Source organism: Spirosoma panaciterrae DSM 21099, assembly GCF_000374025.1.
GTDB lineage: Bacteria > Bacteroidota > Bacteroidia > Cytophagales > Spirosomataceae > Spirosoma > Spirosoma panaciterrae.
This window is the reverse complement of sequence record NZ_KB893201.1, coordinates 1-55864: the sequence shown is the minus strand read 5'-3', so window position 1 is coordinate 55864 and position 55864 is coordinate 1. Positions and strand designations below refer to the sequence as shown.

The window sequence follows — 55864 nt, the reverse complement described above, 5'->3', positions numbered from 1 at the left end:
GACCGATAAGCTCTACGGCTTAGCCCGGTTGGCTAAATGGCATGAGAAAGTCCGCCAAGCGGGTTTTAAGGCCTTCAACACGGTGGCTCGTTCGATCCAGAATCACTATGAAACGATTCTCAACTACTTTGACAACCGCAGTACGAATGCCTCAGCGGAGTCATTCAATGCCAAGATCAAGGCGTTTCGGGCTCAGTTCAGAGGGGTTGGTAACGTGGCATTCTTCTTATATAGGCTGTCTCAATTATATGCTTAATCCAAGTTACTCCACAAGTATTATCCTTGATCCAAAAGTTGTAGAGGGTATACGATTTATCTAGGTTTGTGAATCAATCAAACCGAGTCGATTTGGAGAGTTTCTTACCCATCGTCAGTTCCTGCTACCAAAGTTCATTTTGGAAAATTTCGAGTTGACTTCCAGCGACCGCCAGGATGGTGTCTTTCAAATGCGTATCGAAGAGAAAAATGCCGATCAGAATGAGCCAGGACGGAAGAATCTACTGTCCAAAGGCTTCTTCCCTACCATCACTGTCCAGGATTTTCCTATCCGTGGCCACCAAGTCTTCCTACACATCAAGCGCCGGAGATGGCTTAATACCAAGGTCTATCAGGATTAAACACAGGTAGCTGACGGAACGCTGTACGAATGGTCCATGTATGTCAATGGCCCGCTGGTATTCCGAGGAGAAAGGCAGTGATACTGTATTCGGCATGTATCTGGACAATCCAGATCAAAAAGCGCTTTTTGGTAAATTCGTGGGTGGCCTTGTGGCTATTCATGAACGATCGTACTCAATGCAACTCGCTGCTCAGGCAAGTTGAGTAAACGAAGATGGGTTGAGATTATCCTATTTCCAGGAAAACAGAGAGACTTTTAGCTATTTTGCCTTTCCCTAAACGAAGCTACGAAAATTCGTACCCTTCCCTTTCCCAACATAGATTAAGAGATATGTCTATTAGAATTGCCATCGTAACGGGTGCCGCACGGGGTATCGGCCTGGCCACCACAAAATTATTCCTGGAAAACGACTGGCGCGTCGCGATGGTTGACCGCGACGAACCCGAACTACAAGTGGCCTCAGAAAATTTACCCGGTACAATATCCATTCATTGTGATGTTTCTGTGCCGGAGATGGTTCAGGAAATGGTGTCGACGGTACTGGCCACGTTTGGCCGCATCGATGCGCTGATCAATAATGCTGGGGTAGCCGTTTTCGAACCCCTCGAAAAAACCGATTTCGACATCTGGCGAACCATTATGTCTACCAATCTGGATGGGGTTTTCCTTTGCACACAAGCCACCATACCCGCTCTGAAAGAAAGCCAGGGGGCCATTGTCAATATCGCTTCCATTTCGGCACTTCGGGCCAGTACCTTACGGGTAGCCTATGGCACCTCGAAAGCCGCAGTCGTTCATCTGACCAAACAACTGGCTATTGAACTGGGTGATTATGGGGTTCGGGTAAACTGTGTTTCGCCAGGTCCTGTAAAGACCAGACTGGCCGAAGCGGTCCATTCACCCGAAATTATCAAAGCCTATTACGATGGTATTCCCCTGAATCGGTCTGCCACCGAACAGGACATTGCAGAGGCAGTTGTATTTCTATGCTCAACCAAGGCTTCCTACATTACCGGCCAGATGCTTGCCGTCGATGGAGGCTTCGATGCGAGTGGCATCGGCCTGCCCGCCCTTCGCGCATCCAGAGCGCGTTTTACGTAGGTATCTGTTCGCTTTCTTTCAGCCTGCTGGCCTGCTCATCCAGTTGTAGCCATATGGATACAGCCGTCTCATCGTCCGCCAGGCTGGAAATATGCAGTTGTCCCTGATTCAATTCTAAAATCCTTTTGACAATCGCCAGGCCCAATCCAAAACCCTGCTGCTCGTACTGCTGACGGTCAAATTGGGTGTAAGGAGCAATCTGATCATAATAACAGGCCTTGAAAGGCTGCCCTTTATTGATAAGCGTTAATCGATAGTGAGTCCCATCGCATGCGCCGGTCAAACATACTTTTTGGGCAGATGCTGAGAATTTGAACGCATTGTCGATGAGTTCTTCCAGGCATATACGCAGGTTATCTTCCGAAATACAAAGTGGAACCGATTGAATAGTGAGCTGGTAGCGAAGGGCCCGGTCAAGTCTATACGCCACGGCCTGAACGATGCGCTCAACCTGTTCGGCTGTAATCCAGGAGTTCCCTTTCGAAAAGTAGGCATACGCGTCAGCATGAGATGGATCGAGCTGCTGCAAGGTATCCATCAGTTGAATGTTATCCAGCGATCGTTTCAACCGTAGTCCGCTTACCTTGATCATCCCCATCATCTCAACCGTCTCTTCATCCGTTAACTGCTGGTAATCGTCGAGCAGCAGGGAGGAGATACCAATTATGCCTGACAAAGCCGTATTGTATTCATGTGCCGTTACTGAGGCCAGTTTGTGGCGGAACGTATCGATCTGTGTTCGCAGCTCAGCTTTCCGGCTATCTTCCCTTTTTAAACGACTCTCAATCGTACGCAGCAGATTCTGAAATGTGAAGGGTTTGGTCAGGTAATCGTCGGCCCCCAGGTCCATGCCCCGTCGCATATCGGAGGTATCCGATCTGGCCGTAAGAAATATGAAGGGCACATTGGCTATTAGTCGATTGGCACGAACCACCTCAAGCACCTGGTAGCCCGTAACTTCCGGCATCATCACATCACAAAGAATCAGGTCTGGTGCGTGTAGCATAGCCTGCGTTATCCCTTCCCGGCCATTGGTGGCTGTTTCTACTTGGAATCCCTGTAACGTCAGCAATTCTTCAACATTTTCGCGCATCTGAACGTCGTCTTCAATGAGTAGGATTTGTGTAGCCATGAGTTCAATCAATCTAACGAGGGAAGTTTATTAAAAAATTAAAAACCAGCCGGTTACTGGTTGATCAGAATAGGGTCGGTTACGTTGATGGGTAGTGCGATCGTACAAGTCGTGCCCTGCTTTTCCTGGCTCTGAATATCGAAACTGCCGCCATGTAGCTCGACAAACTGCCGGGCAATCACCAGCCCTAACCCTGTACCTGGGATTCCACTGGTATTGCTGGCCCGGAAGAAGGCCTGAAACAGGGCCGAGAGTTCTTTCTCTGGAATTCCGATCCCCTTATCAACGACTTCAAACACAAGACGTTGCCCCTCAAAAATAATTCGCAGAACAGGGTTGCTTTTCGAAAACTTGAAGGCATTGGACAGGACATTGACGATAACATGGCTCATCAATTTATCGTCCAGATACACCGTATGGGGTACGCCTTCGATCCTGAAATCAACAGACCGATTATCGTTTCGATTGCTGAAATGCGTGGCAATTATATCTTCACACAGCAGCACGGCATCGACCAATCGGGGATAGAAGCTTACCTTTTTGGATTCTATTCGACCGATGGTCAATATATCGGTAAGCAATGCACTGAATTGTTCGATCTCTTTTTCGATGACGGTAAGGTGCCTTTCAATGGAGGCTCTGGCCGTAGTAATGGGCAGATCGAGGTATATTTTGATTAAGTCCACACTCGACTGTATGGTTGCCAAAGGTGTTCGGAACTCATGCGAAGCGGTTGCCACAAACTGCGACTTAAGCTGATTCAACTCCTGTTCGTGCTGTAGCGATTGCTGCAAAACCAGCTCTTTCTCCTTTTGGCTCGTGATATCATTGGCAATGCCAATCTGCCTTGTAACCTTACCCGTTTCGTCGCGGATAATGAACGTACGGACCAACATCCAGAACAGACTCCCATCTGGCCTGACTCCCCGGCACTGGATACTGATCTCTTCACCGATCTCATACAGACTGATCGCTTTGGCAACCGACGACCTGTCCTCTTCATAGATTGCCTCCAGAAACGACAATGGATTTTCGTATAAGCTCTGACAACTCCGGTTCCAGATGCGTTCGTAGGCCGGATTGACATACAGTAAGCGAAATGGATCGGTTGCATGAATCCAGAATACCTCATCCACATTGTCTGCAATGTCCCGAAAGCGCTGCTCACTTTCCAGCACAGCCGCTTCGGCCAGTTTTCGTTCGGTTACGTCCCAGGCAACCCCAATGGCGCGTATAGGTTTTCCCTTTTCATCCTGGGTTACCAGGCCATTCGCTTCGATGTAGCGAATACTTCCATCGGGGCGAATAATTCGGGAGATGATGGAGCGCTTGCTATTTTGCCCTCTTGAAAACGACAGTTCCTGAACGTTCGCCACGTCGGCGGGATGAATTATTTTCAGGAACTTCTCAAAGTTCCAATCAGGCTGGCGATATTCCTCGCCAAAAATCTGCCACATCTGATCATCCCAGAACAGGGTACCCTTAACCAGATCTTTTTCCCAGAGCCCCTGGCCAGCCGCCTGCGTAGCCAATTGCAGCCGTTGATTCAGATTGCGCAGTTGCATTTCAGCTTCCTGCCGTTCTGTAATATCCCGGGCCGACCCATACACGATCTGATTGATTCCTACGGCATTCCATTCTATGACCCGGTACGAACCATCTTTTGTTCGCATCCGGTTAATCTGATTACGGACCGGCTGTTCGAGAATGGATACCAGTAAATGTTCATACACAAACTGCTGCTCATCAGGATGAATGAGTTGTAAAAAAGGGATACGCATCAGTTCTTTTGCCGAATACCCAAGGGTCTGCTGAAAAGCACGGTTGACGGCGGCTATTTTTCCATGACGATCAGAAATGCAGTGCATATCCAGTGCGCCCTCAAAAAATGTATTTAGTTCCTGGTTTATTTGCTGGAGCTTCAACTCCACGTTCTTTAAAGCAGAGATGTCGGTAGAGATGCCCACATAGCCAATCAAAAGCCCATCATCATCCTGCAAGACACTGACTGCCAGCAATACAGGTAGCCTACTGCCAGATTTATGGATGGTTACACATTCGCAATAGAAAAAGCCCTGAGTAGCCAATGCTTCGGCAAACAAATTATGCGAGGGCGCCCCCTGAGTTACCGTTCGGTACACAACGACCGGTAAAGGATTCTGAGTAGTACCCGGTTTGAGGTAAGCCAGTCGGCCAATTAATTCTTCGGGACGATAGCCTAATAGGTGCTCACAGGCCTGGTTGGCGGTCTGGATAACCCCATGTATATCGGTTGATACAATCGCCTGCCCCGCATGTTTTAAAATAGCCTGGTGTAGCGTCGATAAGCGTCTTACCTCCTGTGTTCGCTCCTCTACCCGCCATTCAAGCTGCTCCGTATAGAGTTTTAGTTGGTCATCCAACTGCTGCTGACGCAATACAATCGCTAACGGCCTGGCTATTTCCTGGGCGATCTGACGGTACTCCTCGGTAAAGAAATGAGGAGTTACCGCTAGTAAGGTCAATGCGCCAATACAGTCTTTCTGATTATATAAGGGAATCGTCACCTGCGACTGAAAACCCTTTAGGTTAGCTATTAATTCAGGCGGTATACCCGTTGTGTCGGTCTGTAGGTCAGGGTAGTAGATGAGCTGAGCGGGGTTTGTATTCTGCTGAAATCGATCCTCAAAATAGCGGGCCGGAACGTTAATCGTTGGGTCTCTTTCTACCTCCCCGTCTATAACCCGGCATTTGGCTTCGGCCAGCCCGGTTTCTCTATTGATTTGAAAAACCGAAATTCGATTGCAGGGCACCATAGAGTACATGTACTTCATAGCAATCAAGAGCGGTGGTTCATCGGCCATTCGGGAACCCAGCAAAGCCTGATCGATGGCATGCAGGCCTTCGAGCCGAAAGTTTACCCGTTGAATGGCTATTTCCTGCTGTAGCCGCAGGAACACATTGGCAATCAATGTACTGAAGGTTTCCAGCAGCGAAACATCGTTCTGGTCCCATACATGGGGCCCGCTCATCGTGTAAAATCCGATAAAGCCCTGCGTTTTCCGGTTCTGAATTAGCGGAACCGCAATCATGGAATAGACCGAGATAAAGTTGAAGAAAGCCTTCTCCTGAACTTGTTCCGGGCTAAGTTCATCCACCTGCAACCGAATAAACTCCCCTTTTTCCAGCTTTGGCCGCATCCAGTCGAAGCATTCGCGCGGTCGGGTCTGAATCTTCGCCTTCCTTGATTGGTGCCCAGGCGCACACCATTCGTGTACACAATATCCCTCCTGATAATCGTCGGAATACATAAATACCGATGCCCGTTCGGCATCAATGTATTCACTGATCTGCTGCAACGCTTCTGGTATGTACTGATCGGCCTCGTTGGTTCTCAGTGTTATCAATCGGCTCGCAATGGTCGATATAATCGACTCCATAGCCAGCCGTCGCTGCAAACTACTTTCGTATCGTTTCTGCTCGCTCACATCCTGAATCCCCACCATAATCTGGCCCTCCATGGGTGTTAGGGTAATATCCTGCCATATGGTTTTGTCCTCTTGTTCGGCTCGCCTGCGCATCCATTGTGGCTCACCCGTCTGAATACTATTTGCCAGCCTTTTGGTCAAATCTTCGCCAAGTGTAAGCCCCACAGCCTGCGCTATCAGTTCATCCGGTCTCTGTCGAACCAGTTGGGCAAAGGCCGAATTAACCAGTTTGTAACGAAAATCAACGGTTCCCCCCTGCCTGTTCTGTACAGGTTCTACAAAAGCAACTCCCTGCGATGACGTATTAAACCAAAGCTCCAGATACTTCTCCATGCGTCCGTATGTTATTCATGCAGCAACCTGACGTTTAGGCAGATAACCAGTCTTTAAAGTAGCGAAACCGGGCTTTTGGTAAAATCACTTCCTGATGCTTCCCTCCTGCTTCTATCAGTAAACAGTGCTTGCCTTTGTCCCAATAGGTATAGTTCAGGACGCTTTTCCGATGCAGAATGACGTGCCGATTCACCCGGAAAAACTGGTTGGGATCCAGCCTGGCCTCCAACGTGTCCAGACTGGTATCAATCTGGAATACCCCTAATGGATGATGGACAAAGTACCCGCGCTTACGCGTACAGAAAAAACTGCATTCGTCGGTACGCAGAATCATGTATCCTCTTTCATCACGTCCACGAATCGTTTTTAAATAGGTGCTTGCAGCGCTGGGCTCCTTCCGTTGTTCATAATTTCTCTTTAACCGACTCTCGATTGCTTTCAGCAAATCCCGGAGCAGAAAGGGTTTTGTTACATAATCGTCAGCTCCCAGACCCATTCCTTGTCGTAAGTTGGCCATATCCGCTTTGGCCGTTAAAAAAATAAATGGGATATGGGCTGTATCCGGGCAGGCTCGGATACCTTCCAGCACCTGATAGCCACTCATACCTCCCATCATTATGTCGCACAGAATCAGATGGGGAAGCCATTGGCGGGCTTTTTTGAGGCCCGTTTTGCCATCTTCAGCGGTCTGTACATCGTATCCATTCAAGGCTAATTGCTCAGCTAAATTCTCCCGGATTTGTGCAACATCGTCAATTATGAGTATTTGCTTCACCATGTGTAGGTAAGATACCATGCAAACCACGCTCCCGGTAGCACAATTCTACCAGGAGTGTTGACTAAACCCTTTACGATTGTTGAGTATCCTGAACCAGAGAATTCCAGGCTTCAGACAGCCCATTAGGCCTGATTACTACGTCAGCAGAAAAGAAAAGACAGTTCTCATGTAGGAAACCCATTAAGGACCTGGGGGCATAATCAGCCTACACTAACAAATTTATTTACATAATTTTAAATATAAAAAATACAAGTAATCCTACTTATTGGTAAGTAAAGTTAAATCTTCATTAAATCAATCAATTTGCCATCATATTCAACCTATACCCGAATTGAGTCCCTATCTGCCCATTGAGACAGGAAGCATCTTCGGATGTACGCTTTTACTCCACTTCCAAAGATGCTTCCCACGTCAGCAGGGCAAGAACTCCCAGGCAAACTACTGAAAGATGAATGCCAGCATTAGGGGTACATAGCGTTTACAGTAGTTATGTCTACGGCTGACAAACCCTGACGCTGACTACTAAACGTCGATCCATCTTTTCTTGTCAGGGTTGGCAAACCATTTCTCGAAAAGTCATAGGAACCGTACATCATAATTGATTTAAAATCCAGACCTCCCGCATAATCGAATCCATCCATACCCCGTTGAGTATAGGTCTGGAAGTCTGCTTCATAGCCGGGCAGTATGTTCGTCGTGTTTATGGTAACATACGAATCCCGATCTGTTCGGCTTTGCTCATGCCATAACCCAATGGTATGCCCGATTTCGTGGATGGTATTGCCTGTTGTGCAGCTACTGGCCAGGTTTATGTATTGGACGCTTCCAATATACCCCACATTGGATGAACAGCCTGAGCCAGGTCGAAATAATACATAGCCACGCTGGGTGGTACGGGGCTTAAAACGGATTGGCGTGTTGGCCTCCCAGTGGGCAATCGCGTCGGTTACCCGAGCCGTATTGGGTAGTGCCGGGTCAATGGTGTAATAAACGATTTTGTTAGGCCATCGGGAAGATACCTTCGAACGACCCGCCCCTTCTGTATGCAAGTCGCCTGCATCATGAAGCGAATCTGGATTGATCAGGATATCGCGCTGGAAAACCGCCTGACCGTCAATGAGAGAATAGATAATTTCCTCACCATTCAATGTACCTGTTTTCGGTATCCCCCGTTGAAACGGGAAAGCTTCTTCAGGACGGCTAACGTTTGCTTTTGGGCTGACTTCCAGCCCATGTTCAGCAGGCATATGTGAGCAACTCATTGAGCTACAAACAAATGCAAAAAGCAGTAGTTGGGCAGATTTAGTTTTCATGGGTAGTTCGTGGAAAGGTCATGAACGAAGTCAATACATCATCATCCGTGAGGTAGTAACTGGATTTATCCAGAAATACGGAGCACCCTAACGCCATGCAGCGCTTTCTGGCCGAACGGTCGGTCGAAGCACTGTTAATGATAACGGGGATTCCTCGCCATTGGGGGTCGCCTTTCAGCATACGTAGCACATCATATCCCGACAGGATAGGCATATGCAGGTCTAGTAAGATCAAATCGGGAAACCGATGATCCAAGCGATGGGTAAGTTGTGTAATCAGATCTGTACCATCATAAAAGCTCCGGACATCATACGAATTGGCCTGTCCGTCAAAAATGGATTGTACCAGAAAATGCTCGTCCTGGTCATCATCGACCAGATAAATCAGTGGGGTGTGCCCTGTGTTCATACAGCAGATAGAGAAAGTTGTTACGGTGAAAATTTAAACTGCACTACCAGGCCTGAATAAGCCCTGTCGAATGGTTGAATAAACCGACCATCTGACAGGGCTAACCTACTATACACTATCCTAAAAACCCATACATTATGGTCTGTTCATGCGTGAACTGACCATTTTACAGGACGAAATGACCTAAATTGTTTTTTTCATAGTATCGATCAACTATCAAAAGGACAATCTTTTTATTTTACCACCATACAATATAGTATATTATACTTAAGTATAAATGACCATTCCATAAATAGCTTTAACTATTGAGCGTAGTAACTGACAAATCAGTTTCAATATCACAAATTGATTAATAGCTATCCCCCTATACGTATTGCCTCTCCGTAACCACGTAACTCCTACTGCCGATACTGAACGATGATAGTTTAGAAACTATAGCCAACCGTCTTTCGCTTTTTAATAGGTTGCCTATACAAAACAAAGCGGCCCGGAAGGCATGAACCTTCCGGGCCGCTCGCACGCATTGATTCCTTTACTTAAGCGAATAGGCTTTCACGGTATTATGGAAAAAAGTCGGAACGAAGAGCATCTGGCTACTGGCGCTGTAGCCAATATCGGCCGAATTAATTTTCTCTTTTGACGTATCGAGTTTCAACTCGGTTTTGCCATCGGGCTGTACGTACCAGACCTTACCCGCCCATTCTGTAACGACATATTTTTTGTTACCCAGGGCAACGATGCCGTCAATTCCACCCATGCCTTTGGCCAGCGTCGTCAGTTTTTTGGTTGCTGGGTCCATCGATAACAACGACCCATCGCCATTACCGATCAGCAGTTGATTGTTTTCAAACAGCAGACCGTTTGGCCCCTTCAGCGGAGACCCTGACAGCACCAGACTGGGTTTACCATTTGTAATGGCCCATACCTTGCTATCGTCCGAATCCGATACATAGACAATCCCTTTCTTGGTGTCAATGGCAATATCATTCAGGAACTTAGCCCCTGCTACAGGATAGCGGTTGAGTATTTTGCCGGTGGCCAGCGACACTTCAGCTACCTGATTCATTTCCGTAACGTACAGTTTGTCGCCCAGTATCCCCATTCCTTTGGTTGAGTTAAGACCTTCGGTGAATTTTAGTTTAATCACCTTGCCATCCATGCCCACTTTGGCGAGGTAGCTGCCTTTGTTTTGCAGGGTTGGGTTTCCATTGATGCAGGCTACGTAGAGTACTTTTTTAGCGGGGTCTACCAGCACGCATTCAGGTGTTCGGAGAGTAGTATCGGTTTCCCAAACAGGTTTTAAATGGATGGTCTGGGCCTGAGCTATAGCCGCACACGCCACCAGGTTCATACAGGCAATAAAGAATGTTTTCCGCATCGATTGGTTGGTTTTGAGGGACAAATGAAAACCATCTCATGTCACTGAAGATAGCGCAGCCAATCTATCAAATTTTCGGCAAAAAACAGGTCTGACCCCGCCAACGGAGGCCGCATCAGGCCTATATCTGAGCCTATGGCAAAAGCGGTTTGTAAAAAAGGATTTCCGGCCAATGCAACCAGCACAAACCGATTGGCATCTACGCTTTAAAACAGCATTAAACCCCTTAATTCGTTTTACTGATGATCCGTTATCTTTTATCCATTTGCCTTCTTGTGTCTATCAGTGCCTGTTCATTTACCAGACAGTGGCAGGGTACCTCAAACCAACAACAGGCCAAAGCCTCCTTCAAAGAATTGATTGGCAAACAGACCTTTACCCTTCATGTGCCTGAAAATGACACTTATCTATCTTATGCGTTTACCGAAACCGATGGTGATCTGTCAGCCTCTATAAAATCGCCTTCAGCTACTGTTTTCAGTAAGAAAATCAGCACATCCGAAGCGAACAGATTACACCTGGTCAATCAGAAAGGGGCCGAATATACAGTGACCATCAAGGGAAAACGGGCTTCAGGGGCCTTCGATGTTCGGTTCGTCTCCACGCCCAATTAACGAGAAACTCCCTCCTCTGTACCTGGAGGAAGGAGTTTCGATTAGTTTATAGGAGTCCGTCTTTAGATATAGGCAATGCAGTCCATCTCAACCAGCGAATCGCCGGGAACACCCCCATATACGGCTACAGTGGTACGAACCGGGGGCTTACTGCCAAAACGGCCTTTGTACACTTCGTTCATGGCTTTGTAATCGTTCAGATCGTGCAGGAACACATTAACTTTAAGCACTTTTTCCATCGACGACCCAGCCTTGATCAGCTCTTTTTCCAGTTCTTTCAGTACTTCGTCGGTGTGTACCTTAATGTCGCCCTCCTTGTGATAGCCTTTCCCGGCTACAAACACCAGATTTCCCAGCTTGGTTGAGCCCGAAAAAAGGGGCACATCCTGGTGGTTTACTACGTTAAATACTTCTTTTTCGGGGGCAGCTTCAGCGGCTGTAGCTTTTGTTGTAGCGCCCAGTCCAATAGCTCCGGCAGCTGATGCGAAAAGGCGTTTTAAGATGGAACGGCGTTCTGTTTTCATAAAATTCTCAATCAGTTAAACGTTGTTTTTTACGTGTATCAGGTGGTTGCAGAATAGGATCATTAGCTACTCTGTTTCATTTAAACCGCAAGGGCGCGAAGGCGCAAGGAGCAAATTTTTAGAGCCTTGCGTCTATTGCGTCCTTGCGGTTCAGATGTTTACAACATCAGTTCAAGCCAATCGGACTAACAATTCCGTTCAGATCATAGACGATCTTCCCACCTTTGATGGTCATTTCGCATTCAAATTTTTGCTTGGCCATTAGTTTGTAGCCCGTTTTATCATACAAGCCAAACTTACCCTGCCGCATACTCAGAATAGCAACATCGGCAATGGCCCCTACCGACAGATGACCCAGGTTTTCACGCTTGATGACTTGTGCCGGTGTCCAGGTACTGGCCCGGATCACACTGGGAATATCCTCGCCCATCGCTACGAATTTCGACATGACGCTAAGTAGGTCTTTCATCGACCCATTCATGCTACCCGTATGCAAATCCGTACTGATGGTAGTTGGGTAAAACTTGCTTTTGATGGCCGGAATCGCCTGCGAAAAATTGAAGCTGGCCCCACCATACCCTACATCAAACACAATACCCCGTTTCTGAGCTTCCCAGACATAGGGTTTCACCGTTTTGGTATCCTCATCCACAATCGTTTCCCGGACATTGTTGGGCAATAACGTGTAGGTATGCGTGAATATATCGCCCGGCCGCAGGTGCTTCAAAAACAGATCTGCCAACGGCAACGGCGGCTGGCTTCCACCAAAATCGACCATTACCGGCATCGCGGCTAAGGTTCCTGCCTGTACAGCATGATCGACCGGAGCCCAGCTTGCTCCCTGAAAGTGGGCCACTTTAAAACCAACTATGTCGTTCTGGTTCTCCATGGCTACGCGGGCCGCCTGCTTCGGGTCCATGTCGGTGGTATCCTGCTCATATTTACCGCCCCGCATCCCTTCCCCCACGATGTTCAGAAACGATAGTACCCGTGTTTTAGCCGTGAGAATAATGTTTTGCTTAAAGGTTTCGAACGATTTCCAGCCCGCTCCCCCCGCGTCCACAATGGTCGTAACCCCCGTTCGGAACGTAAAGCCATCGGGAGCTACGGCGGTGGCTCCGTTGCTCAGGTAATGATTGGGTTCAGTCCCATAAAACACATGCCCATGGAGGTCGATCAGGCCGGGGGTTATGTACATACCTTTCGCATCCACCACCTGCCTGGCCTGACTGGCATCAATGCTTTTGGCAACCTGTACGATTTTACCGTCCGTAATGGCCACATCCATCAGGGCATCGATATTATTCTTCGGATCAATCAGGTGGCCGCCTTTGATAACAATAGTATACGGCTGGGCCACTGCCCCATAGCCTGAAATACAGAGAAGGGTAAGGAATAGAATAAGTTTTCGCATACACAGTTTGGTTTTACAGTTCAACCAGCTTGAAACAGAAAACAGGTTAGACCGAACCTTTTGCCAGTTCTTCTTTCAGACGAGCGGCTACGATCTTTTCTTCGCCGGGCTTCAGCATCCAGGTTGTCATGCCAATGGTTTTTCCATCGCTTACGATTTCGATGGAAGGTGACCCATTCCGTAATCCTTCCTGCACCGCTTTGGCGGTCAGGTTCACTTTGGCCGGGTCCCAGCTTATGCGCAGCGTTGGGGTGTGATTACCCAGCTCGGGAGCGAATGTTTCGACACTTACCCCTTGCACGCGTTTAGCCGCACTGGCAATATGAGCGGCCCGCTCTTCCAGCATTTTCCAGTCCTTGTCCTGATCGCGGGCAATAAACTTTTCAAGGGCCACATACATGCCCAGAATTTCTTCCTTATTCACTTTCATGCCCCGACCGATGGTCGACCCCCGTGGCGGCATACTGAGCCGGGCCGCATCGATATACGCCTTTTTGCCCATTAGTAAGCCCGCACTTTGCGGCCCGCGCATAGCTTTCCCCCCCGATACACAGACCAGATCGAAGCCCATATCATTGAACTTCCAGAGATTTTCGACGGGTGGTACATCAGCGGCAATATCGATCATGGTTGGGATGTTGTGCTTTTTACCCAATTCGACCCACTGCTGGTGCATAATCTTTCCTTTGTCGGACTGGATATTTAGAAACCAGAGCATCGCTGTTTTTGGATTAATTGCCTTTTCAAGCTCGTCAACCGTTTCGATGAACACGATTTTACAGCCGGTATTGGTCAGAGCATGGGAATAGCCAACGTTGTGCCCCTTCTGCACAATCACTTCCGATTTAATGTCGGTGCCTTCGAGGTGCGGGAGTTGCTCTACTTTTTTCTGGTCCATACCCGTCAGCACACCAGCCAGGCCCAGAGTCATGGCCGAAAAGCAGCCTGCCGTTACAACCGCCGATTCGGCATGGGTCAGCGCGGCAATCTTTTCGCCCACTTTGGTCTGCACATCATCCAGCATCATAAACTCTTTCGACGACGCCAGAATGGCATTGACCACATCGTCGTCCATTAGCGAGCCAGTCATGGCCGTATAGGTACCAGCCGCATTGATAAAGGTTCGGATACCCAATTCTTTCACCAGATTTCGCGGGGCCAATACCGGGGCCATCGAGGTCGGAGCAATGGAAGCGGCCTCGCCAAAAAAACCGCCAACCAGCGGCATAGCCGATAAGTGTTTGAGTAATGTTCGTCTGCTGAGCATGATTGGTTTACGAGTATACTGTTAAAGAAATGTATTACCTGGGTAGCGTATCCTACGAGATTCTGGATGCTGAACCCACGATGTGTTTTTACGAATGACGCGAAGTCGGCTGCGTACGGCCAGCCACACGAACATTGACCTCACAAATAATATCCCTAAAAGAAAGCCAGCCAGTAAGATAACCGTCTCAATAAGAGAGCCATGCCCAAAAAATACCCTTGCCGCTCGGGTGCGTTTAGACTATGGATACACACGATTTGAGCAAGGGAATTTGTCAGGCATAGCCATACCTAGACATAGGCAATGCAATCCATTTCGATCAGCGAATTACCGGGGACTCCAGCACGAGGAGCTACTGTTGTCCGGACAGGCGGTTTGGCCCCAAAACGACCTTTGAAAACTTCGTTCATCGATTTGTAATCCGTCAGATCATGCAGATAGACATTCACTTTCAGAACCTTCTCCATCGACGACCCCGCTTTGGCCAGTTCGGTTGCCATTTCCCTGAGTACATGATCGGTATGGGCCTTTATGTCACCCTCAAAATGAGCCCCTATACCGAAGATAAAAACCAGATTATCCAGCTTTGTCCTACTCGAATACAGGGGTACATCCTGATGGGTAGCCTCGTCAGCTTCCCTAGGTTCGGCAGGCTCCGCCGACGCTAAACCGGGTGTGGAAACAGCGAGCCCAGCCAGGCTGGCTGCCGAAGCGAAAAGCGTATTGAAAAGGGAGTGACGTTGTAGTCTCATACCGATCGGATTATGGTTTTCGATTAAGGCTTCAGTTCGTCTCCCGTGTATTCACAAACACGGGGAGACGAACTGAAAATTTTACTTATCCCACCAAACCACACTCGACAGGGTATTGGTACCGCCCTGACGCGTACGCGCATCGATGAAGTTGGTTTTATTATAGGTCTCTTCCGAATCGGGAATAACAAACCGTGTCGGAATCTTGCCGCCCGTCAGATTACCCGGATAATTGGTGGGAGTCAATACAGGGTAACCCGTACGACGCCAGTTTGCGAAAATCTCATATTCGTCTTCCAGAAAAAGCGTGACCCATTTCTGCGTACCGATCTGCTCCATCTGCTGCGCTACGGTACCGCTTGTTTTGTACGGATTGACAGCCAGATACGCATTGATCTTGGCATCGGGAATAACGCCACCCGTACCGAAAAGCGTCCATTGCCGCATCCCTGCTTTTACCGCGTTCGTATAAGCGGCTTCGGCGGTACTGCCTGTATACCAGCCTCGAACGGCCGCTTCGGCCAGCAGGAGGTACATTTCGGCATTGGTCATCACCAGCAAAGGCGCATTGTATTTCAGCAGCGTATTGGGGTTGGGTTCCGAAAACGAGTTGAAATTGGCGGGCAGACTGTTGTAGGCTGCGTTGGGCATACCACTTTGCAAAGCGGTGGTCGTATCGGCCGTAAACGTTTTATTATCCGTAGTGGTCCATACAATCGAAATTACATTCAGGCGGGGGTCTTTTGTGCCTTTCAGATAATCGATCAGGGTTTTGGCAAACTTCCCACCTTCCACATTATCGCCACCGGGGGTAATGTAATCGGTACTCAATAGACCACTGGCAATGAAATTCCGGCTGGCGGTTTGTGAGCCATCTACATAGGCAATCGTAGCCCGGTCGGCATCGTCCAGAATCACCCCACCGGCAATCGCTTTCTGTACCCAGGTTTTGGCCGTTGTCGGGTCCACTTCGGTCAGGCGCATCCCCAAGCGCAGCATCAGCGAATAGGCAAACTTCTTCCACTTACTGACGTCGCCCCCAAACATCAGATCCGCATTTCCGAACGTGGTTTTAGTGGCATCGAAGGCCGCAATCGATTCGTCAAGTTCCTTCAGCAGATCGGCATAAATGGTCTGTTGCGTGTCGTATTTGGGACTGTAATTCTTGTCTGAAAGTGCTTTCCCGGCATCGAAATAGGGGATATCGCCATAGACGTCCGTCAACCGGTGGAATATATACGCTTTCCAGATTCGAGCCGCCGAGAGCTTATTGACATTAGCCGCATTACCCGAAACAGCGTCGATCACCTGCCGAATCGAGATGATCGATCCCTGCCCGGCCGTGGTTCCGGCATAGGCGTTCCAGTTAGCTGTTGAATAGCTATAATTGAAGTATTTATCGCCCGCTGCCGGTACTTCTTTATAGGTCGCAAAATGCTGCATTGACTGACCGATGGTCAGGTAGGCAGCCCCCGTAAAGTTGGTACTAACCCCATCTAATTGAGCGCGGGTGAACAGGTATTCGGGAACAACCGAGGCATATTTGTTAGGGTCTACGTTCATTTCCTCGAAACCTTTGTCGCAGGACGTCAAAAGCAGGAACAACGGAGCCACATAGCCTATTTTTTTGATCAGACTCTTCATGGTCAGGATGATATCAGGTTAGAATTTCACTTGTAAGCTTACCCCAAGGCTGCGGGTTCTGGGTACGCCAAAGGCTTCCAGACCCTGTGCGTTCGTGCTGGTATAGCCCGACTCCGGATCGAAATACTGATTCTTCTTATCCTTGTACAGAATAGCCAGGTTTCGGGCCACAAACGAAATCGACGCCGATTGCAGCTTCAGGAACGACAGCTTGCTGACGGGCAGGTTATAGCTCAGGATGATCTGGCGGAGCTTCACGAAATCGTTGTTGAACATAAACATGGCCGTGTAGTTCTTGTCGTTGTCGTAATAGGTGTCGACATCCTCCTTGGCCCAGGTTTTGGTAAACGGTGCTCCTTCTGGCGTTACGCCCGTTACGGTAATACCTGTTTCACGTCCTGGCAGGGTTTCCTGCGGTAAGCCGAAGCGATAAGCATACTGGTACAGGTTCGAATACACGATGCTGCCAAACTTACCGTCGACCAGGATGTTGAGCGAGAAATTTTTATAGCGGAAGTTGTTGGTGATGCCCATCGTCAGCGGAGGAGTACCCTGGCCGATTTCTTGCAGGTCGCCACGAACGGCGTAGCCGCTGGCCGTGTTAAATACCACATTGCCATTCGCATCCGTTTTCTTCCGATAGCCCCACACGGTTCCGTATGGACGACCCAGTACGTTACGGACCAGACCTCCGCCTACACCACTACCGACATCGATACCCGTCAGTCCATCGGCCAGTCGTTCGATTTTGCTTTTGTTGTAAGCCATGTTGTAGCTTACATCCCAGCCAAAATCCGACGTTCGAATCGGTGCTCCGGTCAGGAGCAGTTCAATGCCTTTGTTGCTCAGTTCCCCCACGTTCAGCAAGGCCGACGTATAGCCCGACGAAAGGGCAATGTTTGAGGTAACGATGTCGTTGGTCGTTTTCCGGTTATAGAACGTCAGGTCAATACCCAGTCGATTATTCAGGAATTTAGCTTCGATACCACCCTCGTAGGTTGTGGACGTCAGCGGTTTCAGATCGGGATTGGGCACCTGCGACGATGAAAGCACTTGTACCGGGCGACCATTGTGCCCCCCCTGCTGCATCGAGTAATACTGGTAAATCTGGTAAGCATTGACCGTAGCGCCCCCCACCTGGGCAAACGACGCCCGCAATTTGGCAAAGCTGACGGCTTTCGGTAACCGGAAGGCATCTGAAATAATGAACGAACCACCCACCGACGGGTAGAAAATGCTGTTGCTCTTCGGATTCAATACCGAAAACCAATCCTGCCGACCCGACACCGTCAGAAAGGCAAGGTTCTTATAGCCAAAATCGACCGAACCAAACACCGAGTTGATGGCACTTTTCATGTAGGTTGGCGTAGTCGTCGACGTAGCCAGGTTGGTATAGCTGTAGAAATACGGCACCGTAAATTCACTTCCCGCTATCAGTGTCTGGTCGTAGATTGACCGTTGGGCATTGGCCCCTAACAGTGCCGAAAAACTCAGGTCTGGCATCAGGTTGGTACTGTAGTTCAGCGTCAGCATACCGTTGGTTTCCGAAGCGCTGGTCTTCCGGGCTTCGTAAGTTCCCAAAGGCTGGTAGGCGTTGTTGGTCGGCTGGACATATTCCGACTGGAAGTTGTAAAAATCCTGACTGACACTGCCTTTCAGATACAGATTATCCAGAATGTCGTACCGGATGCTTCCCTGGCTGATGAACCGATTTTTAGTATCGTCGTTTTTGAATTTGTTGACCACAAAATAGGGGTTCGGCGCTGCCGGAACCGGATTCCATTCCATTTCTTTTCCCGTTACGGGGTCATAACCTGGAGCCAGACTGCGGATATCGACCACATTCGCGATCAGATACGTAGCCCAGTGCGGGTTCATGTCGGCATAGCCTACTTTCGGGCGGTTGGTCGCTTCTTCGTAGTTATACTGGAAAACCGTTTCGATACTCAATTTTTTACCCAGAAAGGCGTTCAGGTTCAGGTTGGCGATCCGACGGGCAAAGGACGAGTTTGGTACAATGCTGTTCGACTGGGTGTTGTTCAGACCTAACCGGAAGTTGACCGACTCGTTGCCGCCCGTAAAGGCGACCGAATTGATGTAGTTGCTGCCCGTTCGGTAGAAGTTTTTCAGGTTGTCTTTCTGCGGGGAATACGGATGCATCTGTCCATCGACCTGAATCGTTGGCTGACCATCCATCCGGGCGCCATACGACAAACGGCCCGTACTTTTCGCTTCCGTGACGGTCGTCGGCTTTTTCCCATCCAATCCCTGGCCATATTCATATTGCCAGTTTGGAATCACGGCGATACTTTCGAAGGTTGTGTTGCTGTTGATCTCTACCCCAACCCCTTTCTGTCCACGGCCTTTTTTGGTGGTGATCAAAATAACCCCGTTCGATGCCCGAGCGCCATATAAGGCAGCCGCTGGACCACCTTTCAATACGCTAATCGACTCAATATCATCGGGGTTAATGCCACCGATACCATCTCCCCGGTCTACGTTCATCCCATTGCCATCGGAGGCTGTCCCTCCGCCCGGAATGCTGTTATCCATTGGCATCCCGTTAATCACATACAGCGGCTGGTTGTTTCCGTTGAGTGACCCATTTCCCCGAATGACAATTCGACTGGAGCCACCTGGTCCTGTCGCCATACCCGTTGCGTTGACCCCGGCAATTTTCCCCGTCAGGGCATTGGCTACGTTGTTTTCGCGGGCCTGGGTAAACTCACTCCCTTTCACTTCCGAAACAGCGTAGGCCAGTGCCTTTTTCTCCTTCGAAATCCCCAGAGCCGTTACCACCACTTCACCCAGACTGGTAGCCCCCTCTTTCAAACTAACGTCGATCGCCGACCGACCAGCTACCGCAATTTCCTGCGCCGTAAAGCCGATATAAGAAAAAATAACCGTTGCCTGTGCACTGGTCAGATTGAGCGTGTACTTCCCCTCGCTATCGGTTACAGTTCCTTTCGCCGAGCCTTTTTCCAGGATGGTCACGCCCGGAAGCGGCTGACCATCGCCCGCATTGGTCACTTTCCCGGAAATCGTCTGCCCAAACGTGGCAGCGGTTACCAACCAGAGTGCTATCAGGAGCATACCTCGTCGGGTAAGCCAATGTTGTAGCATACATTTCATAAGCATACACGTGGTTAATGTGATTAGTTAGGTTAATACTTCGAAAGGCGCCTTATTGCAAATACTGCAATATTTATTTGCAATATTTGCACAAGTATGCGAATTAAAAAAGCCTTAAAGCAATTTTATTTGCTCATTATGGAAAATAATGCGCTATTTATATGCAAAAACTGCATTTTTATGTCATATCTTATAAGATAATCCGAAACGGAGCAAATTTTGCAAAAGAGAAGATAATGGAGGAGTGATGCCCACCCCTCTCGAACTGGCCTTTGAAAACATACAGACCCCATGAAGCGTATACATTGAAACCTGTAAACCGTTTATCACAATAGGTTAGAGTTGGTTACGTTTTCCCTTTTACGTTCCGATTACCAGGATTTTGTTGTACCAGTATGTCTATAGCCTTTTTAAAAGACGAGCGCAAAGAATTAATTATCAAGCAGATAAACCTCCATACACGAGTTAATCTGACCGATCTGGCCAATGCGCTGAATGTGTCGGAGGATACCATCCGGCGCGACATCAACGACCTGTCGGATGAAGGAAAACTGATAAAAATTCGCGGAGGGGCTATGTCGAAAGCCTATCACCATTCCTCCCAGATTCAGGAAACTTACGCGCATACCAACAAAAAGATCATTGCCGAAAAGACACTGACGTTACTACGGGACGGGATGCTGATCCTGATGGGGGGAGGTACGACCATTCGGGAGTTCATCAAACTGATCCCGGCCGATCTACGCGCTACGTTCATTACGGTTAATCCTTTAACGGCGGTTGAGCTTCTGGACAAACCCAACCTGGAAATCATAATGATTGGAGGCCAAATCTCGCGCTATAGCCAGATGAGTGTGGGGGGTGAGGTTTATCAGCGACTTTCCGAACTGCGTGTCGATTTGTGCATCATGGGTACCAACGCCATCGACGCCAGGGAAGGCCTTTCGGATTCTGACTGGGAAACCGTACAAGCCAAAAAAGCCATGATCCGGGCTGCTCAGAAAGTAGCTGTGTTGTGCATTTCGGAGAAGATGAATAGTGTGATGCGCATGAAAATTGCCGATCTTGAACAGGTGGATTACCTCATCACAGAACTCCCGGCCGATTCACCCGACCTTGCTCCTTACCAGGGCGGCAAAACAACGGTGCTATAAGGTTTTTTCTGTGAGGCCAGATGCTCACATCTGACCTCATGAAACAGCGACCTCACAACCATTTTTTATAAAAGGCTAGAATATCGGCCCGCATATCGGCCGTTTCCTGATGCCCCACGTCGTAAATCCGTAGCTGCCAGGCTGTCGGCGCTCCATCCCGCTGGTAGATCATCTTGAGGTTTTTATCAATTTTTTCCAGTCCATCGACAGGGGTAAGTTTATCGAATCGGCCAGCCAGTCCCAAATGCGGCCGGGGCGAAATCAGCCCGTTGATCGATGAAGTGGTAAAATGATTCAGTAAGTCAGGCACGTAATAATAAATTCCGTGCAATCCCAGCCCTTTGGCCGCCATCAACGACTGGTAATCCGTCAGGCAACAGAGGTCTACGCAGACTTTTATACGCTCATCGAGAGCGGCCAGCCACCAGGCCATCGTACTCCCCATCGACATGCCTATCGTTGCTATTCGTTTCGGATCAATCTCAGGCCGGGTTTGCAGGTAATCCAGCGCCCGAAGGTTGTCGTACACCATCATCCCCCACAGCACCTGCCCATGCCAGAGCATTTCCTTGAATGTATCCTGCTCCCCCCGCGCCCGTCGTTCGCCAAAGCACCAGCTATCGATGCATAAACCCGCGTACCCTTCCCGTGCCAGGGCCAGTGCATAAGCAGGCTGCTGCATTTCGGGGCGCCCACGTACAAACTCTTCCTTCCCTACGTCGTACTGGCCAAAGTGCGAATGGTTAAACAGCACAACCGGAAGCTTTCCCGTTGCCACCTTCGGACGGGTAAAATAAGCCGGCACCTGTTCGATGCCGTTCAGGTCGAGCAGCAGTTTTTCAATGATTAGCTCATCGGTTTGTTGGGTATCGACCAATTTCACCTTGATGGGCCGATGCCGATCGGGCAGTTTACCCAGCAACCGATACAGCTCGGCCCGTTTCGCTTTTTTGTCGGATGCAGGGATCATGGACGGTACACGGCTGGCTATTGATGGGGCGTATTGCGTATCGATTGACTGATAGACCGGAAAATCCAGGCTACAAAGGCTCATTAGAACAGGCAGTATATAACGTTTCCTGAACATATAGGTTGACATCATCTCTCCACCTTTAAAAACAAGCCACTCCAAAAATTACTTGTTTACCTGCACAATTGCTTTGGGAAACGTTTACAAATCCAGTACCAATTGCCCCTGCTTAGTTGAGGTTTCGGCCTTAAAGCTGGACAACGAAATCCCTAACAGGCGAACCCCTTTGGGCAATGGGAAGACCGATGTCAGTAAATCCTGGCTTAGTTGAGTCAGTGCAAGCAAGCTCGCAATAACTCCAGACGCTGTCCGGCTTCGGGTAATCTGCTGAAAATCGGCGTATTTCACTTTCAACGTTACGGTTCGTCCCAGCAGGCCGGTTCGCTCACAATAGGCCCATACACTGCTGATCAATGGCTCCAGTTCAGCCACCAGATCAGCGTGCTCGGTCAGGTCTCTGTCGAACGTCGTTTCCGAACCGACTGATTTTCGCTCGCGGTCGGGTGTGACGGGCCGGAGATCAATGGCGCGCGCAATGTTGAAATAATGATGACCGACTTTACCAAAGTGCTGCGTCAGAAACGGTTCCGTCTGCTGGCGAAGGTCCAGCCCGGTATAGATGCCTAACTGGTTCATTTTGGCCGCTGTAACCCGACCGATGCCATGAAACTGACCCACCGTCAGTTTCTCAACAAATGCCAGTCCCTGATGGGGTTTGATCACAAAAAGGCCATCCGGTTTTCGGTAATCTGACGCCAGCTTTGCCAGAAATTTATTGTACGAAACCCCAGCCGATGCCGTCAGACTGGTCTCTGCCCGAATCTGCTCTTTGATGGCCTGAGCCACTTGCGTGGCTGTTCTGCCGGATTCCAGATCATTGGTAACATCCAGATAGGCTTCGTCGAGCGAAAGCGGTTCAATGAGTGGCGTAAACTGCGCAAAAATGGCCCGAATCTGACTCGAAACGGCTTTGTAAACGTCAAAACGAGGCTTTACAAAAATCAGATCAGGGCATTTGCGGATCGCGATGGACGAAGCCATGGCCGACCGAACGCCAAACTGACGCGCTTCGTAACTGGCAGCGGCCACAACGCCCCGCTGCCGGGAACCACCAACCGCAACCGGCTTACCACGTAGTTCGGGGTTATCGCGCTGTTCGACCGATGCATAAAACGCATCCATGTCAATGTGAATAATTTTTCGGATTGCCGACTCTTCCATTGCTCTTTCCTGTAAAGGAAGATAGCATAAAATGCCTGTTTCTGCAAGTCATTTATCAGGAAGTTAACAGGCCTGCAACATGCGCATTTAAAATCGGTAATGCTACTCGCCTGACCAGCCTACCCTGTTCAACAGCGGACAGAACTGTACGATTTCGGACATATGAATGACAGCTAAAAATGCCTTTCCAGCCTGGGAAACCTATTTTTCCACATTGGCAAAGCATTTGTTCTACAAAAGTTGAATTTATTGATCAGGTTATGAAACGGACATATCTGGGTGAGTTTGAAGAAGTGGTTTTACTAACCGTTGCGGTGCTGCATGAAAGTGCCTATGGAGTAGCTATCACCGACGAACTAGACCGGCAAACGGGTCGGTCTGTGAGCATCAGCGCCGTTCACGCAGCCCTGCACCGACTGGAAGAAAAAGGGATGCTCACCTCGCACATGGGCGATTCAACGGCTGAGCGGGGTGGGCGTCGCAAACGGTTGTTTACGGTTACGGCTTTAGGTAGCCGTACACTCCACGACATACGAGCAATACGAGACCAGTTATGGAACGCTATTTCGCCCAATGCTTTACCAGCCATCAGTATATAAGCGGGCGCAGGGAGCGAGGTACGTGGTATGGATTGAAAACTACTATTCCCTGCCATCTGAACTACCTCGGACCTCGGCTGCTTACCCCATTCTTTCACTATGAAACCACAACCACCTGCCTGGGCTGACCGACTCCTCGAAAGCTTCTGCGCTCCCCACTTGCTGGAGGAAGTACAGGGCGATCTGCATGAACGCTTTGAGCGCGACCTCAGCCTGCTGGGCAGTGGTCAGGCCAATCGCCGTTACTGGTTCAATGTACTGGGGTTTCTTCGCCCTTTTGCCCTCAAACGAAAATCAACGGACTACCCTACTCCATTTTTGATCAGCCCTATTATGCTACGAAACTATCTGAAAACCAGCCTGCGAAATCTGGTAAAACACAAAGCCAGCACGCTCATCAACCTCTTTGGGCTTACGCTGGGCGTAACCGCCTGCCTGGTGATCTACCTCATCACATATTATGAATTAAGCTACGATACCTTCCATCCCGATGCGCAACAGATCTACCGACTGGTAGGCCAATCCCAATACGATAAAAAATCGGAGTTGCATCCAGTCGGCTTCATTCCGCATGCTGTACCAGCTGCCCTCCAGAAAGAAGTGCCGGGTATTGGCACAGTAGCCGCCTTCCACAATATTGAATCGCAGGTCTTGATCCCAAACGGCACAGAAAAACCAATCAAGTTTGAAGGGCGTCGGCATGGGGTCGAAAATGCGGAGATTGTAGTAACTGACCCGACGTATTTTGACATCTTTTCGTACAAATGGCTCGCTGGAAATCCAAAAACAGCCCTCAACGAGCCCTTTCAACTGGTCTTGTCCGAACGAAAGGCCCATAAATATTTTGGCGATGTCCCCTTAGATCAGATCCTAGGGAAAGAAGTTATTTACATGGATTCTGTTCATGTACACGTAACTGGTATCGTAAAGGACTGGGCGCTGCCTTCCGACTTCACCTTTACGGATTTTATTTCATCCGCAACCATACAGGCCAGTCAGTTAAAGAAGGAAATCCATCTCGATCAGTGGGACGATATCTGGTCGGCCTCGCAGGCTTTTGTGAAGTTACCGAAGGGGGCAACCACCACTCAGTTTACGACCCAGTTCCTGCGGTTTAGCAAAGTTCATTACCCAAAGGAGTTTAAGTTTACGCCGGATTTGCAACCCCTGTCGGACCTGCACTTCAATCCCGACTATCAGGATAATTACTCGCGTAAAGCCCATCTGCCTACGCTCTATGGGTTGATGGGCGTAGCCGGATTTATTCTGCTGATTGCCGCCATCAACTTCATCAACTTATCGACAGCCCAATCCAGCCAACGCGCGAAAGAAACGGGCATCCGGAAAGTGATGGGAAGTAGTCGGGCGAGTTTGATTGTTCAGTTCCTGGGCGAAACGGCTTTCCTGACGCTGATTGCAGTTCTGGTTTCTCTGCTTCTAGTCAATCCGATTCTTTCTGCGTTTCAATCGATCACCCCAAAAGGACTGACGTTCAACGTCTTCAGCGCACAAACGGGTCTCTTCCTGTTGGCAATTATCCTAGCCACGTCCCTACTGGCTGGCCTTTATCCATCGTTTATCCTGTCGTCGTATGTACCTGCGCTAACCCTGAAAGGGCAGACGGGCATGGTGGCCGGCCGGAAAGCTACGCTCCGCAAAACACTGATTATCTTCCAGTTCACTATATCACTGATATTCATCATTGGAACCCTGATTGTGGAGCGTCAGCTTCGTTTCATGCGTACTAAAGAACTCGGGTTCAGGTCCGACGCCATTGTGTCTATTCGCCCGCCTTCCGCCGAAAAAGGGAAAGTGCTGGCGCAAAAAATCCGGCAACTTTCGGGCGTTGAGCGCGTTGCGATCGAATGGTTTCCGCCAATGGGCGAAGCCTATATGGTTACCAAGCTGAAGTATGAGGGTAAAAAACAGCCCATCGAAATGGATGTGTCGGCTAAGATTGGCGATGAAAACTTCATCCCGCTCTATCAACTTCGTTTGGTAGCCGGACGCAATTACATCAAAAGTGATTCGCTAAAAGAAATAGTCATCAATGCCAGTTATGCCAAAGCACTGGGTTTCAAGCGATACGATGACGCCTTAAATCAGTTCATTGATTTTCAGGGCAAAAAGTATCCCATTGTCGGTGTAGTCGCTGATTTTCACGAGCAATCGTTCCACGAAAAAATTGGGCCCGTTTTTTTAGGCTATATGCCACATGCCCGAAATCTCAGTGTTAAGCTATCGACCAAAGGCAAGGCGATGAGCGAGCTAAAAGCCACACTTGCCAGCATCGAGCAAGACTGGAAGGCGGTTTTTCCCGACAATCGATTTGAGTATACTTTTCTGGACGATTCCATTGCTCGGCTATACGAAAAAGAACAGAAAACCAGCCAACTCGTCAATACAGCCACAGGAATTGCGATTCTGATTTCGTGTATGGGCCTGTTTGGGCTGGCGATGTTCACAGCCGAACAGCGTACCAAAGAAATCGGGGTTCGGAAAGTTTTGGGGGCATCGGTCGCCAGCATTGTTACGCTGCTCTCGAAAGACTTCCTGAAACTGGTAGTCATTGCGCTGATCATCGCGTCGCCCATTGCCTGGTGGGTCATGACCCAATGGCTAAAAGATTTTGCCTATAAAGTCGAGATCGAATGGTGGGTATTTGCTCTTGCTGGTATACTGGCCGTCGGAATCGCTTTATTCACAATCAGTTTTCAAAGTATCAAAGCCGCCCTGGTCAATCCGGTGAAATCGTTACGATCAGAATAATGTTGTAGCGACGCCACCCCTGGCGTCTCTACAATAACCCTTTCCCAAATTCGCCATGAAAACCTGGTGTATATCATTTTGCTTCCTGCTTTGGTTCAACAGCCTTCTGTTTGCTCAGCAGCCAATCGCTCCGTTTCCGCCAACCGATTCAATGCCGTCGGTAGCGCTGCCACCTGACATTGACCGGATACTGCGTGATTACGAACGTGAATGGAGTTCTGGCAATACCGAAAAACTAGTGGCTTTATTTATGCCGGATGGCTTCGTCATGCAGCCCCGACGACCCGCCATTCGGGGACAGGAAAATCTGAAAAAAGCTTACCAAAATCAAGGAGGAGCCCCTTTGTTTCTCAGGGCACTATCCTTTGCTCAGGATGGTACCGTAGGCTACATTATTGGTGCGTATCGAAGCACGGCCAGTGGGCCCGACATCGGAAAGTTTATTCTGGCACTCCGCCGGGGGAAAGAGGGTCGCTGGCTGATCGCGGCTGATATGGATAATTCGGCGCAATAAAGTGTGCAGGGGGCTTGGGGCAGGGTTGTCAGTGTAAGACAATCTCTGCCCCTGCCCTAAGCCCCACACCCATGCTCTTATTGCACCTTCACCCGATTATATAGCTGGCGGAAGTTCTTCACACTTTCAGCAATTTCGGGGCCGTTGTTTTCCCAGTGGTATTCGTATTCGACCGAGATGGGGCCTTTGAAGTGCTGCCGCTTCATTTCGGCTATAACCTGTTCGATTTTGCAATCGCCCGTGCCCCAGACCACATCGTGATATTTGCCATCAGGGGTATCTTTTTTCACATCTTTGAAGTGCATACCCAGCACATGGCCGTTTAGCTTTTTCAGGCACTCGACCGGATCGAGCCCCGAACGAACCCAGTGGCCAATATCGGAGCAGGAGCCCACGTATTTGCTACCGCCAATGGCCGCCAGAACGGTATCGGGATGCCAGTAGCGCGAGGGTTTGGGGTGGTTGTGCAGGGCTACGTTGATTTTATATTCTTCAGCCAGTTTACGAACCAGGGGCATTTGCTGGGGCGTCGGCTCCGAATTGATATTCAGAACACCCATATCTTTGGCGAACGCAAACAGGGTTTTCCATTCTTCGTCTGTTTTGGGATTGACAACCCCATACGCTACTACGGTAAGTCCACGATCTTTGATCAGCTTCTTGACTTTCTGCCGGGTACTGGCGTCCATCGTAAAGTCCATCTTACCATCAACACCACCACCAATGGTCTGCCCCGGAAAGGCTTCTACATACTTTAGCCCACAACTATCGATTTTACGCAGTGCCTCAGCAAACGAAAAAAGTCGGAAGGAATACGCCTGCGAACCGAGTTTCCAGCCCGCTTTATCTTCAGGATTTTTTTGAGCCAGCAACGGGGCGCTGGTTACAGAAAGAAGTAGTCCACAGAGCAGGAGTTTTTTCAGGTAATTCATATATGCCGGGATTAGTTTTGGCTAAAAGCGCCAAACAAATGCCGTTTACCCAATTCCTGCCCTACACTACCGAAGAATACCCCGTCTATTCGCGTCGAATAGCATCCACCGGATTGAGCCGGGCCGCCCGCATGGCTGGGTACGTACCGAAAATAATGCCGATCAGCATGGCAATGACCATAATCACCATAAACGTATTCCAGGTATAGGCGACCTGAAACGGCACATCGACAAGCGCTTTTATGATCGGGATAAACGCCATTGAACTGAGTATTCCCAACCCCAGCCCCATCAGGCTACCAAAGGTTGAAATGGTGATCGACTCAGAGAGAAACTGCCATAGAATATCCCGTTTTTTAGCGCCAAGCGCCTTTCGGACGCCAATTTCAACGGTTCGTTCGGTTACCGAAATCAGGAGTACGTTCATCACCCCAATGCCCCCTACTATAACCGAAATACCGACAATGGCCCCCATCACCAGCCGAAACAGCAGAAAGCCTTTAGCCGCCTGACCAACCCGAAACTCGTTGGTAACTACTACAAAATCGTCCAGCCCATTTTTCACATTAGCTTTCAACCAGTTTTCTATTTGGGTCTTTAGCACAGGTACATCTTCGACCTGCCGGGCTTCCAGTACAGCCATAGGAGGAGTGGCCTTTAGGGCGCTGTCTGACACTAACGTAATGGGAATCAGCAACTGACCGGCTTTCGCATCTTTGTCGGCGGCAATACCAATGATCGTCAACGGCTTGTCTTTGTAGATCACCTGTCGGCCAATAGCCAGTTTTTCAGGCTGGCTTCCAACCAGTTGTTTCGCCAGTCGCTGGTTGATAAACGCAACGGGCTGACGAGTCTGTATTTCAGCTTCTGTAAATGCCCTTCCCTGAATCAGCGTTAAATCGGGATGGATTGGGAAGCTAGTTCCCGTAATGAGCGTACCTAGTGTGCGGTGATCGATCTTCGTCGTCACCTCCCCATTCTGCCGCCAGTACAGATACCCCTTTACGGGTTTGGTTAGGGATGATCGTAGTTTCTGAAACGATGGATTTGTAAAGTAGGCGTAATCCGATTTCAACACTCGAACTTCATTGACCGTCTTGTAGGAATTCGTATGCACAAGAATAGCTTTCAGGTCGGTCGTTTTGGTAATCTGTTCCTGCGCATATTGTTCCATCCCATCGATCAGCGACAGAATCGCCACTAAAGCGGCAACGCCAATCACAATACCGAGAATAGACAGAACTGTGTGAAAAAAGCGGGTACGGATGTTTTCCAGAGCGGTCGCAAAGGCAAACAGGATATTTTTCAGCATAGCAACAGGTTCAACTATAATGGCTGGATCAATTATCGGAACAAACTAGGTGACAATAACCGCAAAAGCAACTACTCTATGATAAACGGGTGAATTCAATCGGTAGCCGTCCAGAATGGCTTCGCATAACCCAACCATTCATTATCTTTCGGTCCCGCAACCAACGATCAACGATCTATCTGATTACAGCCCGTATGTCTTATTGCCACGCCATCGACACGATGACCGAGGAACGCAAAGCCCTCCACAAAGCTTATCACGACCACCTGTATGGCTTCCCTATCCACGACGACAATGAACTATTCTGTCGGCTCGTACTGGAAATCAACCAGGCTGGACTGAGCTGGGAAACCATTCTGAAAAAAGAAGCAACGTTCCGTAAAGCCTACGACAATTTCGATCTGAAAACCGTAGCCAATTATACCGACGCTGATCGGGAACGCTTACTGGCCGATCCGGGCATCATCCGCAATCGACTGAAGATCAATGCAGCCATCGAAAACGCAAAAACGATTCTACAGTTACAGGCCGAACACGGTTCGTTCGAAAACTGGCTGACGTTGCATCATCCCAAAACCAAAGCCGAATGGGTAAAGCTGTTTAAGAAAACCTTCCGGTTTACAGGCGGAGAAATCGTCAATGAATTTCTGATGAGCATTGGGTATTTGCCCGGTGCGCACTCCACCGATTGCGCCATGTATCAAACCGTACTGGATGCCCGTCCAAAGTGGTTAGGCTAATTGATAGCGGCAAATCAGCCCCATTTCCCAACATTTCAGCGGACAATCCTTGTCCCAAACCGTACAGCCAATGTCCGAAAGTGGACATTGGCTGTTTGTTAGTTTACCCCAAAACACCATTCTGGCAATCCTGGCGGCCTTTTTCTGATTTTGGCCGTTGATTTGCTCAGCAAAAATAGAACTAACAGAAACCGATGAAACGAAGCTACTTAGGTGAGTTTGAAGAGATCGTCCTACTAACGGTAGCTGTCCTGGAACTGCAAAAGCAGGCCTACGGTGTTGCCATTACACACGAGATCATCGAGCAAACGGGTCGTTCGGTACGGCTCAATCAGATTCACGCAGCCCTCGACCGACTCGAAGACAAAGGCATGGTAAAGTCAGAGATGGGCGAACCTACCGCCGAACGCGGTGGCCGACGAAAACGGCTCTTTACCGTAACCGCCTACGGCCGTCGGACCTTGCAGGATATTCAGGAAGTTCGGGTTAGTTTCTGGAGTCGCTTGTTGAATCCACTAAATAGCATAGGGCAAAGGGATTGGGGCATGGGGTAGCCCTCCCAGCGTTTAACCCTATGCCCAAACCCCTATGCCCCATGCGCCACAGCCCACCCCAACTCGCCGATAAACTGCTTCGCTTCTTTCTGGCCGATGATCGGCGGGAAGAGGTGCTGGGCGATTTGCATGAAGAATTCCACTGGCAGGTCCGGCGAGTGGGGGAACGACGGGCCCGCTGGCGATATTGGGGAGATGTGCTGCGTTTTTTAAAGCCCCAGTTTACCACCCAACGTACCCCTAACCACTCTCGTAAACCATCCAATATCACTATGATACGGAACTACCTCAAAGTCGCATTTCGAAATCTAGCCCGGCACAAAGGCTATTCAGCCATTAACGTTGGTGGGCTAGCCGTTGGGATGGCCGTTGCGATGCTCATTGGCTTATGGATTTACGATGAACTATCCTACAATACGTATCATAAGCACTACGCCCGTATTGCCCAGGTCATGCAACATCAGACGTCTAACGGACACGTCGGTTCACAGAACGCCATACCGGCTCCGTTGGAAGATGAATTGCGAGCCAAGTATGGCGATAACTTCAAACACCTGGCAATGGCCACCTGGCAGGGTGATCGCATTCTGTCATACGGTGATAAAAAAATTACGCGTTCAGGCAACTATATGGGTGTCGAAATGCCCGACATCCTGTCGCTGCAAATGATGAAAGGTAGTCGCAATGGGCTGAAAGAGCCCAATAGTATTTTACTATCGGCTTCAACGGCACAGTCACTTTTTGGAGACGCTAATCCAATGGGAAAGCTCATCAATATCGATGGAAAAGCGGATGTTCAGGTGACGGGTGTTTACGAAGATTTGCCATTCAATACGGAGCTTCACGAGCTTACATTCATAGCTCCCTGGAAGTTATTTGTAGCGACGCAGCCCTGGGTAAAGCGGGCTCTTGATAAGCGTGAGTGGGGGAATAATTCGTTTCAGCTATTTGTCCAGATTGCCGATAACACGACCATGGAAACGGTAAGTACAAGAATCAGAAACGCCAAATTGGCCAACGTACCTGCCGAAGACAAGAAATACAAAGCGGAGATATTTCTGCACCCGATGAGCGACTGGCGTTTGCATTCCAACTGGGATGAGGGCGTCCAGACGGGAGGCTATATCCAGTATGTTCAGCTATTTGCTATTGTGGGTGTGTTTGTGTTGCTGCTGGCCTGCATCAACTTCATGAACCTCAGCACGGCCCGCTCCGAAAAACGGGCGAAAGAAGTCGGTATTCGCAAAGCTGTCGGTTCGGTACGTAGCCAGCTTATCAACCAGTTTTTCAGCGAGTCGTTTCTGGTCGTTGTCTTTGCGTTTGGAGTTGCCATACTGCTTATCCTCGCTCTTTTGCCCTGGTTCAACGAGGTGGCCGATAAGCGTATCGTGTTTCCCTGGACCAACGTTCCATTCTGGCTGGCGAGCTTAACCTTTATTGTGGTTACTGGATTATTGGCCGGTAGTTACCCCGCTTTTTACCTCTCATCGTTCCAGCCGATCAAGGTCTTGAAGGGCACGTTCAAGGTTGGTGGTTTGGCGGCTGTACCGCGTAAGGTGTTGGTAGTGGTTCAATTTACGGTTTCCATTACCTTGATTATTGGAACCAGTATCGTTTACCAGCAAATTCAGCATACCAAAAATCGTCCGCTAGGCTACGATAGTAATGGCCTTGTGATGATGCAGATGCTGTCGCCCGCATTTTACGGCAAGTACGACGTATTAAAAACCGACCTCAAAAATGCGGGAGTTATTCAGGAAATGGCCGAATCGTCCAGTCCGTTAACGGGCGTTTGGTCGAATAATGGTGGCTTTAGCTGGCCAGGCAAAGCCCCTTCTCTCGATTCGGATTTTTCAACGATTTGGGTCACACACGATTTTGGCAAAACGGTAGGCTGGCAGTTTAAAGAAGGCCGTGATTTTTCGAGGAAGTTTACAACTGATTCGTCGGCTATTATTATCAACGAAGCGGCCGTTAAATTCATGGGTATCGAGCACCCGCTCGGCACGGTTGTCAAATGGGGTGATGATAGTGATACCAACAAGCCTGAGTATTTCACGATTGTGGGAGTTATCAAGGATGTACTGGCCGAATCGCCTTACGAACCTGTAAAACAGGCTATTTACTTTCTTGATTACGAAAACGTCAATTGGATTATGCTCAAACTGAATCCAGCCCGAAGCGCCAGCCAGTCTATCGCCACCATTGAATCTATTTTCAAGAAAGACGTTCCATCGGCTCCGTTCAATTACAAATTTGCCGACCTGGAATTCGGTAAAAAGTTTGCATCCGAGGAGCGCATCGGCAAGCTAGCGGGAGGCTTTGCCATTCTGGCGATCTTCATTTCCTGCCTGGGTCTATTCGGTCTGTCCTCGTTCACAGCTGAACAACGAACCAAAGAAATTGGGGTTCGGAAAGTACTAGGTGCATCTGTACTGAACCTATGGAGTTTGTTGTCAAAAGATTTCGTGGTGCTGGTGATTATCGCCTGTCTGATTGCGTCGCCTATTGCCTACTATTACCTAAGCGAGTGGCTGAGCGACTACGACTATCGTACCGAGCTATCGTGGTGGGTATTTGCAGGGTCCGGCGCTGGCGCTCTGATCATTACGCTATTAACCGTCAGTTTCCAAACGATTAAAGCCGCGTTGGTGAATCCGGTAAAGTCGCTTCGATCTGAATAGCTTAGGGCAGAGGGGTAAGGACAGAGGGTATCTTCCCCGGCTCTTATCCCTCTGCCCCACCCCCTTTGCCCCATGCCCAAAACACCACCCCCACTCGCCGATAAACTGCTTCGCTTCTTTCTGGCCGATGATCGGTGGGAAGAGGTGCTGGGCGATTTGCACGAAGAATACCGCTGGCAGGTCAACCGCGTGGGCGAGCGACGGGCCCGCTGGCGATACTGGCGCGATGTGCTGGGATTCATGAAACCGTGGGCGGTAAAACGAAATAGTAGCAAGTACCCAACTCCAACCAATACGACGATGCTCCGAAACTATCTCAAAATTGCCTGGCGAAATCTGCTCCGGGAAAAAGGCTATTCAGCCATCAATATCGTCGGTCTGTCGGCCGGAATGGCCGTTGCGATGCTGATCGGTCTGTGGATTTACGACGAACTGTCGTTCAACACATACCATCAGAACTACGACCGGATTGCGCAGGTGATGGAAAATCAGACGCTGGAGCAAGGGATTCAAACCTATGGTGCGTTGCCCCTGCCTCTGAGCCAGGAGTTACGAACGAAGTATGCCAGCGATTTCAAAGCCGTTGCTGCTATTACCGAATTCGAGCAGATCATCGCTTATCAGGACAAGAAATTTACCCGGTTCGGCAACTTTGCCGAAGCCGACTACCCTGAGATACTAACCCTTAAAATGCTCAATGGAAATCGGCAGGCCCTACGCGATCCGGGTTCAGTTTTACTGGCCAAATCAACAGCTCAGGCACTCTTTGGCAACAGCAATCCGTTGCATAAACTCGTTAAGGTTGGCAACCGATTTACGTTACAGGTGGCCGGTGTCTTTGACGATCTACCTCACAACACGATCTTTACAAGTGTAGCGTTTATCGCTCCCATCAAACTGCTTTTCGAGTCGAGCGAGGACATGGACAATTGGCGCAGTAGCTCGTTCGCCATTTTTACCCAGCTCAATCCAGGCAGTGATTTTGGACAAGTCTCGCAAAAAATCAAAGACGTTTTCCGCCAGCATACGCAGGATAAATCCCAGTCGTCACTTTTCCTGTACCCGATGGCCGACTGGCACCTATACTCCGAATTTAAAAATGGTGTACATGCGGGTGGGCGGATTCAGTTTGTCTGGCTTTTCGGCTGTATTGGGCTGTTTGTGCTTCTACTGGCCTGTATCAACTTCATGAATCTGAGCACGGCCCGCTCCGAAAAACGAGCCAAAGAAGTGGGTATTCGCAAGGCGATTGGGTCTATGCGGAGTCAGTTGATCAGTCAGTTTTTCAGCGAATCGTTTTTATTTGTTGCTACCGCATTCGTCCTATCGCTAGTACTGGTACAACTCGTGCTGCCGACGTTTAATGAGGTGGCGGATAAACGGCTTTCCATCCTCTGGACCAATCCCATTTTCTGGGCCGCCTGCTTCAGTTTTATTTTACTAACCGGGTTTTTAGCAGGCAGTTACCCAGCCTTTTATTTATCCTCGTTTCAGCCCATAAAAGTCTTGAAAGGAGGTGCTTTTCGGGTCGTTCGGTTTGCCTCGATGCCCCGTAAGGTGCTGGTGGTGATGCAGTTTACGGTTTCGGTAACGCTCATCATCGGTACCATCGTCGTTTTCCGTCAGATTCAGTTCGCGCAAAATCGGCCAGTTGGCTACAGCCGGAATGGACTCATCAACATCACGATGAATACGCCTGAAATTCAGGGGCGATATGATGCGCTTCGGAATGAGTTGCTGGCTACAGGTGCCGTTGCCGACATGGCAGAGTCGTCGAGTCCGATCACGAATATCTGGTCATCGGCCAATAATCTGGAATGGCGGGGTAAAGACCCGAACCGGGCAGCGGCTTTCGGTACCATCGCGATTACGCCCGAATTTAGCGATGTGGTGGCGTGGAAAGTGAAAGAAGGGCGGTCGTTCTCCCGCCAGTTTACGAGCGATTCGCTGGCGTTTCTATTCAATGAAGCCGCCGTTAAACTGACTGGACTGAAAAAACCGGTGGGGGAAACCATCCGCTGGCATGGTAAAGACTGGAAGCTCATCGGCGTGGTTAAAGATATGGTGATGACCTCGCCGTTTGAGCCCGTAACGCCTACTGTTTTCATGATGAACACCAATGAACGTAGTCTGAATGTTATCCATATCAAACTGAATCCCGCCTTAAGTGCGCACGATGCGTTAGCCAAACTGGAACCTGTTTTCAAAAAGTTTAATCCAGCCTCACCCTTCGAATACAAATTTGCCGACGAAGAATACGCCAAAAAATTTGCCGCCGAACAACGCATTGGCCGCCTAGCCAGCTTCTTTGCCGGTCTGGCCATCCTGATTAGTTGCCTGGGTTTGTTCGGATTAGCTTCGTTCGTGGCTGAGCAGCGCACCAAAGAGATTGGCGTTCGGAAAGTACTGGGTGCATCGGTCATCAATCTGTGGGGGTTACTATCCAAAGATTTTGTGACACTAGTACTTATATCCTGCCTCCTATCGACGCCCATCACTTGGTATCTGCTGACCAACTGGCTTGCGAAATACGAATACCGCACCGAATTGTCGTGGTGGATTTTCGGAGTTGCCAGTCTGGGAGCTTTAGCGATTACCTTACTGACCGTCAGTTTTCAAAGCATCAAAGCTGCATTGATCAATCCCGTAAAATCGCTCCGTTCCGAATAGCATAGGGCAAAGGGGTAAGAACAGAGGGTATCTTCCCCGGCTCTTACCCCATGCCCCCACCCCCTTTGCCCCATGCCTAAAACACCACCCAAACTCGCCGATAAACTGCTTCGCTTCTTTCTGGCCGATGACCGGCTCGAAGAAGTACAGGGTGATTTGCACGAAGAATACCGCTGGCAGGTCAACCGCGTGGGCGAGCGACGAGCCCGCTGGCGATACTGGCGCGATGTGCTGGGCTTTATGAAACCCTTTGCCATCAAGCCTAGACAGGTAAACAATACGCAGAACTACCGACGTTTTGCCAATCATTCAATAACTACTTTCCCAAACCCGATTATGCTACGAAACTATTTTTCCATTGCCTTTCGCCAGTTGTGGAAGAACCCGCTGTTTAGCAGCCTGAACATTGTAGGGCTAACCGTCGGCTTGGCGGTCAGTACGTTTATTGCGCTCTATGTCTGGCATGAGTTCCACTACGACCGCTTTGAGCCGTTTGCCAACCGAACGTACCGAATTGTATCGGCATCGAAATATGGCGAAAACGAAGTGTCGTTTCCCCAATTGCATCATTCATTTGGTAGTGAGGCTAAACGTCAGATTCCAGAAGTAGAAGAACTCGTTCGGTTTTCCAATGGCTTTGGCGATGTTATCCTCCAATCGGATCAGAATCATCGGTTTAAGGAAACTAACATTGGATACGCCGACGCATCGATCATACCCGTTATGGGGCTTAAGTTTCTCTACGGTGATGCGAAAACAGCCTTAAGCGAACCCGGACGGATTATTCTGACCCGCCAACTAGCCGAGAAGTATTTTGGCAACCAGAACCCTGTCGGCAAATCGCTGGTCTTCGATAAACATTTCCCGCTTACGGTATCGGGTGTGCTGGACGATTTACCGACCAACTCGGTCATTCAGTTCAACGGGCTGGTTTCGCTGGCGTCGATGCCTACGCTGGGAGATCGTCAACGCCACTTTTACGAAAGTGCGGGCTTTTTGAGCACCTTCCTGGTCTTGCGACCCGATGCCCGAGTCAGCGACATAGAAAAGAAACTTGTGACCGTGAAAGCGGGTATCAAATTCATCGATATGTCGGCCAATTATTTTCTGGAAGCTTTACCTACGCTACACCTGGACGCTCGGGGAGCACAGAGTGACGCCCGACAGTCGCTGTATATTCTGCTAACGGTGGCCCTGGTTATTCTGACGCTGGCCGTTATCAACTACATCAGCCTGACCACCGCCCGCGCAACCAAACGGTCTCGCGAAGTGGGAATTCGGAAGGCTATTGGCGGCCAACGCAGTGAGTTAATCGGGCAGTTTTTTCTGGAATCGTTCCTGACTACCACGCTGGCGTTTGCCCTATCGCTGGCCTTACTTCAGGCGCTGTTTCCGTGGGCCAATCAGGCGCTGAATTTGCAGATGGACAACCGGGTGCTGGCGCAGGGACCGTATTGGGCATTAATGCTTGGTCTTTGGCTGATTTGCTCGCTGCTGGCCGGTGGCTATCCGGCGCTGTTGCTGTCGGGCTTCCGTCCGGCGGTTGTGTTGAAAGGGTCGACTAACTGGCGGCAGAGTGGAGTTGGCGTTCGTCGGGTGTTCACAACGGTCCAGTTTACGGCCTCTATTGGGCTGTTGATCTGTAGTCTGGTGCTTTACACACAAATGCGATTTCTCCGCACTAGGAATCTGGGGCTTAACCGGTCGCAGGTGGTGGCGCTTCAGATCGACAACGAAATGACCCCGCAATTTACGGGTTTGCGCAATGCCGTTCGGCAATGGGCGGGTGAGGGAAATGTAGCCACAACCAACACCCGACTGTTCAGTAATGCTATGACGATGTTTATGAAGACCGAAAAAACGAAGAAACAACTGATGGTGAATGCCATTGAGGTCGATAAACCATTCTTCGCCATGATGGGCATTCAGTGGAAAAATCGTCCTCAGGGCTGGGAGAAAGGCCCTGTAACGCGGGAGCTAACCGTTTACAATCAAACGGTTCTGAAGGAGGCAGGGATCAACGGAAATCCCTCGCAGCAGCCGGCTCCGTTTAAAGGTCAGTCAACCGATGGCGTCGTGGTCGATTTCCATATCAACAGCCTGCATGGTGCGGTTTCACCGATGATGCTTACGGTTGTCAGCGATACCAGCCGGTCAATTCTGGCCAATGGCGGCTATCTGCTGGTTCGACTGAATCCGCAGACTAATGTTCCCGATGCGCTCGACCAGCTTAAGCAACTCTACGATCAGGCCCACCCAACGGCCCCCTTCGACTACTATTTTCTGGACGATGCCTATAACAAACTCTACGCCAAAGAAGAACGGCTGATGAGACTCTTCAACGGGTTCACGGCGCTCACCTTATTGGTCGCCTGCTTGGGTTTGTTGGGATTAATGACTTTTTCGGTCGAAGTACGAACCAAAGAAATTGGCGTTCGCAAAGTCTTGGGGGCCTCGGTGACGGGTATTGTGGTGTTGCTCTCGAAAGATTTTCTGAAACTGGTTTTGCTGGCGATACTGATCGCGTCGCCCATTGCGTGGTGGGCCATGAACCAATGGCTTCAACACTTCGCCTACAAAATTGATATGGCCTGGTGGATCTTCGCCCTGGCCGGTGGATTAGCCGTAGCCATTGCCCTGCTGACCATTAGCTTCCAGAGCATCAAAGCCGCGCTCATGAATCCGGTGAAAAGTTTGCGGTCGGAATAACGTGTAGCGACAGGGCATGCCCTGTCGCTACGGGCAACCTGTGTACGCATACGTGATTTGACTGGTAGTCGTACCATTATTGTTCGTTACAGACGCGTTCTGTTCTAAAGGCAAGCCCTGTTTATTGAGCGAATAACTAATTTTCTGCTCACTGAACTTCGTTACCGCATTAACCGTGGTACCCGAGTAACTTGACACATTGGTCACCAACCCCAGCGATTGATTCGTCGAGTTAAAATCGTAATAACCCTTGTCTGGATTGTAGTTGTACTTAACTACATCGGGCCATCCTTTAGGTGTAACAAAAGACGTTAATACTGCCTTACCAACCTGATAATCATAACTCACATAGGCAAGGCTTACTCCTGATAACTGATAGGTGCTTATGCGCCTGAGCAAACCCGTACTGTCATATTCATATTCGCTGAACTCTTTACTACCTGCCAATCGACTGCTTTTGATCCGACCTTTTTCAAATTCGTAGGCATGGTCATACTTATTCCCGCCAGTACTAAACGAATAATCTGTCTGAAGTCCTGCCAGGAAAAGAGACGTAGACCCAATGCCATTAGCCGATAAAATCGACTTTTTCAATAAACCAGTGCTGTCATAGGCAAACGTCTGCGCAAATAATGTCGTCCCCGAAACGGATTGATTGGTCAGCGCTGTCAAATGCTCATTGGCATACTGACAGGTCAGCGTACTCGCCAGTTGTCCATTCTCTCCTGTTCTTTTTATCGACAATAGGAACCCGGCATTATCATATACATAATCGTCCTGCCAACCTGCTGGCGACCAGTGCCGTTGAAGCTTCCCATCAGGCCCATAATTCCAATACTCGGCCGTTTTACTACTGCCTGACTGAATGGTTTTACTGCTTATGAAACAGTGCCCGACCTGGGTGGAGTCGGTCTGCGGAGGGGCATCCTTTGGGGAGCAACCCATATTCAGACAGACGACGATTCCATACCCTATACTAATTATCAACAGATATTGAAGGCTGCGTACTAGTGTTCTCATCCGTTTTTCAAGCTGTTTACCTAAATCTGGCCCAAAGCCCTGCTACCGCTATTGTTTGATGATTGGTTTAGTAACCTGCTGGTCGCCGACATGGATGCGCAGCCAATAGTCGCCTTGTGGATAATTTTGAAGGCCAACAGCAAACTCTCCCTGCCAGATTTGAGCCTGGTACAGTATATTCCCCCGCCGATCCAACAACTCCACCCAACCAGTCAGCGGTGGCAAAAATCCCTGGATACGCACATTCACTTCGGTAGTTGCCGGAACAGGATACACAACTATGGCATCGGCCAGCACAGGATTCTCAACAAGTGTCGTCGGTAAAACCGTTATCACAAGATGTTCGGTTTGGAAGATTGAATTGACACACCCATTTAAATAGGTTCTGAACTTTACGACCGCTCTACCGGGTTTGCTCGTATTGGGTATACCAGGTGAAATATCGCCCAATGAGTTATAGGCGTTCGGGTAATCGGGTAGCCCAATGATGGGCAAATCGCCAGATTCCCGAACATAAGCCACCTGAACATTATCGGGTAGAGGCTGAAGTCCGTACTCCCGTATCGAAACAGCTTTGTCACCCTGCCTGTAGGTAATTTCACCCCAGATTTCTCCATTTGTACTCCAAATATTAACAGGAACTGGCGATGGCGCCCTGGGACTGACCACTAGTTTTATTTCCGTCTTCTCGCTTTCACACCCATCCAGTAGTTGGGTTGCATAAAAATACTGGGTACCAGCCCCACCTTTTACAACGACAAAATAGTTGGGGGTACTACTGTCATTATAGGGGATACTACCGTCCGGGTTATATAACTTGGATACCGTCATCGGTGAAGTCACTGTTACCGAAATGCCTATAAATGCACTGTTAGAACCATTTGCCCGTTCGCATGTGGTAAGTAAAGCAGGGACTTTAGGTGGCTCGGGTTTGGCTTTGATACGCAACTGACTGGTACTTAGTGTACCAACTATTGCTGAATCAGCCGAAATCAGGCGCACCTGATAGGCGTTCCCGGCCTGTGCAGTGGCCGGAATGGTGGCCCGATACGTTACTTCACCACTCGCGGTAGTCGTCAAGGGGACTGATGTAACTGGCGAATACGTTATGCCATCTGCCGATATAATAACCCTGAGATTATTCACTTCGCCAGTTATTCGCCCCGCGACATCAAGTTGAGCGCCCGCACAAACGGCGGTTACGGCTAGTGGTAAGGTCGTGATGGATTGCGCCATGGTCTGTAGGCTACCTAAGCCGACCAGAACACCGACTACCAACAGATTAAGCCAGCCCTTTCGGATTAGCCGAAGCCAGTCTCGACAGGAAACAGCCTGCTTCATAGGGGTAAGGAAACGATGTGAAAAATAATCACCTCAAAAGTATAACCTTTACGGCCATACCATATAATGTCACATATGAAAATTAAAAACTTTTCAAGTTAATCCAACTGTCGGATAAGAATAAACGAGGCCAGTTCCGAAAGCAGTAGCAGATAATGGGTCGTCGCTAAGCCACCCAGCAGGTAGGCCAGGAAGACCTCATCGGCCAGGATGAAAGCGGCCCATAAACCGATTGTGATGCCAAAAGCCTGATGAATACTAGCTGTCTGTGTTAGTGTCTGGCGAGTAACGGCCCTGAAGGCTTTCCAGAAATAAATAGCCCCAATGCCTTCCCAAAGTATCACCCCGGCAAAGAACAGTCCCGATAACCAGGCTGGCGACTGATAGATAGCCAACACCCGAACGATGAGGGTATAATTGCCCGATACAAATGGCCAGTTTGCCGGAAGGATCGATAGGGTTTTTAGGGCATCGGCCGTATTACTCATCCAGACAATGGAAAAGTAGAGTGCCCAGAAAAGCATCAGTCCGGCCCGAATGCGTTTGTCGATAGTTTGCATGGCCTTATCGTTAACAGCATTAATGAGAGCAATATAGCACCAATGCGCTTAGATAGTTCATCGTTGGATAGTGAATCCTCTGTTGTTCGTTGTCGAATTCAATCTGGGTTACGATATTGCTTCTGACTTATTCTGTAGTATGACTACGCTAAAGCAATTTCTTAATTCGTTATCACCAGTTCAGGAATCATCCTGGCAGAAAGTAGCGATTCTTTTCCGGGAGACCAGCCTGAAAAAAGGCGATTTTTTTACTGTTGAAGGTCAACTGGCTACTCAATTTGCTTTTTTACAGTCTGGTGTCGTCCGAGGGTATTATCGGGACCCGAAAGGTATTGAGTACAACAAACATTTTTTTGTGTCGTCCTCAATCATTGGAGGCTACACATCCCTAATAACGGGCAAGCCGAATCAAATTATTCAACAAGCTCTAACGGATTGTTCCTTACTCCAGGCCGACTATATGGCCTTGACCAACCTATACGATACCTGCCCCGATCTGGAGCGAGTCGGTCGGCGTTTTGCCGAGCGCTATTTTGTTGAAAAAGAACGGAAAGAGGTAGAAATCGTGCTTTACAATGCCGAAAAACGTTATCACATTTTTCGTGATCAATATCCGGGCCTGGAACAGCAAATTCCGCAATATCACATTGCTTCTTACCTGGGCATAACACCAACCCAATTAAGCCGCATTCGGCACAAACTAGCCCGATCGTAATTTCTTTACCTATGTAAATGGATAGCAGGTTATTCCGGCCGAATTTTGCACTTCTCTAACAAGCTATCTATCAGGAGTAAAACTATGTCTGGTTGGTCAATCAGGAGTTATCTGCCTACACTTATTCGTGCTGTTGGGCTTCATTGCTGGCTGTTTGTTATCAACAGCCAAACAATTGCTCAGTCGCAATCGATGGCTCAGAAAGTAGATCATTTTATACAGCTAAAGCTAGCGAAGAGCAGTGTTCCTGGCTTAGCGATAGCCATTGTCCATAAAGATTCGCTACTCTTTGCGAAGGGTTATGGCAAAACCGGAACAAACACACCAATTACGACCAACACTCCCTTTGCCATTGCCTCGCTTAGTAAGGCCTTTACAGCCATGGCGATTATGCTGCTAGTGGATTCGGGACAAATCGATCTCGATTCACCGGTAGAACGATACATTCCTTCGTTTGTCACGGCCGATTCACATGCACAGGCCATTACCATTCGCCAACTGCTGAACCAAACCAGCGGATTAGCCGATACTGGCTTCCCCGAACTGGCTTTTTCCCAACAGCCCACTACGGCAAACGAGGCTTTGCATCAGCTAAATATGGCTCATTTAGTAACCAGGCCGGGCGAGCAATTTCACTACCATAATCCAAACTATCGGATTCTGGCAAACGTAGTAGAAGCCGTTAGTCACGAACCCTTCGCTCACTATTTAGAGAAACATATTTTTGAGCCACTTCACATGGTGCATACCAGCGATGTAGCCACAACACAAGAATTTTTCGACGGGACTCTTCCTCTGGATAAAGGCCATATTTTCGTCATGGGAAAGCCTGTGGCTATTCAGGAGCCCGACTGGTTTATCGATGGCGCTGCGGGCATACGATCCAGTGTCAACGATTTGGCTTATTGGCTCATTGTCCAATTGCAGCATGGGCAATTTGAGAACAGGCAATTAGTAAGCCCCCAGTCGATGAGGATAATGCAGAGCGTTCCTGCAAAGCCAGCATCGCGCTACGGAATGGGTTGGTTTCTGACGGAAGACGCAAACCTGTACCATAGCGGAATTCTGTGGACTTACAGCGCCGAGCAATTGATCCTAACGAAAGAGGAATATGGCATTGTCCTATTGTTCAACGGCGGCCTTAACCCATTCGTGGATTACTATTCATTTATACAAGGGGTTGCCGATATTCTGGAAAATCAGGAACCCAGCCTTCCCGTTCTCCCCGACTGGTTTTATAGTGTTTGTGTGAATGTCGTTTTATTACTGCTTATCGGCCTGACTATACGACGGCTGTTTCGTAGCAAACCTTCAAGTGTGGCTAACCAGCAACCATCCATCTGGCGTTTTGGATTCTATCTTTTTCTACGGCTGCTACCCATTATTCTTTTTATCCTGGTTCCGTCGCTGATTACAGCGATAAGTGGCCGGGTATTGAACTGGGAACGGATCTTCCTAATGCTGCCAGATATCATTCTGGAACTCGGTTGTGTTGCCCTGCTGAATATGGCGGTAGCAGTCGCTCAGGCCGTTCGCTTTTGGAGAAAGTCAGTTCCTGCCTGACACCTTACTCGCTCAAAAGTCTCTACTTTTTACCAAGCTGGTACCTCATCGATACCAGACCTGTAGAGTACGTTTGCGTATCCAGCAACTTGAGGCTTACGCGTTCCTTTAATCCCGCAAAAAGCGGTTTCCCGCCCCCTAACAGGATTGGGTGAACGGCCAGAAAGAGTTCATCGATCAGTCCTTCTTCCATGAACGAACGAGTCAGGTCGGCTCCCCCAAACAACCAGAAATCGTTGCCCGGCTGGCTTTTTAGTCGATCGACCTGCGCTTTTACATCTCCACTAACTAACTCAGCCCCTTCTCCCACGTTTTTCAGTGTCGTTGAGAATACGTATTTCTTAAACTGAGGAAAGGAATATTCACTAGCCGCTTCATTCGGATTCGTCATCAACTCGTAGCTTTTTCTGCCGATAAAAATGGAGTCGATGCGGGCCAGAAATTCGGTCATACCATAATCCTGATCGGTAAAGCACCAGTCGTATTCGCCGTTAGGGCCTTCAATGTAGCCATCCAGACTAACGGCCACGCATAACACTACGTTTCGCTTGTTCATTCGTATTGGTTTAGTTGTCGGGTGATGTCCGGTTTGCGGACAGGGCGTGTCCAGAATCGGACAGATCGTTCGGGATCTATTAGCCAAAAATAGCCAAAAAATGCCAGAAATGGGCTTTTCGGGAGTTGGCACCCCATTTGATCGGCATTATCGTATAAAATAACAAACCATGAAAAGGGCCTTTCTGGGAGAGTTTGAAGAAGTGGTTTTACTGACTGTAGCGATTCTTGACGAAGAAGCCTACGGCGTAACGGTAACGCAGGAAATAGAGCAAAAAACCGGACGTGCGGTCGGATTCAGTACCGTTCATACGACCCTGCAACGGCTGGAAGAAAAAGGCTACCTGGCCTCGCGTATGGGTGGCGCTACGGCCGAGCGAGGTGGCCGACGGAAACGTTATTTTACCGTAACGGCGGCTGGTCGGAAAGCCCTGGCCGAAGTCAAACAGGTTCGTGAGGAACTCTGGAATGCGTTACCTCCGCAAACGCTTCAACTGATGGGAGGATGAAAATCGCGACGAAACCACCCCGCTTCGCCACCTGGCTCCTGGAAACGTTCGGTCATCCTGATACCTCAGAAGAAGTGCAGGGCGACTTGCTGGAACTATATGACTATTGGGTCGAGACCGCCGGCCAGCAAAAGGCCGACTGGCGCTATAGCCTGAATGCTCTGAAACTACTGTGGCCACTGGCTAAGCAAAAAAGAAACGAACAGTACACAACACCTTTCTTTTTAGGTCCTGATATGATACGTAATTATCTGACGGTTGCTTTTCGCAATCTGATTCGCAACAAAGCCTTTTCAGCCATCAACATAACGGGTCTGGCACTGGGCATGGCCTCCAGTCTGTTTATCCTACTGTGGGTACAGGACGAACGAAGTGTTGACGCTTTCCATGCCAATGGGAAATACCTGTATCAAGTCTACGAACGCCAGCAGGCAGATGGTAAAACCGATGCGAGTTATACCACCCAGGGCTTACTAGCCGATGAGTTGAAACGGGTTATTCCTGAAGTTCAGTATGCCAGCAGCATTCAGGGAAATCATATTACCGCTACCGCCTTTGAAGCAGACGATAAGCTGAACAAAATGGATGGTACGTTTGCCAGCGACGATTTCTTTCGGATGTTCAGCTACCCGCTTCTCCAGGGCACGCCCGAAACCGCCTTGGCGACGCCCAATGGCATTGCGATTTCCCGAAAAATGGCCGATTATTTTTTCGGAAGCCCGGAACAGGCCATGGGCAAAGCTATTCGTTACGAAAACAGAGAAGACCTGATGGTCGCTGCGGTCTTCGAAAATATCCCGGCCAACTCGTCGCAACGGTTCGATTTCCTGCGTGGCTGGAAAGCGTATGTAGCGCAGAACGACTGGGTTCATAACTGGAGCAACACCGATCCATACACCTATATTCAGCTACGGGCTGATGCGAACCCGGAGGCTGTCGAAGCTAAGATCAAGGATTTTCTATATCGGTATAAACCCAAAAATCCGTCGTTCGTCGAAGAACTCGCCCTGCAACCTTATTTAGAAACCTACCTCCATTCGACCTTGAAAAATGGCCGACCCGAGGGTGGGCGGATTGAATACGTTCGTCTGTTCAGTGTTGTCGGTATTTTTTTGCTGGTCATTGCCTGCATCAACTTTATGAATCTGGCCACGGCCCGCTCGGCAAAACGGGCCAAAGAGGTAGGTGTTCGAAAAGTGGTTGGTGCCATCCGGTCAGCGTTGATGGGGCAGTTCGTGGGTGAGGCCATGCTGCTGACCTTATTCTCGATGATGCTGGCGATGGGGCTGGTAGCACTTGCCTTGCCTGCCTTCAACAACCTGACGGGCAAACAGTTAACCCTTCCATTCGGGCAGCCTGTTTTCTGGGCTACGTTGGTCGGGTTACTACTCACAACTGGCTTTTTATCGGGTAGCTATCCGGCTGTTTTCCTGTCGTCGCTGAGTCCGATTCGGGTGCTGAAAGGTCGATTGCAGTTTAGTCCCGGTGCGGCCAATTTTCGCAAAAGTCTGGTTGTGTTTCAGTTTGGACTGTCTATGCTGCTGATTGTCGGTATGCTTGTGATGTACCGCCAGATGACCTATATCCAAACCAAAAATCTGGGCTACGACCGTGAAAACCTGCTTTATCTACCCATTGAAGGCGATCTGACAACTAAATACAATCTGTTTAAATCAGAAGCCAGTCGTTTATCGGGGATTGTGTCGGTGTCCCGAATTCGCAATTCGCCCACCACCATCGATCATCATACGGGCGACATTCGCTGGGTAGGCAAAGACCAGAACCAGACCGTATCAATGGCTGATGTACTGGTCGGGTACGATTTTGTAAAAACCATGCGTCTCAAATTAGCCGACGGCCGGGATTTCTCGACGGATTTCGGCTCCGATTCGGTCAGTTATTCCGGTTTTCTGGTAAACCAGGCCGCCGTCAGGAAGTTCGGCTATAAAAACCCCGTTGGCAAGCCACTTTGGTGGGGCAACAACGAAGGGAAGATCATTGGTGTACTGAACGACTTTCATTTCAGTTCAATGCACCAGGCCATCGAACCGTTGGTGATTCGGCTGGATGAAAGCAAACCATTCGGAACCGTACTCGTACGTACTGAAGCAGGTAAAACCAAAGAAGCACTGGCCAGTTTGGAAAAAACGTGGCAGCAGTTGAATCCCAAATTTCCGTTTACGTATCAGTTTTCCGATCAGGAATTTGCCCGATTGTACAAAAGTGAGCAGATGGTGAGTCAGTTAGCCAATTACTTTGCGGTTCTGGCCATTTTTATCTCCTGCCTGGGCCTGTTTGGTCTGGCGACGTTTACGGCCGAGCAACGAACCAAAGAGATTGGCGTTCGAAAAGTGCTGGGCGCATCGGTAGGTAGTGTCGTTACGCTGCTATCACGCGATTTTCTAAAACCCGTGTTGATGGCCATTCTCATCACGACGCCTATTGGCTGGTACGTGATGCATAAATGGCTAGCCGATTTCGCCTACAAAGTTGATCTCTCCTGGTGGATATTCGCCCTGGCAGGTGGACTGGCTGTCGGCATTGCCCTGCTGACCGTGAGCTTCCAAAGCATCAAAGCCGCGCTGATGAATCCGGTCAAATCATTACGGTCGGAATAAATAGCATAGGGCTTATGGCATGGGGCTTAGGAGTAACCCTATGCCCTAGGCCCTGTACCCTTACCCCCTGCCCCAACCCCTTCGCCCCATGCCCTACACCCCGCCCCGTTTTACTACCTGGCTGCTGAAAACCTTCGGTCATCCTGATACCTCGGAAGAAGTGCAGGGCGATCTGCTGGAACTGTATGACCACTGGGTGAAGACTGAGGGAAAGCAAAAAGCCAACTGGCGCTACTTATTGAATACGCTGAAACTGTTGCAGCCACTGGCCAAACCACGCTATAAAGAATCATATACATCCCGGAATCGCTCCGGCGAACCGGCCGTATCACCTTTTTCACTGAGCCCTGCTATGCTACTGAATTATGTCAAAATAGCTTATCGCAACTTACTCAACAACAAGGGCTTTTCGGCCATCAACATCACCGGACTTGCGTTGGGGATTGCCTGTTCAATCGTGTTGTTCCTATTCATTCTCGATGAGCTAAACTTCGACGAATTCAATAAAAAAGCCAGCCAGACCTATCGGCTTTACGTTCACAGTTCGATTAACAACGAAGAAGCGAACAATGCCAAGACGGCACCTCCGGCTGGCCCTACACTGGTGCAGATGCTCCCTGAAGTGCTCACCCAAACCCGTATCGGCTACTTTGGCGTACACGAGTTGCGGTTCAAAGACAAGATTTTCAGAGAAAACAGTATCTACACGGCCGACTCCACCTATTTCGATGTGTTTACGCTGCCTTTCGTTCACGGCGACCCGTCGATTGCCCTCAAAAAGCCGAACAGTATTGTCCTGACCGAAACCATGGCCAGGAAGTATTTCGGCGAGGAAAACCCGACGGGAAAATCGTTGCTGGTCGATGGGACGAACGCCTATCAGATTACGGGTGTCATGAAAGACTTTCCCGATAAGTCGCATTTCCGTTGTGATTTCCTGTTGTCGATGTCGACCTATCCCGAGGTTAATCAACAAAACTGGCTGCAAGGGGATTACTCCACGTACATTGTTCTCAAAGAGGGGGTAGACCCAGCGCGGGTCGAGCGCAAAATGCAGCAAGTGATTCTTGACCGTTTAGGGCCTGAAATCGAAAAAGCATTGGGCTTTTCGATGCAGCAATTTCTGGCCAACGGCAATGTATTTGAGTATCGCATGCAACCGCTATTATCCATTTATCTGCACGCAAAGCGGCAATACAATATCGACCCCAATACCGAGTGGGGGAATGCCCGAATCGGCGACAGTATGTATGTGTATATTTTCTCGGTGGTGGCCTTATTTATTCTGCTGATTGCCGTCATCAATTTCGTCAACCTATCGACAGCCCGTTCCGAGAAGCGTGCCAAAGAAGTAGGCATCCGAAAAGCCATTGGTTCGAGTCGCCTAAAACTAATGGGGCAGTTTACGACCGAATCCCTGTTGATGACTGGTCTTTCGGTCCTTGTGGCGTTGTTTTTGGTACAACTCCTACTTCCCGGCTTCAACCAGCTCGCCGGTCGGCAGTTGACACTCCCCCTTTTTACCAATGCGTATACCCTTCCGTCGCTACTTGCTTTTACACTCCTTGTAGGCCTGCTGGCGGGAAGTTATCCAGCCTTTTTTTTATCGTCTTTTCAACCGATCGAGGTCTTAAAATCGGGCGTACAAAAACGGAAATCCTCCTTACGTAGCCTGTTGGTAATTACCCAGTTCTCGATATCGATTACCCTAATTCTGGCTATGATCATCATCCGCAACCAATTGGGGTATCTTCAGCACAAAGACCTTGGATTTAACAAAGAACACTTACTCTCGATCAACAATGGGGCAGCACTGGGCGATAAACTCAAAGCATTTAAAGCGGAGTTATTGAAAAATCCAGCCATACTATCGGTCAGCAACTCATCCCTATTATTTGCAAACGGCATTCCGGGAAGTGCTTATTTGTTCGGAAAACGGTCGGGCACCGATCCCGTTTTATGCCAGTTTCTGGATGTCGATGCGGATTTCGTAAAAACGTTTGCGGTGCCGTTAAAAGCCGGGCGCTTTTTCGCCAACAATCGGCTGGCCGACAGCACCGCTGTGGTTATCAACGAAGCGGCATTGCGAGCGTTTAATACGAGCAATCCGTTAGATCAGCTAATTACCGAAGTCGATGTAAACGGTTCTAAAACCTATAAAATCATTGGTGTTCTAAAAGACTTCAATTATGAATCGCTTCACCGCCAAGTTCGTCCTTTGGTGTTTCACCTTAGTCCTGTCCGGCAAGCTACCAGTATTTTAAACATCCGAATTCAGCCCAATGCCACAAAAAAAGCGATTGATTACATCGAAGAGACCTGGCAACGATTCGAAAAAACGGAACAATGTCACTATTCGTTTTCCGATGAGCGACTGGCACGACTGTACGAATCGGAACAAAAAACGAGTATCATCGCTACGATCTTTTCGGCTCTGGCCATCTTTATTGCCTGCCTGGGCTTGTTTGGTCTGGCCGTTTTCATAACCGAGCAACGCACCAAAGAAATAGGCATCCGGAAAGTGCTAGGGGCCAGTATTCCTGAAATTCTGTTTCTTTTATCGCGGCAATTTATCACCTGGGTCGCCATCGCCATTCTGATTGCCTCGCCCATTGCCTGGTACGCCATGAGCCGATGGCTCGACAACTTTGCCTACCGCGTCGCTATTTCATGGTGGATTTTTGCGTTGGCCGGGTTGCTGGCTGTCGGCATTGCCCTCGTCACAGTAAGTTTTCAGAGTATCAAAGCCGCCTTGATGAATCCAGTCAAATCATTACGAACGGAATAGCAAAGGGCATGGGGCCAAGGGCATAGGGTAAGCCCTAAGACAAGCTCTTCACCCCACGCCCTATGCCCCAACCCTCATGCCCTTTGCCTGATGTCAAACACCCCACCCCGTTTCGCCACCTGGCTCCTCGAACACTTCGGTCACCCTGACTCCCGAGAGGAAGTGCAAGGAGACTTGCTCGAACTCTATGACTACTGGGTCAAGACGGTAGGCGTTCGGAAAGCGAATTGGCGCTATAGTTTGAATGCATTGAAATTGTTACGGCCTTGGGCCCAATCAAAAACAGCTAAAAAGTACCCTCAACCCATTTTAGTAAGTCCTGCTATGATTCGCAATTATGTCAAAATCGCCTGGCGTAATCTGAGCCACGCCAAAGTTTTTTCGCTCATCAACGGATTTGGTCTGACGCTGGGAATGACCTGCGCCCTGCTGGTTTTTCTGGTTATTGTTCACGAAACCAGCTACGACAAGCACCATAAAAACGGGGACCGCATCTACCGGGTCGAAACGGCTAATAACAGCGACCCGAATACCCATCCGGGAACCTACACCGAAATGGCCGTGGTGCTCCCCAAAGAAGCACCTGAGTTTGCGTCTATCGTGCCGATTTATTACCAGTGGGGCAAAGGGCTGGCGGTTCCCGCATCCGGCGAGTTTTTTAAAGAGCGGGTTGCGTTTACCAATTCCAGCCTCTTTCAACTTCTCGACTACCAATGGGTGACGGGCGATGCCCGTACAGCCCTCTCTCAACCAGATCAGGTGGTTTTGACCGAATCCTATGCGAAGAAAATGTTTGGTAGCACGGATGTTATTGGCAAAACCATTCGGTACGATACGAAAGAAGACCTGCGTGTAACCGGCGTTCTGAAAGACTACCCCAAAACCACCAATTTCCCGTTCGATGTACTGGTTTCGTTTCCAACACTCAAGCGCGTACAACCCGATTTCGACTCGCACGGCTGGAACGGCTTTGGAGATAATTTTCAGATTTATACCTTACTGAAGCCTGGCTTTCGGCCAGAGCAGTTAACGAGTCGGTTTCATGCCATTCAGGTCAAGTATCAAAAAGACCCTAAAACCATTGAGCATCAGCACTTCGTACTCAATCCGCTTTCCCAGCTCCATTATTCATTCAATTTCAGCGGACGGCAGGCCAATAGCAAACTGCTCAATATACTCGCTCTCATCGGGGCGTTTGTGCTCCTGATTGCCTGTATCAACTTTATTAACCTGACAACCGCTCAGGCCCTCAAACGAGCGAAAGAAATTGGTATTCGCAAAGCGGTGGGTAGCAACCGGCTGTCGCTCATTTACCAGTTTCTGACCGAAGCCGGACTGATTACCTTCCTGTCTACCTTACTGTGTATGTTACTGGCCTGGCTAGTGCTTCCCAGCATCGCCACCATGATGGGCTTACCACTAACCGCTTCCGATCTGTTCACCTGGAAAATTGGCGTATTTCTGGCCGGACTAGCTGGTTTGACCACCCTTCTGGCCGGAACGTATCCCGCCTTTCGGTTGTCAGGAATGCCGCCCATCTGGGCTTTAAAAAGTAACAAGCTCCCGCAGGGCGAACGCAGCGCAACACTTCGGCAGGGATTGGTAGTCGTTCAGTTTACGGTCTCGATGATTCTGATTAGCAGCGCCTTACTGATTAATCGTCAGTTGTCTTTTTTTCAGAATGCCGATCTAGGTTTCAATAAAGCCGCTCTCATCACCGTTGGGCTGCCCGACAACAAGCCCGAGAAGCTACAAACCTTGCGGGCTCAGTTGATGGAATCGCCACAGATCAAAGAAGTGAGCTTTTCGTTCAACAGTGCATCGGCCGAAAGCAACTGGATGCAGGGTATGCAATACCGAAAAGGAGCAACGCCCATTGAGATTAAGACGCAGATGAAAATGGGCGATTCGCATTACCTGGACACCTATGGCATTCAACTGCTGGCGGGCGAAAAGCTCAGGGACACCGATACGTCGAAGGCGTCGTTTAAGATTATTGCCAATGAAATATTCATAGACCGAATGGGCATTCGCGAGCCAGCCGATGCCATTGGTCAGAAAGTCTATTTCGGGGACGGGCAGGAGTTTGCTACGATTGTCGGGGTTGCGAAAAACTTCCATGTCAATTCGCTGCATCAGAAAATCGACCCAACGGTTATTCAGGTGGTTCCGAATAATTTTTATCAGGCAGGCATCAAACTCCAAAGCGAAACACCTACCACCGAATCGATACAGGCGGCTCTGGGCACCATCGAAAAAGCCTGGAAAACTACGTTTCCGAATCAGGTGTTTGAGTACGACTTTCTGGATAAAACCCTGGCGCAGGCCTATCAGAACGAAACCCGAACCTCGCAACTGATCGAAACGTCTACCCTGATCGCCATTTTGATCGCCTGCCTGGGCCTGTTCGGTCTGGCTACGTTTTCGGCCGAGCAGCGCACCAAAGAAATCGGTATTCGGAAGGTATTGGGGGCGTCCGTTACCAGCATCATTGCCCTCATGACCAAAGATTTCCTGAAACTCGTAGCCATTGCTATGCTGATAGCCTCACCCATTGCCTGGTATGCCATGAGTCAGTGGCTGCAAAATTTCGAGTTCAAAATCGGAATCAGTTGGTGGGTATTTGCCCTGACAGGTCTGTTAATGGCGGTCATTGCTATGCTGACGGTTAGTTTCCAGAGCATCAAAGCCGCGCTGATGAATCCGGTCAAATCGCTACGGTCGGAATAATTGGGTGCAGCAATTGATGCGCCAATAGAGTATTTTTTGTCATTGCTCCTGCCGCACCGATAGCCCAGGGGCAATGATAAAAATCAATGTCTTACAAAAATTTAAAATAGGACCTTAAAGTCGGCTAGCTCATCGAGTTTCTGGGTCATCAACTCGTTTAGATTATCAGGGAGATAAGGGAGCTTTGATTATAAAAAAATGAGCAACGGCTTTTGTGGGCTCATCCATTTTATGCGTAAAATGACAATAGTTTGGACATGAATTCGCATTTCTTGTGTATCGTTTTACGGCTGCCACTAACGAACAGGTATTGGCGAAGGCACGGCAATAGACTTCCGTCAGCTGAAGATTGGAACAAATGCTGATAGAAGTACAAATGCTCAATTACCTCCGTCTGCCGTGCTTTTGCCAATACCATGTTAGCGGTTCGTTGTTTTTGTCTGTCAATTCATAATTTCTCCTTTACTGCTCTCCAATTCTTCACGGAACTTTTGCGGGCCTTCTGGTTTTGGTCTTTCCCAATCTGTAACATCTCCTATAATTTTTTAAGGTGCTTCGGAACGATATGAACGAGTTGGATTGCTTGGGAATTTTTTATCCGTAAGGTTTGGGTCATTTTCAAAACTTCCTGTCGGTTCAATAATATAAACTCGTTTTTTATCGTCACCTTTTGCTAATGCGGCAGCAAGTCCTGCACCATTAACTAGTGCTGTGAAATAAATATGATTCATTTTAAAATCAGATTTGTAATTTGAATTAGCGCCTGCTATCAGTAAGTCGCCAATTTGTAAATCGGCTTTCGTCCCGTGATAAAATGGACCTTTGTCAGAAGGATTGTATTTATACGAAATTGCCAAGTCAGCATTCGCCTATGCTTTTATTGGATCTTTTAATTCTTCGTAACAATTTGCTATTTTTAAATAAAGCGAAGGGAAAGCACTTTTAACTGTTTCATCATTTACATTCAATGCAAACTGTAAGGTTGTTTCAAACCACTCTAATTTTTTCAGAAACAGTTTTTTGGTTTCGGGCAACACAATGTGCTGCAAGAAATTTTTCAAAATCATTTGATGCTTCGTCAAAGCCTTGCAGAAAAAGTTTGTTTACTTCCATCTCCATGCCTTGAAGACAGAGTTTAACGACATTATTAAAAGTATAAAATTCCATTTTGTGAATTTTATACTTTTGGTTTACTATATTTTTCGTTTATACAAAAGGTCAAAATCATGCTCCCATTCTTTGCCATCAAACGATTTACTCCATGCTCCGACAATTGTATTCCTGTCTTCACTAATCTTGCCTTCAAAACTTTGCATGAAGTTTGGTGCGTTTCGCCATATTTTCCATGTATCATCGTTGAAAGACATTTCATAGACACGTGAAACATGACGGTCATCAAAATATAGAGCCGTATAATTAGGGAAATCTTGGTCACGTCCAATGAGCCAAGTTGAATGAGGTGTTACTTTTGTTCCTAGTCGTAAAACTAAAAATTCACCTTCTTCAAACCATTCAAATGTGGCTACACTTTGTATAGTTGTCGATAGGTCTGGAAGAAATGAGGCATTTGAAATTTCTGCTGTCCAATTTCCAATTAATACTTCAAGGTCTTTTATTGATGGATTGATTGTCATTCTGATTTTATTTTACGTTTCTTGTGTGTCGTTTTACAATGACCGCTAACGGTTCTCGGCTTGGCGTTCGGGCGGGTTTAGGATCACAAAGCTTCAATTTATTACAAATGTTCAATAGAAGTATAAAGCTCCAATGTTTGCACGTCAGCCCGCCTGACGCAAAACCCGTGTTGTGTGCTGTGCTGTCTGAAAGTGCGGAGGGTCTCTTCATTTGTATCTTATGAGTTGCTCTTACTTCGTAATAAATAAGACCTTTTCTAAAGCAATATAATTAGGCATTTTTATAAACTCTTTCGCTTGCAAATAATCAACTCTTGATTGTTTTTGTCAGATATTTCTAGGGGAATTAAGCCCGTAGGTGCAACTACAATCTTCAACAAATCTCTATCCAACTCATAAGCAACACTTACAGGCTTGGAATCAGACAGCATTTCTTCTGGCTGAATAATAATTAACTTGGGGTTGCTGTTCGTGTCCAACTTGAAAAAATAATTCACCTCCTTCCCTGTTTCGTCGGTAAAAGTAATTTTATCTTCTTTGAAGACATACATAAAAGACACATCCTTTTTGATGCCGTTTATGCTTTCAGTTTGTGCTAACCAGACTCCTTGTATTTTTGCTTGGTCATTAGATTTTGAAGCATTTCTAACGACACCACAAGACAAGATAAATAAAAAAATCAATATAATGATGGAAGGCTTTATAATTATCATATTACCAAAGCATTTAATTGTACTAAAGATTGTAAAGTTGTGGTAGTGCATCATTTTTTAGAGCGTGTTGGGAAACTGAGAAAGGTTGAAGGTCGTGCCAACTTTGTGGTCGCCAAACTACAAAGACATGACCAAACAGTGGGAACCACTGACCGACCTTCAATGGGCAGCAATTTCGGCTTTTTTTGACCTTCAGCGCAAGCGTAAACACGAATTACGTACCATCATGGATGCTATTTTCTGGCTCTTACGTACAGGTTGTCAATGGCGCAATTTGCCTTCTAACTTTCCTCACTGGCAAGCTGTATATTATTACTTTGATCGCTGGAAAAAAGCCGATCGCTTCGAACACA

At 48.7% G+C, this 55864-nt stretch carries 44 protein-coding genes and 1 pseudogene; 21 read left to right on the top strand and 24 right to left on the bottom strand.

Going from position 1 to position 55864, the window contains the following annotated elements; genetic code table 11:
• From B153_RS0124185 to B153_RS0124175, 4 genes are all read left to right on the top strand, one after another.
• A partial coding sequence (locus B153_RS0124185; RefSeq protein ID WP_020599330.1) for a transposase occupies positions 1 to 256 on the top strand: 256 nt, incomplete at its 5' end.
• Between the two features lie 139 nt (positions 257 to 395).
• Positions 396 to 617: an ISAon1 family transposase N-terminal region protein gene (locus B153_RS38345; protein ID WP_020599329.1), complete on the top strand. Its 222-nt coding sequence runs from the start codon at positions 396 to 398 to the stop codon at positions 615 to 617.
• Between the two features lie 46 nt (positions 618 to 663).
• On the top strand, positions 664 to 822 hold the full coding sequence (locus B153_RS37835) for a hypothetical protein (protein WP_020599328.1): 159 nt from the start codon (positions 664 to 666) through the stop codon (positions 820 to 822).
• 127 nt (positions 823 to 949) lie between these two features.
• The gene (locus B153_RS0124175) at positions 950 to 1720 is read left to right on the top strand and encodes an SDR family NAD(P)-dependent oxidoreductase (protein WP_020599327.1); all 771 of its coding nucleotides are present in this window, start codon (positions 950 to 952) and stop codon (positions 1718 to 1720) included.
• On the opposite strand, the gene B153_RS0124170 is transcribed toward B153_RS0124175, so the two are convergent.
• The 6 genes from B153_RS0124170 to B153_RS0124145 all read right to left on the bottom strand — a co-directional run bounded on the left by B153_RS0124170 (position 1713) and on the right by B153_RS0124145 (position 10530).
• A complete protein-coding gene (locus tag B153_RS0124170) occupies positions 1713 to 2852 on the bottom strand; it encodes a hybrid sensor histidine kinase/response regulator (RefSeq protein WP_020599326.1) in 1140 nt (379 codons plus the stop codon). The two genes, B153_RS0124175 and B153_RS0124170, sit on opposite strands and share 8 nt — an antisense overlap.
• Before the next feature lie 53 nt (positions 2853 to 2905).
• The gene (locus tag B153_RS0124165; protein ID WP_020599325.1) at positions 2906 to 6652 is read right to left on the bottom strand and encodes a PAS domain S-box protein; all 3747 of its coding nucleotides are present in this window, start codon (positions 6650 to 6652) and stop codon (positions 2906 to 2908) included.
• Positions 6653 to 6686: 34 nt separating this feature from the next.
• On the bottom strand, positions 6687 to 7430 hold the full coding sequence (locus B153_RS0124160) for a response regulator transcription factor (RefSeq protein WP_040761953.1): 744 nt from the start codon (positions 7428 to 7430) through the stop codon (positions 6687 to 6689).
• Between the two features lie 461 nt (positions 7431 to 7891).
• The gene (locus B153_RS0124155; RefSeq protein WP_026262416.1) at positions 7892 to 8743 is read right to left on the bottom strand and encodes a M12 family metallopeptidase; all 852 of its coding nucleotides are present in this window, start codon (positions 8741 to 8743) and stop codon (positions 7892 to 7894) included.
• On the bottom strand, positions 8733 to 9152 hold the full coding sequence (locus B153_RS35770) for a response regulator (RefSeq protein WP_020599322.1): 420 nt from the start codon (positions 9150 to 9152) through the stop codon (positions 8733 to 8735). Before B153_RS35770 ends, B153_RS0124155 begins: the two co-directional genes overlap by 11 nt.
• Before the next feature lie 532 nt (positions 9153 to 9684).
• Positions 9685 to 10530, bottom strand: a complete 846-nt coding sequence (locus B153_RS0124145; RefSeq protein ID WP_020599321.1) for an SMP-30/gluconolactonase/LRE family protein — start codon at positions 10528 to 10530, stop codon at positions 9685 to 9687.
• 242 nt (positions 10531 to 10772) lie between these two features.
• On the opposite strand from B153_RS0124145, the gene B153_RS0124135 reads away from it, so the two are divergent.
• On the top strand, positions 10773 to 11144 hold the full coding sequence (locus B153_RS0124135) for a hypothetical protein (protein ID WP_020599319.1): 372 nt from the start codon (positions 10773 to 10775) through the stop codon (positions 11142 to 11144).
• A gap of 62 nt (positions 11145 to 11206) precedes the next feature.
• Here the strand turns inward: B153_RS0124135 and B153_RS0124130 are convergent, their stop codons facing one another.
• From B153_RS0124130 to B153_RS0124105, 6 genes are all read right to left on the bottom strand, one after another.
• Entirely contained in the window at positions 11207 to 11668 is a 462-nt protein-coding gene (locus B153_RS0124130) for a RidA family protein (protein WP_020599318.1), read from the bottom strand.
• 166 nt (positions 11669 to 11834) lie between these two features.
• Positions 11835 to 13082 carry an amidohydrolase/deacetylase family metallohydrolase gene (locus B153_RS0124125; protein WP_020599317.1) on the bottom strand — a complete coding sequence of 416 codons (1248 nt, stop codon included), beginning with the start codon at positions 13080 to 13082 and terminating at the stop codon, positions 11835 to 11837.
• Between the two features lie 46 nt (positions 13083 to 13128).
• Positions 13129 to 14349, bottom strand: coding sequence for an aminotransferase class V-fold PLP-dependent enzyme (locus tag B153_RS0124120; RefSeq protein ID WP_026262415.1), 1221 nt, complete (start codon positions 14347 to 14349; stop codon positions 13129 to 13131).
• Between the two features lie 290 nt (positions 14350 to 14639).
• On the bottom strand, positions 14640 to 15101 hold the full coding sequence (locus B153_RS0124115) for a RidA family protein (protein WP_020599315.1): 462 nt from the start codon (positions 15099 to 15101) through the stop codon (positions 14640 to 14642).
• An 81-nt stretch (positions 15102 to 15182) separates the two neighbouring features.
• Positions 15183 to 16745: a SusD/RagB family nutrient-binding outer membrane lipoprotein gene (locus B153_RS0124110; RefSeq protein ID WP_020599314.1), complete on the bottom strand. Its 1563-nt coding sequence runs from the start codon at positions 16743 to 16745 to the stop codon at positions 15183 to 15185.
• Between the two features lie 18 nt (positions 16746 to 16763).
• Positions 16764 to 19877: a SusC/RagA family TonB-linked outer membrane protein gene (locus B153_RS0124105; RefSeq protein WP_245564937.1), complete on the bottom strand. Its 3114-nt coding sequence runs from the start codon at positions 19875 to 19877 to the stop codon at positions 16764 to 16766.
• A 395-nt stretch (positions 19878 to 20272) separates the two neighbouring features.
• On the opposite strand from B153_RS0124105, the gene B153_RS0124100 reads away from it, so the two are divergent.
• Entirely contained in the window at positions 20273 to 21031 is a 759-nt protein-coding gene (locus tag B153_RS0124100) for a DeoR/GlpR family DNA-binding transcription regulator (RefSeq protein WP_020599312.1), read from the top strand.
• A 52-nt stretch (positions 21032 to 21083) separates the two neighbouring features.
• On the opposite strand, the gene B153_RS0124095 is transcribed toward B153_RS0124100, so the two are convergent.
• Both B153_RS0124095 and dinB read right to left on the bottom strand, forming a co-directional pair.
• Positions 21084 to 22085: a dienelactone hydrolase family protein gene (locus B153_RS0124095; protein ID WP_020599311.1), complete on the bottom strand. Its 1002-nt coding sequence runs from the start codon at positions 22083 to 22085 to the stop codon at positions 21084 to 21086.
• 117 nt (positions 22086 to 22202) lie between these two features.
• Entirely contained in the window at positions 22203 to 23282 is a 1080-nt protein-coding gene (gene dinB / locus B153_RS0124090) for a DNA polymerase IV (RefSeq protein WP_020599310.1), read from the bottom strand.
• Positions 23283 to 23542: 260 nt separating this feature from the next.
• Here dinB and B153_RS0124085 point away from each other — a divergent pair, with 260 nt between their 5' ends.
• The 3 genes from B153_RS0124085 to B153_RS0124075 all read left to right on the top strand — a co-directional run bounded on the left by B153_RS0124085 (position 23543) and on the right by B153_RS0124075 (position 27164).
• A complete protein-coding gene (locus B153_RS0124085) occupies positions 23543 to 23881 on the top strand; it encodes a PadR family transcriptional regulator (RefSeq protein WP_026262412.1) in 339 nt (112 codons plus the stop codon).
• Between the two features lie 99 nt (positions 23882 to 23980).
• Entirely contained in the window at positions 23981 to 26650 is a 2670-nt protein-coding gene (locus B153_RS0124080) for a permease prefix domain 2-containing transporter (protein WP_020599308.1), read from the top strand.
• Positions 26651 to 26705: 55 nt separating this feature from the next.
• Positions 26706 to 27164 carry a YybH family protein gene (locus B153_RS0124075; protein WP_020599307.1) on the top strand — a complete coding sequence of 153 codons (459 nt, stop codon included), beginning with the start codon at positions 26706 to 26708 and terminating at the stop codon, positions 27162 to 27164.
• A 77-nt stretch (positions 27165 to 27241) separates the two neighbouring features.
• Here the strand turns inward: B153_RS0124075 and B153_RS0124070 are convergent, their stop codons facing one another.
• Both B153_RS0124070 and B153_RS0124065 read right to left on the bottom strand, forming a co-directional pair.
• Entirely contained in the window at positions 27242 to 28096 is an 855-nt protein-coding gene (locus B153_RS0124070; protein WP_020599306.1) for a sugar phosphate isomerase/epimerase family protein, read from the bottom strand.
• Between the two features lie 85 nt (positions 28097 to 28181).
• Positions 28182 to 29408, bottom strand: coding sequence for an ABC transporter permease (locus B153_RS0124065; protein ID WP_020599305.1), 1227 nt, complete (start codon positions 29406 to 29408; stop codon positions 28182 to 28184).
• An 89-nt stretch (positions 29409 to 29497) separates the two neighbouring features.
• On the opposite strand from B153_RS0124065, the gene B153_RS0124060 reads away from it, so the two are divergent.
• The 5 genes from B153_RS0124060 (at position 29498) to B153_RS0124040 (ending at position 38765) form a co-directional block, all read left to right on the top strand.
• Entirely contained in the window at positions 29498 to 30148 is a 651-nt protein-coding gene (locus B153_RS0124060) for a DNA-3-methyladenine glycosylase I (protein ID WP_245564936.1), read from the top strand.
• 194 nt (positions 30149 to 30342) lie between these two features.
• The gene (locus tag B153_RS0124055) at positions 30343 to 30702 is read left to right on the top strand and encodes a PadR family transcriptional regulator (RefSeq protein WP_020599303.1); all 360 of its coding nucleotides are present in this window, start codon (positions 30343 to 30345) and stop codon (positions 30700 to 30702) included.
• 41 nt (positions 30703 to 30743) lie between these two features.
• The gene (locus B153_RS0124050; protein WP_020599302.1) at positions 30744 to 33386 is read left to right on the top strand and encodes an ABC transporter permease; all 2643 of its coding nucleotides are present in this window, start codon (positions 30744 to 30746) and stop codon (positions 33384 to 33386) included.
• A gap of 72 nt (positions 33387 to 33458) precedes the next feature.
• On the top strand, positions 33459 to 36056 hold the full coding sequence (locus tag B153_RS0124045) for an ABC transporter permease (RefSeq protein ID WP_020599301.1): 2598 nt from the start codon (positions 33459 to 33461) through the stop codon (positions 36054 to 36056).
• Between the two features lie 72 nt (positions 36057 to 36128).
• Positions 36129 to 38765, top strand: coding sequence for a permease prefix domain 2-containing transporter (locus B153_RS0124040; protein WP_020599300.1), 2637 nt, complete (start codon positions 36129 to 36131; stop codon positions 38763 to 38765).
• Between the two features lie 27 nt (positions 38766 to 38792).
• Here the strand turns inward: B153_RS0124040 and B153_RS0124035 are convergent, their stop codons facing one another.
• The 3 genes from B153_RS0124035 to B153_RS0124025 all read right to left on the bottom strand — a co-directional run bounded on the left by B153_RS0124035 (position 38793) and on the right by B153_RS0124025 (position 41686).
• Positions 38793 to 39785, bottom strand: a complete 993-nt coding sequence (locus B153_RS0124035) for a hypothetical protein (protein WP_157634810.1) — start codon at positions 39783 to 39785, stop codon at positions 38793 to 38795.
• A 48-nt stretch (positions 39786 to 39833) separates the two neighbouring features.
• Positions 39834 to 41126: a T9SS type A sorting domain-containing protein gene (locus B153_RS0124030; protein WP_020599298.1), complete on the bottom strand. Its 1293-nt coding sequence runs from the start codon at positions 41124 to 41126 to the stop codon at positions 39834 to 39836.
• A 98-nt stretch (positions 41127 to 41224) separates the two neighbouring features.
• Positions 41225 to 41686 carry a hypothetical protein gene (locus B153_RS0124025; RefSeq protein ID WP_020599297.1) on the bottom strand — a complete coding sequence of 154 codons (462 nt, stop codon included), beginning with the start codon at positions 41684 to 41686 and terminating at the stop codon, positions 41225 to 41227.
• Positions 41687 to 41825: 139 nt separating this feature from the next.
• Here B153_RS0124025 and B153_RS0124020 point away from each other — a divergent pair, with 139 nt between their 5' ends.
• Positions 41826 to 42401 (top strand): Crp/Fnr family transcriptional regulator, encoded by a 576-nt coding sequence (locus B153_RS0124020; protein WP_040761958.1) that lies wholly within the window; start codon positions 41826 to 41828, stop codon positions 42399 to 42401.
• An 84-nt stretch (positions 42402 to 42485) separates the two neighbouring features.
• Positions 42486 to 43964, top strand: a complete 1479-nt coding sequence (locus tag B153_RS0124015) for a serine hydrolase domain-containing protein (RefSeq protein ID WP_083928243.1) — start codon at positions 42486 to 42488, stop codon at positions 43962 to 43964.
• 22 nt (positions 43965 to 43986) lie between these two features.
• Here B153_RS0124015 and B153_RS0124010 read toward each other — a convergent pair whose 3' ends face one another.
• Positions 43987 to 44520 (bottom strand): dihydrofolate reductase family protein, encoded by a 534-nt coding sequence (locus tag B153_RS0124010; RefSeq protein ID WP_020599294.1) that lies wholly within the window; start codon positions 44518 to 44520, stop codon positions 43987 to 43989.
• 169 nt (positions 44521 to 44689) lie between these two features.
• Between B153_RS0124010 and B153_RS0124005 the strand changes: the two genes are divergently transcribed.
• The 4 genes from B153_RS0124005 (at position 44690) to B153_RS0123990 (ending at position 53164) form a co-directional block, all read left to right on the top strand.
• Complete coding sequence (locus B153_RS0124005; protein ID WP_020599293.1) at positions 44690 to 45028, top strand: PadR family transcriptional regulator; 339 nt, start codon at positions 44690 to 44692, stop codon at positions 45026 to 45028.
• Positions 45025 to 47646, top strand: a complete 2622-nt coding sequence (locus tag B153_RS0124000; protein WP_020599292.1) for an ABC transporter permease — start codon at positions 45025 to 45027, stop codon at positions 47644 to 47646. The genes B153_RS0124005 and B153_RS0124000 overlap by 4 nt, the downstream gene beginning before the upstream one ends.
• Positions 47647 to 47734: 88 nt before the next feature.
• Positions 47735 to 50434, top strand: a complete 2700-nt coding sequence (locus B153_RS0123995) for an ABC transporter permease (RefSeq protein ID WP_020599291.1) — start codon at positions 47735 to 47737, stop codon at positions 50432 to 50434.
• Between the two features lie 90 nt (positions 50435 to 50524).
• Positions 50525 to 53164: an ABC transporter permease gene (locus B153_RS0123990; protein WP_020599290.1), complete on the top strand. Its 2640-nt coding sequence runs from the start codon at positions 50525 to 50527 to the stop codon at positions 53162 to 53164.
• Between the two features lie 443 nt (positions 53165 to 53607).
• Here the strand turns inward: B153_RS0123990 and arr are convergent.
• The 4 genes and pseudogenes from arr to B153_RS0123975 all read right to left on the bottom strand — a co-directional run bounded on the left by arr (position 53608) and on the right by B153_RS0123975 (position 55565).
• Positions 53608 to 54021: pseudogene (gene arr / locus B153_RS38340) on the bottom strand (NAD(+)--rifampin ADP-ribosyltransferase).
• Between the two features lie 12 nt (positions 54022 to 54033).
• Positions 54034 to 54246 (bottom strand): hypothetical protein, encoded by a 213-nt coding sequence (locus B153_RS38335; protein WP_211221708.1) that lies wholly within the window; start codon positions 54244 to 54246, stop codon positions 54034 to 54036.
• 111 nt (positions 54247 to 54357) lie between these two features.
• Complete coding sequence (locus B153_RS35760; RefSeq protein WP_020599289.1) at positions 54358 to 54798, bottom strand: hypothetical protein; 441 nt, start codon at positions 54796 to 54798, stop codon at positions 54358 to 54360.
• Between the two features lie 281 nt (positions 54799 to 55079).
• On the bottom strand, positions 55080 to 55565 hold the full coding sequence (locus tag B153_RS0123975) for a TIGR03067 domain-containing protein (RefSeq protein ID WP_020599288.1): 486 nt from the start codon (positions 55563 to 55565) through the stop codon (positions 55080 to 55082).
• A gap of 73 nt (positions 55566 to 55638) precedes the next feature.
• On the opposite strand from B153_RS0123975, the gene B153_RS35755 reads away from it, so the two are divergent.
• Positions 55639 to 55864: transposase (locus B153_RS35755; RefSeq protein ID WP_040760967.1), on the top strand; the 226-nt coding region annotated here is incomplete at its 3' end.

Bases quoted from the DNA above. Each gene is read 5' to 3' on its own strand.
- B153_RS37835 (WP_020599328.1), top strand. From the start codon at position 664: ATGGCCCGCTGGTATTCCGAGGAGAAAGGCAGTGATACTGTATTCGGC.
- B153_RS0124175 (WP_020599327.1), top strand. From the start codon at position 950: ATGTCTATTAGAATTGCCATCGTAACGGGTGCCGCACGGGGTATCGGC.
- B153_RS0124170 (WP_020599326.1), bottom strand. From the start codon at position 2,852: ATGGCTACACAAATCCTACTCATTGAAGACGACGTTCAGATGCGCGAA.
- B153_RS0124165 (WP_020599325.1), bottom strand. From the start codon at position 6,652: ATGGAGAAGTATCTGGAGCTTTGGTTTAATACGTCATCGCAGGGAGTT.
- B153_RS0124160 (WP_040761953.1), bottom strand. From the start codon at position 7,430: ATGGTGAAGCAAATACTCATAATTGACGATGTTGCACAAATCCGGGAG.
- B153_RS0124155 (WP_026262416.1), bottom strand. From the start codon at position 8,743: ATGAAAACTAAATCTGCCCAACTACTGCTTTTTGCATTTGTTTGTAGC.
- B153_RS35770 (WP_020599322.1), bottom strand. From the start codon at position 9,152: ATGAACACAGGGCACACCCCACTGATTTATCTGGTCGATGATGACCAG.
- B153_RS0124145 (WP_020599321.1), bottom strand. From the start codon at position 10,530: ATGCGGAAAACATTCTTTATTGCCTGTATGAACCTGGTGGCGTGTGCG.
- B153_RS0124135 (WP_020599319.1), top strand. From the start codon at position 10,773: ATGATCCGTTATCTTTTATCCATTTGCCTTCTTGTGTCTATCAGTGCC.
- B153_RS0124130 (WP_020599318.1), bottom strand. From the start codon at position 11,668: ATGAAAACAGAACGCCGTTCCATCTTAAAACGCCTTTTCGCATCAGCT.
- B153_RS0124125 (WP_020599317.1), bottom strand. From the start codon at position 13,082: ATGCGAAAACTTATTCTATTCCTTACCCTTCTCTGTATTTCAGGCTAT.
- B153_RS0124120 (WP_026262415.1), bottom strand. From the start codon at position 14,349: ATGCTCAGCAGACGAACATTACTCAAACACTTATCGGCTATGCCGCTG.
- B153_RS0124115 (WP_020599315.1), bottom strand. From the start codon at position 15,101: ATGAGACTACAACGTCACTCCCTTTTCAATACGCTTTTCGCTTCGGCA.
- B153_RS0124110 (WP_020599314.1), bottom strand. From the start codon at position 16,745: ATGAAGAGTCTGATCAAAAAAATAGGCTATGTGGCTCCGTTGTTCCTG.
- B153_RS0124105 (WP_245564937.1), bottom strand. From the start codon at position 19,877: ATGAAATGTATGCTACAACATTGGCTTACCCGACGAGGTATGCTCCTG.
- B153_RS0124100 (WP_020599312.1), top strand. From the start codon at position 20,273: ATGTCTATAGCCTTTTTAAAAGACGAGCGCAAAGAATTAATTATCAAG.
- B153_RS0124095 (WP_020599311.1), bottom strand. From the start codon at position 22,085: ATGAGCCTTTGTAGCCTGGATTTTCCGGTCTATCAGTCAATCGATACG.
- dinB (WP_020599310.1), bottom strand. From the start codon at position 23,282: ATGGAAGAGTCGGCAATCCGAAAAATTATTCACATTGACATGGATGCG.
- B153_RS0124085 (WP_026262412.1), top strand. From the start codon at position 23,543: ATGAAACGGACATATCTGGGTGAGTTTGAAGAAGTGGTTTTACTAACC.
- B153_RS0124080 (WP_020599308.1), top strand. From the start codon at position 23,981: ATGAAACCACAACCACCTGCCTGGGCTGACCGACTCCTCGAAAGCTTC.
- B153_RS0124075 (WP_020599307.1), top strand. From the start codon at position 26,706: ATGAAAACCTGGTGTATATCATTTTGCTTCCTGCTTTGGTTCAACAGC.
- B153_RS0124070 (WP_020599306.1), bottom strand. From the start codon at position 28,096: ATGAATTACCTGAAAAAACTCCTGCTCTGTGGACTACTTCTTTCTGTA.
- B153_RS0124065 (WP_020599305.1), bottom strand. From the start codon at position 29,408: ATGCTGAAAAATATCCTGTTTGCCTTTGCGACCGCTCTGGAAAACATC.
- B153_RS0124055 (WP_020599303.1), top strand. From the start codon at position 30,343: ATGAAACGAAGCTACTTAGGTGAGTTTGAAGAGATCGTCCTACTAACG.
- B153_RS0124050 (WP_020599302.1), top strand. From the start codon at position 30,744: ATGCGCCACAGCCCACCCCAACTCGCCGATAAACTGCTTCGCTTCTTT.
- B153_RS0124045 (WP_020599301.1), top strand. From the start codon at position 33,459: ATGCCCAAAACACCACCCCCACTCGCCGATAAACTGCTTCGCTTCTTT.
- B153_RS0124040 (WP_020599300.1), top strand. From the start codon at position 36,129: ATGCCTAAAACACCACCCAAACTCGCCGATAAACTGCTTCGCTTCTTT.
- B153_RS0124035 (WP_157634810.1), bottom strand. From the start codon at position 39,785: ATGAGAACACTAGTACGCAGCCTTCAATATCTGTTGATAATTAGTATA.
- B153_RS0124030 (WP_020599298.1), bottom strand. From the start codon at position 41,126: ATGAAGCAGGCTGTTTCCTGTCGAGACTGGCTTCGGCTAATCCGAAAG.
- B153_RS0124025 (WP_020599297.1), bottom strand. From the start codon at position 41,686: ATGCAAACTATCGACAAACGCATTCGGGCCGGACTGATGCTTTTCTGG.
- B153_RS0124020 (WP_040761958.1), top strand. From the start codon at position 41,826: ATGACTACGCTAAAGCAATTTCTTAATTCGTTATCACCAGTTCAGGAA.
- B153_RS0124015 (WP_083928243.1), top strand. From the start codon at position 42,486: ATGTCTGGTTGGTCAATCAGGAGTTATCTGCCTACACTTATTCGTGCT.
- B153_RS0124010 (WP_020599294.1), bottom strand. From the start codon at position 44,520: ATGAACAAGCGAAACGTAGTGTTATGCGTGGCCGTTAGTCTGGATGGC.
- B153_RS0124005 (WP_020599293.1), top strand. From the start codon at position 44,690: ATGAAAAGGGCCTTTCTGGGAGAGTTTGAAGAAGTGGTTTTACTGACT.
- B153_RS0124000 (WP_020599292.1), top strand. From the start codon at position 45,025: ATGAAAATCGCGACGAAACCACCCCGCTTCGCCACCTGGCTCCTGGAA.
- B153_RS0123995 (WP_020599291.1), top strand. From the start codon at position 47,735: ATGCCCTACACCCCGCCCCGTTTTACTACCTGGCTGCTGAAAACCTTC.
- B153_RS0123990 (WP_020599290.1), top strand. From the start codon at position 50,525: ATGTCAAACACCCCACCCCGTTTCGCCACCTGGCTCCTCGAACACTTC.
- B153_RS35760 (WP_020599289.1), bottom strand. From the start codon at position 54,798: ATGACAATCAATCCATCAATAAAAGACCTTGAAGTATTAATTGGAAAT.
- B153_RS0123975 (WP_020599288.1), bottom strand. From the start codon at position 55,565: ATGATGCACTACCACAACTTTACAATCTTTAGTACAATTAAATGCTTT.